This is a genomic window from Tabrizicola oligotrophica (genome assembly GCF_011008935.1).
Lineage (GTDB): Bacteria > Pseudomonadota > Alphaproteobacteria > Rhodobacterales > Rhodobacteraceae > Tabrizicola_A > Tabrizicola_A oligotrophica.
In genome coordinates, this window is the sequence record NZ_JAAIVJ010000001.1 from 55923 (window position 1) to 111339 (window position 55417).

Here is a 55417-nt window from a genome sequence, read left to right on the forward strand (position 1 = left end):
GCGCAACCGGGTCTGGGTCTTGGCCGAAGCCAGCCGGTCCTTGCGCGCAATCGCATCGCGCCCCAGCCCCGCCGAGCGCGCGATATCTTCCTGAGACGTCAGCAGGCCATCCGCCAGCTTGCGTGGCGAAAACAGGCTGCTTTCGGTGAATGCGGCGATGTTCATGGCGGACTCCACGAGGAATGACGAAAATATAGGTCAATTCCGGTGGCGCCGCAAGACTCTCGGGCCGCGATCAGATCCCGTCGCCGACGAAGGCCTTTTCCACGACGAACTGCCTGGGGTCGGAATTGGCGCCCTCGACCAGCCCGAAACCTTCGAGAATGGCCTTCACATCGACGTTGAACGCCAAGGAGCCGCAGACCATGGCGCGGTCTTCTTCCGGGTTCATCTTCGGCAGGCCGAGATCGGCAAAGACCTTGCCGCTGCTCAGGTTGTCGGTGACGCGGCCCATGTGGTGGAAGGGTTCGCGCGTGGTGGTCGGATAGTATTTCAGCTTGCCCGCCATCATCTCGCCGATCAGCGGATCGTCCTGCAGGCTTTCCACCAGTTGCCGGCCATAGTCCAGCTCCGCCACCTCGCGGCAGGTGTGCATCATGATGACTTCTTCATATTTCTCATAGGTTTCCGGCTCGCGCAGCAGGCTTGCAAAGGGGGCAAAGCCGGTGCCGGTGGACAGGAAATAGATCCGCTTACCGGGCAGCAGCGCGTCATGCACCAGCGTGCCGACGGGCTTGGGGCGCAGGATGATCTCGTCGCCGACCTGAATGTGCTGCAGCTTCGAGGTCAGCGGGCCGTCCGGCACCTTGATCGAATAGAACTCCAGCTCCTCGTCCCAGGCGGGCGAGGCGATGGAATAGGCCCGCAGCAAGGGCTTGCCGTGCTCGTTCAGAAGCCCGATCATCACGAACTCGCCCGAGCGGAAGCGCAGGGATTGCGGCCGCGTCACGCGGAAGGAAAACAGCCGGTCGGTCCAGTGCCGGACCTGCGTGACGGTCTGGGCGTCAGGCAGATGCGGCTTGGTCACGGCGGGGGCGGCGGAAGCTTCGGTCATCAAGTTCACTTCGGTCATGGGGGGCGTGCCCGGCGTCTAAACCGGTATCCTTTGATTAGCTTTGATCTGGCTCAGAGGAAAGCCGCAGGGCGGCCCTGGCGCGGATTTGTCACGCTTTCAGCCGCGACTGGTAGTCATGCGCCTTCCAGTTGGCCCGGTTCAGCCATTGTGCCTCGGGCTGGCGGGCGGCGATCTCGTCGGGGATCTCCACCGCGTCAAAGCCGACACGACGGGCCATCGGGTACTGGTCGGCAATCACCGGGCCCACGGCGCGCAACTCGCCGGTGTAGCCCAGCATCCGCAGCCGGCGGCCGATGGTAAAGCCGCGCCCGTCGCTGAAGGCGGGCACATGCACGCGGATCAGGGTCAAGCCCGCCAGATCCAGCGCCGCCGGGTCATCGGTATGCGCCAGATCGGCCACGCCGGTTGCCGGCAGCTCGGGAAGGGGCTGAAACCCCTTGTCGGTCACAAGAACGCTCATAGCGCATTGTCCTTCGTGGTTCTGACGGGCTTGCCATTGATGAAATGGATCCCGCATTCCGATTTGTCCTGACCCCGCCACCGGCCCGCGCGCGGGTCTTCGCCCGGCTTCACCGGGCTGGTGCAGGGCGCGCAGCCGATCGAGGGGTAGCCCTTGGCAACCAGAGGATGCCGGGGCAGGTTGTTGTTGACCAAATACTCCTCAAGGTCCTCGCGGCCCCAATGGGCAAGCGGGTTGACCTTGATGCGGAAATCGCCTTCGTTTTCAAAGAAGTCGATGGCGCCGCGGTCGGAGTTCTGAAAGCGCTTGCGCCCCGTGATCCAGCCGTCGAAGCCTTGCAGCGCGCGCTCCAGCGGTTCCACCTTGCGCACGTTGCAGCAGGCATCGGTCGAGAACTGGTGCAGCGTGCCGTCGGGATCTTCGAAATCGGTCCGGGTCTTGCGGGCGCGGATGGTGCGGATGTCGCAGAGGGGCAGCTTTTCGGCCAGCTCGCGCTGGTAGTCGAGCGTCTCCTGAAACAGCATCCTTGTATCGACGAAGATCACCGGGGTTTCCGGCGCGATCACCGACACAAGGTGCAAAAGCACCACCGATTCCGCCCCGAAGGACGACACCAGCGCCACCTGACCCAGGTCGGGGTCTTTCAGCGCATGTTCCAGCACAGCCGTTGCCGAATGGTGGCGATAGCGCGCATTCAGCGCCGCCACCCGCTCGGCAATCGTGCCCTGTTCCACCTTAAGCAGCATCCCGTTCGCCTGTCTCATAAAGCGCGGCCTTGAACGGGCCGATCCCGATCCGGCGATAGGCCTGAAGGAAGGTTTCCTCGGGCGCCTCGCGCAGGTCGAGATAGGCCAGAACGATCCGCTCGATCGCCGGCACAACCTGATCATAGGCAAAGCCGGGGCCGGTCTTTTCGCCGATGGTCGCATCCTCGGTGCCGTCGCCGCCAAGGGTGATCTGGTAATTCTCCACCCCGGCGCGGTCGAGACCCAGAATCCCGATATGGCCGACATGGTGATGGCCGCAGGCGTTGATGCAACCCGAGATCTTGATCTTCAAGGGGCCGACATCATGTTCCAGCTTCAACTCTTTGAAGCGCAAGGCAATCTCCTGCGCGACCGGAATCGAGCGGGCGGTGGCCAAGGCGCAGTAATCCATGCCGGGGCAGGCGATGATGTCGGAAATCAGCCCGACGTTCGCCGTGCCAAGCCCGGCCTTCACCAGCGCCGCATGGATCGTGGGCAGGTCGGATTTGTGGACATGCGGCAGGATGACGTTCTGCTCATGGGAAATGCGCAGATCGCCGTGGCCATAGGTTTCGGCCAGATCGGCCAAGAGCCGCATCTGGGCGCTCGACGCATCGCCGGGGGTCTCGCCATGGGCTTTGACCGAGACGGTGACGATGGCGTATTGCCCGTTGCGATGCGCGGCAAGGTTGGTGTCGGCCCAGGCGCGGAACGCCGGGTCGGCGGTGTAGAAGGCGTCATAGGCCGCAGTCGGCGCGTCGCGGAAGGCGGGCGCGGCAAAGGCCTCGCGGATCTCGGCCAGAAGCTTCTGGTCATTGCCGCCGAACAGCGGCTTCAGCTCGGCAAAGCGCTCCTCGACCATGCGGGTAATTTCTTCCCGGCCGGTCTCGTGCAGGGTGATCTTGATGCGCGCCTTGTACTTGTTGTCGCGCCGGCCGAGCACGTTGTAGACCGACAGCACGGCCTCGACATAGGGCAGCAGGTCTTCGACGGGCAGGAAGTCACGCACCACCATGCCGACCATGGGCGTGCGGCCAAGGCCGCCGCCGACGATCACCTCGAACCCGGTCGCGCCCGCGGCGTTCTTCACCATGCGGAGCCCGATGTCATGCGCCTTGGTCACGGCGCGGTCATTCGGCGCGCCGGTGATGGCGATCTTGAACTTGCGCGGCAGGAACTGGAATTCCGGGTGGTCGGTGGACCACTGGCGCAAAAGCTCGGCATAGGGCCGGGGGTCTTCGATCTCGTCCGCCGCTGCACCGGCGAAATGATCGGCGGTGACGTTGCGCACGCAGTTGCCCGAGGTCTGGATGGCGTGCATCTCGACATCGGCCAGCGCGCCAAGGATGGCCGGCACGTCGGGCAGCTTCGGCCAGTTGAACTGGATGTTCTGCCGGGTGGTGAAGTGGCCATAGCCCTTGTCGAAAGTGTCGGCGATATAGGCCAGTTGCCGCATCTGGCGCGGGGAAATCGTGCCATAGGGAATGGCCACGCGCAGCATGTAGGCGTGCAGTTGCAGGTAAAGCCCGTTCATCAGGCGCAGCGGCCGGAACTCGTCCTCGGTCAGCGAGCCGTCCAGCCGGCGCTCCACCTGATCGGTGAACTGCGCCACGCGGGCGCGGATGAAGGCCTCGTCAAAGTCGGAATAGGAATACATCAGGGGCCTCAGCGTGCGTGGTCGGCTTGCTTGCCGTGGGGATAGTTCGACGGACCGCGGGTGCGGAACGCCTCGCGGAAATGGGTGGGTTCGGGACCATTCGGCCCGGCCTTGGCATCGGCGAGATAGGCGCCGACGATCACCAGCTTCTGCGCGGCGGCTTCCACCAGCCGGAGCTGCGCATGGGCCTCGTCCTCCAGAAGCTCGGCCTCGTGGTGGAAGGGCGACCAGCGGTCGTCGGCGGTGAGATAGACCACATCGCCTTCGCGCAGGCGGTTGGCGGTGATGACCTTGGGGGTGAAGCGGCTCATGCGGTGGCCTCGTTCAGGAGAGAGATTGCGGGGGCGGCGGCGCGGGGTGTCAGGCCGTATAGGAGGACAGCAGGACCATCACAACAGGCCGCAGGCCCGGGCCGGGTGGGGGCAATCGGCGCCCGAACGGCCTTCGGGCGCGCAGGCCGCGCCGCACCGGAACCGGCGCCGACGATGTGACCTGGCTGGAGGGGTTGCGGGCTGGTCATAGGATCCTCTGAATTCACCTCCGAATATAGGATATTTTCCCCCTTTTGCGCCAGACACCCTTGCCAATAAGGATATTTGTTCCGATATTCCCGCCCGCCGGAACGGGGTTCCGCCAAAACGGGGTTCACGCGAATGTCTGACCGGATCGACGATCTTGACCGGAAAATCCTTGTCGAGTTGCAGGCCGATGCCAGCCAGTCGCTGGATGAAATCGCCCGCAAGGTGGGCAGTTCCAAGACCCCGGTCTGGAACCGCATCCGGCGGATGAAGGAGACCGGCGTCATCACCCGGCAGACGGCGATCCTCGATGCCGAGGCGCTGGGGCTGGAGGCCTGTTTCTTCGTGCTGATCCGCACCTCGGAGCATGAGGCCGACTGGCAGCGCCGCTTCCTCGACGTGCTGAAACGCCGCCCCGAAGTGCTGGAGGCGCATCGGCTGGCGGGCGACATCGACTATATCCTGAAGGTCCGGGTGAAGAACGCGCGGGCCTATGACACCTTCTATCAGGCGCTGATTTCCGAGGTGAAGATCCACAACGTCACCGCGCTGCTGAGCATGGAAGAAATCAAGTCGACGACGGTGCTGCCGGTCTGAGGGATACCCCCACCCCCGACCCCTCCCCACGAAGGGGGACGGGAGGTGGCCGTGCTGGTGGGCGTGGAGCGAGAGGATCGAGAAGTGGCCGGGCGGGAAGAGCCTCCCTCCCCCCTTTGTGGGGGAGGGACGGGGAGGGGGGCTTTGCCTGCTGGTGTCAGGTGATGGATACGCTCGCCGGTTTATACCCCGGCGCTGGTCATGGGCCATATTGCGCTACTCCCCCCACCCCCGGCCCCTCCCCACGGAGGGGGAGGGGAGGTGCGGGTGGCAAGGGGTGGTTCGGCTGGAAAGGTGGAGCCGCCCTCTCCGCTTCGGCGGGGGAGGGATGGGGAAGCACCGGAAGGGCATGGGGCGGGTCGAGTGGAAAGGGAGAACCTCCCTCCCCCCGCCGTGAGGGAGGGATGGGGAGGGGGGATTGCCTGGCGTTACCGCGTCACCATCAGCCGGGTCAGGCCGTGGAAGTGATAGACGTCGCCATAGACCGGCTTGCCCGCCAGCCTCAGCCCCGGCAGGCGGGAAAACAGGATCGGCAGGGCGGTGACGAGTTCCAGCCGCGCCAGAGGGGCGCCGACGCAGAAATGCAGGCCGGCGCCGAAGGTGGCGATGGGCTTCACCGGCCGGGTCGGTTTGAACTTCGCGGGCGCTTCCCATTGCCCCGGATCGCGGTTGGCGGCGGCGAGCAACAGCCCGACCTGATCGCCGCGCCGGAAGGTCTGGCCCATGACCTCGATGTCCTCATAGGCCCAGCGGGTGAACATGTGCAGCGCCGGATCGAAGCGCAGGATTTCCTCGACCGTGTCTTCCGCCGTGGCCTCGGTGATCGAATGCCCGGTCTCGAGCAGCGTCTTCACCCCGTTGCCGATGGTATGCACCGTCGCCTCATGGCCGGCGTTCAGCAGGAGGATGCAGGTGGTGATCAACTCATCCGTCGTCAGCCGCTCGCCGCCGGCCTCGGCGGCGATCAGCTCGGTGATGAGATCGTCGCGCGGGTCTTGCCGCCGGGCCTCGACGTAAGACCGCATGAAGGCGACGAAAGCCTCGGTCGCGGCCACGGCACGATCCTCGGTCTCACGGGTGCGGCCAGCCATGTACATGCCGACCATGGCGTTCGACCAGCGCAGAAGGTCGTCCGACATCTCCTCGGGCACGCCCAGAAGCCGGGCGATGATGATGACCGGCAGGCGCTGGCCGAACTGCTTCAGAAGATCGAACTCGCCGGCCGGAAAGCCGTCGATCAGCGCATGGGCGAGGGCGGCGATTTCGGGCTGCAGCGCCGCGATCCGCCGCGAGGTGAAGGCGCGCAGCACCAGGGACCGCAGGCGGGTGTGGCGCGGCGGCTCCAGCTCCAGCATGGAATGCGCCTCGACCGCGTAGAAGGGCGCGAGATGCTCGGGGATCGCCGGGGCCTTTTCGGGCGGCACCTCGCGGCCAAAGCGGCGGTCGCGGAAAATGGCGTTCACTGCCGCCGCATTGCCGGTGCAGGTCAGGTCGTATTCGGCCCAGTGAAAGAACGGGCCTTCCTTGCGGGCCTTTTCATAGAACGGATAGGGGTTCTGGACGAAGCCCGGCTCGGTCGGAGACTGGTGCAGCGTCTTCATGCACGGCGTCCGAAGGGCAGGGGCAGGATGCCTTGGGCGATCAGCACGCCAAGCCCGACAAGGGCGGCGGCCAGCGCCTGCGGCCAGTTCCACGCCGCACCAAGGGCAAAGAGGATCAGCATGACATAGAAGGGTGCTGCGTTGATGTGCAGCGCCGACAGACCGATGCCGAGCCGCTCGACCGACATGATCCACATCACCTGGCTGATCCCAAGCGCGCCGACGGAAAACAGCAGCATGGCCCCGATTTCCCGGGCGCCCCATGCGGCAAACGAGGGCATCGCGGCGCCGGTTGCCGCCTGCACGCCCGCCACGGCGAGCGCGGCCACCGCCGCGCCGAACAGCGTCACCGCCGTGCGCCCGACCGGGGTTTGGCGCGGAAAGGCCGTCACCGTCAGCCGCGAGCCAATGGCAAAGCTGACGACCGAGCCGAAGCACAAGAGCGCCCCCCAGGCCAGCGACATCTGGCCCGCCGCCCCGCCCGCGCCCAGATCCAGCGCCATCACCCCGCCGATCAGCGACAGCACAAGCCCGAGGATCAGCGCCAGCGTCACCTTGCGGCCATCCAGAATGACCTCCAGCGCAATGCCCACCACCGGCAGGGTTGACGAAATCACCGCCGCCGTCACCGCCCCGCCAAGCGCCTGACCGCGGATCAGGAACCAGGCGCCAAGCCCGATCAGGCTGCCGACGGCGATGCCCTTCAGCCAGTTCACCCGCAGGAGTGGGCCGAAGCCCTCCAGTGCAGCCCAGAGCAACACCAGAAATCCACCCGCCAGCGCCATGCGCAACGCGTTCAGCTGTTCGGGGATCAGGAGCGGAATCAGCATGTCTGCCGCGGGCAGACCGGCGGCCCAGATCAGCATGGAGGCCATGCAGATCAGGTTGGCGGTCAGGAGGCTGGACTGGTGGCTGTGCGAAACATCGGTCATGGGGCGTTTCTCGCAGGGACGCCTTGCCCCCGCGCTTCTGTTTGCGACATCGCGGGGTCAGGCGGCGGAAAGCGCCGCGACGATGGGCGCGAAGTCGGCGGCTTTCAGGCTGGCCCCGCCGACCAGCGCGCCGTCGACATCAGGCACGGCGAAAATCTCGGCGGCATTGCCGGGCTTGACCGAGCCGCCGTAAAGCAGGCGCACGCCCGCCGCCTCGGCGCCGATGCGGGCGGTGAGGCGCGCGCGCAGGAAGCCGTGAACCTCGGCAATCTGCGCGATGGTCGGGGTGCGGCCGGTGCCGATGGCCCAGACCGGCTCGTAGGCGATCACCAGATTGGCGGCCGTGGCATCCTCGGGCACCGAGCCGTCAAGCTGGGCGCCGATCACCTCAAGCGTCTGGCCCGCATCGCGCTCGGCCTCGGTCTCGCCCAGACAGACGATGGCCACCAGCCCGGTGGCGATGGCCGCCTCGGCCTTGGTTCGCACTTGGGCATCGGTTTCGCCATGGTCGGCGCGGCGTTCGGAATGGCCAAGGATCACATGGCTTGCCCCGGCATCGGCCAGCATCGCTGCCGACAGATCGCCGGTATGGGCGCCAGAGGCCCTGGCGTGGCAATCCTGCGCGCCGACCTGCAGGCGGCTGCCCTGCGTCAGGGCGGCCATGGCGGCGATCAGGGTTGCCGGCGGGCACAAGAGCATCTCGCAGGCCGGGTCCGGCTGTGCGGCGAGAAGCGCCTGAACCTCGGCCAGCCCCGCCCGGGTGCCATTCATCTTCCAGTTGCCCGCCGCCAGTTTGCGCATGTCCGTCTCCTGCCTTTGACCAAGGGTTAGCGGGTCTTGCGCGGGGACAAAAGGCCGGGGCGGGCCGCAGCCATGATTTTTCGGCAAAGACCGGCTTCAGGCGGCCGGCGCGTCCTTGAACTTGATCGATTCGCCGCAGCCGCAGGCCTCGGCCACGTTCGGATTGCGGAACTTGAAGCCGGCCTGCAGCAGGTCGACCTCATAGTCGATCTCGGTGCCGATCAGGAACATCTGCGCCATGGGCGCGATGAACACCTTCGCGCCATCCTGTTCCACCACCTCGTCCAGCGGGTTTTCGGCCGCGACATAGTCCATGGTGTATTCCATGCCGGCGCAGCCGCCCTTCTTGACGCCGATGCGCAGGCCGGCCGAGTCCTTCTGCGCCATCAGGCGGGCGATCTGCCGCGCGGCGGTCGGGGTCAGGGTGACGGCGGCTTTTCCGGGGATGCCGAACATGGGGGCCTCTTTGCTTTGGCCGGAATATAGGTTTTCGGCCGCGATTTCTCAAGACCGCCGGGGCGTCACATGAACCCGAGTTCCAGCCGCGCCTCGTCGGACATCATCTCCATGCCCCAGGGCGGGTCGAAGGTCATGCCGACCTGGGCCTGCTTGACCCCCGGAACCAGTTCCACCGCGTCCTGCACCCAGGCCGGCATCTCGCCGGCGACCGGGCAGCCCGGCGCGGTCAGGGTCATCAGGATCTCGACGTCGTTTTCTGCGGTGATTTCAATGGTATAGACTAGACCCAGATCAAAGATGTTGACCGGGATTTCCGGGTCGAACACCGTGCGGCAGGCGTCTACCACCGCCTCGTAAAGCGGGTGGTCGGTGGTCGAGGGGCGGATCAGCGGGGCGCCTTCGATGTGGTCCTGCGGGTGGTTCATTGCGGTCTCGCGGCGTTAGTTGAGCGATTATATAGGGAATTGACGCCCCAAGGTCCAGTGCCCGCAACGCAAAAGCGGGCCCGAAGGCCCGCCCGATGCCCTGCATCCCATGTCCGTTCCGGATCTGGCCGCTCCGGGCTAGCCCGTCTTAGAACGGGATTTCGTCGTCAAGGTCCGGGCGCCCGCCGCCCATGCCGCCGCCGCCTTGGCCGCCGCCACTGCGCCCGCCGCCGAAGCTGCCGCCCTGACCGCCGCCGCCCTGATAGTCGTCATAACCGCCGCCCGAGGCGCGGTCGTCATAGCCGCCCGCAGAACCGCCACCCTCGCCGCGCCCGCCAAGCAGCGTCAGCTCGCCGCGGAACTGGCGCAGCACCACCTCGGTCGAATAGCGGTCGGCGCCCGACTGGTCCTGCCATTTGCGGGTTTCCAGCTGGCCCTCGATATAGACGGTCGAGCCCTTGCGCAGATATTGCTCGGCGATCTTGGCGAGGTTTTCGTTGTAGATCGCCACGGTGTGCCATTCGGTGCGCTCTTTGCGCTCGCCCGAATTGCGGTCGCGCCAGGTTTCCGAGGTGGCAATCCGCAGGTTCACCACCTTGCCGCCATTGCCGAAGGTCCGCACCTCGGGGTCGCGCCCGAGATTGCCCACCAGAATGACCTTGTTGACCGACCCCGCCATGACTTGCTCCCTGATTCTCGTTTGCCCCGGCAGGTTGCCGCAAGCTGGTTAACAAAAGCTATAAAGCGGCCCATCCGGGGCTGCAACCAATGCCGGCGGCCGGCCTCGGGCGGTATTTCGCCGCGCAGGCCGGCTTGGCTCTGGCAATTGCGTGGCAATTTCCTATAGTGGCCGGCGTCCGACCTTATCGGGTTTCCGAATGCTGCCTTTGCGTCCGATTGTTGCCCTGTCGCTGGCGGTGTCGCTGGCCTGTTCTGGCATTGCGGCGGCCGAAGGGCTGAAGCTTTCGGGGTCGACCAAAGGCCGCAACGCGCTGTTCAAGTCGCAGACCGCGCTGCTTGATGGCAAGCTGTCCCGGCAATACGAATTTTCCGCCCGGCTGAAACCCAACGCGCCCAAGGAGACATCCGGCTCCGACAGCACGGCGCTGCCGCGCTACAAGGGCAATTACAAGGGCGCCTATCTCGAGGTCGCCAAGGCCGCCGCCCGCAAGCACGGGGTGCCGGAAGACCTGTTCCTGCGGCTGGTGCAGCAGGAATCGGGCTGGAACCCGCAGGCGGTCAGCCATGCCGGGGCGACGGGGCTGGCGCAGTTGATGCCCGGCACCGCGGCCCGGCTGGGGGTCGATCCGAACGATCCGCACCAGAACCTTGACGGCGGCGCGCGCTATCTGGCGATGATGTTTGCAAGGTTCGGCAGCTGGCGTCTGGCGCTGGCGGCCTATAACGCCGGGCCGGAAGCGGTGGAAAAGCACGGCGGCATCCCGCCCTATGCCGAGACCCGGAACTACGTCAAGGCGATCCTCGGGTAGGGGCGATCCTCGGGTAGGGCGCAGGCGGCAGGGGGAACCCGGAGCTGCGGCCTCCCGCCGGAGCGCCGGTGGCCAATGCCGGACGCTCCGCGGGGGATATTTTCACCAGTATGAAAGACCTATTCGGCGGCGATCTTGATGACCGGCTCCATCCGGGCGAGGATGTCGGCGGCGAGGTGGCATTTGATCTGGTGGCCGCCGCCCAAGTCGCGCATCGGCGGCATCTCGCGGTCGCACAAGCCCCCCGGCACCTGGGATTTCCAGCGGCAGCGGGTCTGGAACGGGCAGCCGGGCGGCGGGTTGACGGCCGAGGGGATGTCGCCTTCCAGCACGATGCGCTTGCGCTCGACATGGGTGTCGGCAATCGGCACCGCCGACAACAGCGCCTCGGTATAGGGGTGGTAGGGCGGCTGGAACACCTGGTCGGTGGTGCCCATCTCGACGACATGGCCGAGATACATCACCATCACCCGGTCCGAGAGATAGCGCACGATCGACAGGTCGTGGCTGATGAACAAGAGCGTGGTGCCGTTCTCGCGCTGGATGTCCATCAAGAGATCGGTCACGGCGGCCTGCACCGAGACGTCGAGCGCCGAGACCGGTTCATCCGCCACCACCACCTTGGCCCCGCCGGCGAAGGCGCGGGCGATGCCGACGCGCTGCTTCTGCCCGCCGGAAAGCTGGCGCGGCATGCGGTCGGCAAAGGCGCGCGGCAGCTTCACGAGGTCAAGAAGCTCCAGCATCCGGGCGTGACGCTCGGCATCGGACTTGCCCTGCTTGAAGATCTCCAGCGCCCGGATGATCTGGCGGCCGACTGTCATCGAGGGATTCAGCGTGTCGAAGGGGTTCTGGAACACCATCTGCACCGCCGACACCGTATCGACATTGCGCTTGGTGATCGGGGTCGACTGCACGTTCTCGTCAAACAGCATGATCGAGCCGGAGGTCGCGGTCTCCAGCCCCATCAGCACCTTGGCGAAGGTCGACTTGCCGCAGCCCGATTCGCCGACGATGGCCAGCGTCTCGCCTTCGCGCGCTTCGAAGCTGAGCGTCTCGTTGGCCTTGACCACCTTCTTCATGCCGCCACCGAAGGCCGAGCCGGAGACCGAGTAATACTTGCGCAGGTCTTCCATCTTCAGCACGACCTTGCCGATCCTGGCCTTTTCCTTGGCCACGCGGGCCGCGATCGGCGCGTCCCAGTCGACTTCCTGCCATTTCAGGCAGCGGGTCTGGTGGCGGTCGCCTTCGGGCACGTCCTCCATCTCGATGTCATGCGCATCGCAGCGCCCCTTTTCGAAATAGTCGCAGCGCGGGCCGAAGTTGCAGCCCGGCGGGCGTTCGTGCGGCAGGGGGAAGTTGCCGGGAATGGCCACAAGCGGCCGGGCGTTCTTGTCGGCGCCGGGCAGCGGGATCGAGCGGAACAAGGCCTGGGTATAGGGGTGGCGCATCTTGTCGAAGACCTGCACCACATTGCCGGTTTCCACCGCTTCGCCGGAATACATCACGCAGAGCCGGTCGCAGACATCCATCACAAGGCCAAGGTTGTGGGAGATGAACAGCATCGAGGTGCCGTATTTGTGACCAAGATCCTTGACCAGATCGACGATGCCGGCCTCGACCGTCACGTCGAGCGCGGTGGTGGGTTCGTCGAGGATCAGGAGCGCCGGTTTCGACATCAGCGCCATGGCGATGACGATGCGCTGCTGCTGGCCGCCCGAGAGCTGGTGCGGATAGGAATTGATGATGCGGTCGGGGTCGGGCAGGCGGACATCGGCGACGATCTGGCGGGCGAGCGCCCAGGCGTCGGCCTTGGACATGCCCTGATGGATCATCGGCACTTCGGCCAGCTGTGCCCCGACCTTCATGGCCGGGTTCAGCGAGGCCATCGGCTCCTGATAGATCATGGCGATTTCCGAGCCGCGGATGTGGCGCAGCTCTTCATCGCCCATGGTGGTCAGGTCACGGCCCTTGAAGCGGATCTTGCCGCCGACGATCCGGCCATTCTTGCCAAGGTCGCGCATGACCGCCAGCGCCACAGTCGACTTGCCGCAGCCCGACTCCCCGACCAGCCCCATCGCCTCGCCGGGCATGACGGTGCAGGAGAAATCCATCACCGCCGGAATCTCGCGCAGGCGGGTGAAGAAGCTGATCGAGAGGTTCTCGATTTCAAGAATGGGTCTGGACGGGTCCCAGGTGGTGTCGGTCATGGCGGGCCTCGCTTTGGTGGAGAGGTCGGGACCGGGGGCCAGCCCCCGGACCCCCGGGATATTTGCAAACAGATGAAGGGGATCAGTCCTTCAGGCTTTCTTCGCGCAAGCCGTCAGCCAGCAGGTTGAGGCCGAGGACGAGGCTCATCAGGGCAAGGGCCGGGGCGAGCGCGGGGTGAGGCACGATCGACAGGAGCTTGCGGCCATCGTCGATGGTCGAGCCCCAGTCCGGGCTTTCGGGCGAGACGCCGAGGCCGAAGAAGCCGAGCGTGCCGAGCAGGATGGTCGTATAGCCGATGCGCAGGCAGAAATCGACGATCAAGGGGCCGCGGGCATTGGGCAGGATTTCCCACAGCATGATGTACCAGGGGCCTTCACCCCGGGTCTGGCCGGCGGCGACATAGTCGCGGGTCTTGATGTCCATCACCATGCCGCGCACGATGCGGAAGGTTCCGGGTGCGTTCACGAAGACCACCGAGACGAAGACGTTCAGCAGGTTCGGGTCCATCGACCAGACGCCGAGCGGATCGAGGTTGAAGGCCAGCCCCGAATAGGCCCAGAGGCCAAGCACCAGCACGACGCCGACATAGAGGTTGCGCCGGGCCGGATTGGTGAAGAAGCGCGAGTTGAACAGGATCACGAAGAAGATGATCGGGAAGACGAACAGCACGGCAGCGAACCACATCGGGATGCCGGTCTGCACGATCTCGGGCGTGACGAGGAGGTAGAACAGCAAGATCACCGGGAAGGCCAGCACAAGGTTGGCAAGGAAGGAAAGCCCGGTATCGAGCTTGCCGCCGAAATAACCCGCCGGCAGGCCGAGCGTGATGCCGACCATGAAGGCGAAGACCGTGGCGGCGGGCGCGATCTGCAGCACCACGCGCGAGCCCATCACCATGCGCGAGAACACGTCGCGGGCGACGTGATCGGCGCCGAGGAGGAGGTGGGTGTAGCCGCCGTCCACCGGCGCCCTCAGCGCCGAGCCGGGCACGGCGTTCTTTGACCCCGAGAACTGCGCCAGGGGGTCCATGGTGATGATCCAGTTGGCGAAAATCGCCGTGAAGACCCAGAACATCACGATGCCGAAGCCGACCATGCCGACCGGGCTGTCAAAGAGCTTGCCGTAAAGCCCGAGCCGGCGCCGGAAGCTGATCGACAGGCCGAAGGTCACGACAAGGGCCAGCCAGACCGGCAGGAAGCGGCCGGCCATGGCGGCGATGATCTGAAACCACGAGAGCGTTTCCATGTGTGATCCCTCAGGCCAGACGAATGCGGGGGTTCAGGAAGACATAGCCGACATCGGAGATCAGCTGCGTCACGAGAACGACGAAGACGGCGACGACCGAGCAGCCCAGCAGCATCTCGATGTCGTTGTTGGTGGCGGCCTGCACCAGCGTCCAGCCGAAGCCCTTGTAGTTGAACAGGGTTTCGACAATCACCACGCCGTTCAAAAGCCAGGGAAACTGCAGCATGATGACGGTGAAGGGCGCGATCAGCGCGTTGCGCAGCGCATGTTTCAGCACCACCTGGGTAAAGCCGACGCCCTTGAGCCGCGCCGTGCGGATATATTGCGCCGTCATCACCTCGGTCATCGAGGCCCGCGTCATCCGCGCGATATAGCCGATGCCATAAAGCGCAATGGTCATGACGGGCAGGGCGAAGTTCCAGAAGGTGATGTCATCCATCGCGCTGGTGGCGGTGCCCATGAACAGTGTCTTGCCGCTGATCCAGCCCCAGTCGGCCAGAAGCGGCGAGAGGCCGGCGGTGGCAGAAGCGAAGAGCGCGATGAAAATCACCCCCGAGACATATTCCGGCGTCGCCGTAGTGACGATGGCAAAGGTCGACAGCACCCGGTCGGTGCGCGAGCCCTCGCGCATGCCCGACAGCACGCCCAGCATGAGCGCCGTCGGTACCATCACCAGCATGACCGTCAGCATCAGCCAGCCGGTCTGGCCAAGCGAGCGGCCCAGCACCTCGCTCACCGGCTTCTTGAACACGGTGGAGCTGCCCCAGTCGCCCTGCACGAGGCCGCAATAGCGCGGCGCGGCGGCCGGATCGGCGCCCTTGGCGATGCAGCGCCCGCGCACCTCGCCATCTTCCATGGTCTTGACCCAGCCTGGCAAGACCCCCAGCCATTGCGCATAGCGCGACAGCATCGGCGTGTCATAGCCGTTGTTGGCAATCCAGCTGACCACCTGGTCATCCGTCATCCGCACCGAAGCTTCGGACTTTGCCAGCTTCTCGAGGTTCGGTTGCAGGTTTGTCAGGGAAAAGACGATGAAGGTCAGCGCAAAGGCGGTCAGGAACATGACACCAAGGCGGCGAAGGATGAAAAGGAGCATGGCTGGTCCCGTCAGGGCAAACCGGGCGGGCCGCAGACGGGAGACCCGGCTGCACCGCTGGCGGTGTGGCTCAGAAGAAAGGGCGCGCGAGGGATGTCCCGCGCGCCCGATTTCAAGGTCGGATGCAGACCTCAGGCAGCGTCAACCCACCACTTGTAGTGGTGATGCTCGAAGGTGGCGTGCTTTTCGGCACCATGCACCTTCGGATCCGCATGGCGGAACAGCGAGCGCCAGTAGGGCTGCACCATCACGCCGGTGTCCTGCATGATCTTCTCGATCTTCTCCATCACCACCTTGCGCGCCGCGGCGTCGTTGATCGACAGCGCTTCGGCAAGGGCCGCGTCAAAGTCCGGGTTCGCCATGGCGGTTTCGTTCCAGGCCTCGCCCGTGCGGTAGGCCAGCGCCAGAACCTGCACGCCAAGCGGGCGCATGTTCCATTCGGTGGCCGAGAACGGGTATTTGGTCCAGTCGTTCCAGAAGGTCGAGCCCGGCAGCACCGTGCGCTTGATCTTGATGCCGGCGTCGCGGATCTGGGCGGCGACCGCGTCGCTGGTTGCAGCCTGCCAGGCGTCGTCGAGCGAGATCAGTTCGAACTCGGTGTCGATCAGGCCGGCCGCCTCGATCCCGGCCTTGGCGGCCGCCGGATCGACGACCAGCGGCGGCAGGGCGAAGTATTCCGGGTGGATCGGGCAGACGTGGTGGTTTTCCGCAACCGTGCCGAGGTTGGAATAGCCAAGCTCCAGCACCACCTTGTTGTCCACGGCCTTGATCAGCGCATTGCGGACTTCGGCCTTGGTGTAGGGCTCTTGCTGCTGGTTGAAGCGCAGGGCCAGCGTCGCCGAGGTGACGGCTTCGGACTTGGTCCAGCCCAAGGCGTCATACTGCGCGATGAAATCGCCGGTGGTCTGGTAGGTCGCGTCAATCTCGCCCGAGCCGGCGGCAGCCACCACGGCGGCGGGGTCGGTGCCGAAGTCGATGTATTCGATGCGGTCCAGATAGGGGCCGCCATAAACCGCGGTGCCCCACCACGGGTTCGGCGATTTCACCAGCACCTGCTTGACGCCCACTTCGTTCGTTTCCGGCATGTAGGGGCCGGTGCCGACCGGATTGGCCGAGGGGTCGCCGCCGTCATAGGCCGAATGCACGATCGCGGCCGGATAGTCGGCCATGCCGACGATGATGGTGATGTCGGGCGCCGGCGTGACCAGCTTGACGGTGTAGTCATCGACCAGCGTGATCGCGCCATCGCGCGCGGTCTTGGTGTCGGGGTTGACGAGGCTGGCCATGCGGCCGGCCATCGAGTTGCCCTCGACATTGCCGTCGCACCAGCGGGTGATGTTGAACACCACGTCCTTGGCGGTGAAATCGTCGCCATTCGACCACTTCACGCCCTTGCGGACGTTCAGGGTGAACTCGGTGGCGTTGTCGTTCACGGTCCACGATTCCAGCAGCATGCCGCGGATCGAGCCGTCATTGTTGTATTCGACCAGATATTCCAGCCAGCCGCGGGAGAAGTTCGCCAGTTCCGACCAGTCGAAGGTGCGCGGGTCTTTCTGCGCCTTGGTTTCCATCGCCATGCGCAGCGTGCCGCCCATCGCGGGGGCGTCCTGTGCGGCGGCCGGGGCCTCAAGGCCCAGCAGGCCGTAAGCCGCGGCGGCCGAAACGCCGAGCGCGGTCGAGCGCACGAGGAATTCGCGGCGGCTGAGCGTGCCGTCACGGACCTCGGCGGCATACATCACCGCGCCCGGATGCAGCGTTTCGGTTTCAAACGTGTCTTTCATGCTTGTCTCCCTGTCAGGCTTTGCCTTGATTATTGACGAATGGTTGGACGTCGGGGGCCAATCTCCGATTGCGGTGCGGCATCCGCCACCCCCATGCAGGCCGCCGTCTTGCGGGCGGTCTCTGCCGAAATGCGTGAGGAGTCTCTCCTTTGCTGCATCCGTGTCACCCCGGTATTCGGCACCTTTTCCGGCCATCCGTCAACGACAAGATTCGGCAATCAGTGTGCCGTATGCGACATTTTGACGGTCAAATTGTCGCTCGACACCCCTGTCGGGTTTTCCGCGGGAAATTCCGCTCCGTCGGAGGGAATTCCGTCAATGCGGAGAAACCGGGTGATTCTTTGCACCCGGTTGCGGGAAGGGCCCCGAGACTGGAAGATTCTGCGATGCAGAAAGCGCCGGTCAGAGCGAGCGGCGGAAGGCCGTCGGCGACACGCCGGTCATGTTCTGGAAAGCGCGGGTGAAATAGGCCGGCGAGTTGAAGCCGAGGCTCTCGCCGATGCGCCCCACCGGCGTATCGGTTTCCGACAACAGGCGCAGCGCCTCGAAGATGCGGCGGTCCTGCAGCAGGTCGATGGCCGAGCGGCCGCAGGTCTGGCGGCAGCAGCGCGTCAGATGGGTGGGCGTGACATCAAGCCGGGCCGCCATGTCCCCGACGCCAAGACCCTGCCGGAACTCGCGCTCCATTAGCTGGGTGAAGCGCGCCACCAGCCGCCGGGCGGCATCGGGCGGCGCGGTTTCGGCGGCGGCCTTGACCGACTGCCGCTCCAGCCAGACCCCGAGCAGGCCCAGATAATGCCGCGTCGCCCGCTCATGCGCCGGGGTGGTGCTGTCCATCTCGCGCTGGATCATGTCGAGAATGACATTGACCTCTTGCTGGGCATGTACCTCGCGGATGCGCAGGTGCTGGGGCTGGCTGGGCAGGGTGACCGTAGTGTCGCGGCCGAAAAACACAGCCGTACCAAAGACCTGCGGGCCGACTTCAAAGCCGTGCATCACGCCTGCCGGAATGTAGATCGCATTGTGCGCGGTATAGCCGCGGGTGACGCCCGCCACGGTGATGCGGCCCTGACCCTTGGTGAACCACAGGAAGCAGGGTTCGCTCAGGGTGCGCATCGCCTCCACCCGCCAGCGGCCGGCGGCGGCAAGACGGGGCAGGGCAACAAGACGCATTTGCGAGGATTCGATGGGGGCGTTCATACTGGCTCGTTTTTTTCTTTTGCGCGCAATCTGGCAGGCCTTCTCACGCAACCCAAGCAAAAAGATGGCGGCACGTGCCGAAAATCCGGTCCGGGCACGGAAAGGTTGTGGACAAATCTGTGGATTGTCTGTCCGCCCGCCTCAGCCGCAGGGGTGTTCGCGCCACCCCCCCATGCGTGAACGGAACCAGGTGCGCTGGCGCTTGGCATAGCGGCGGCTTTGCAGGATTGCTGCCTCGACCGCCTCGGAAAGCGTCGATTTTCCCTGCAGATGGCCGATCAGCTCGGGTGCGCCGATGGCTTTGGACGAGGGCAGGCGCGGGTTCCAGTCCGGCAGGGCGGCCCGCGCCTCGTCCAGCGCGCCGGCCTCCAGCATGGCATGGAAGCGGCGGGCGATTCGGGCGTCCAGCCAGCCGACGTCCGGGCGCAGCACCAGCGCCTCGGCCTGCGCCAGGGCCAGCGCCGGGGCCGGCGTCTCGTCCTGCCAGGCGGCCAGGCCCCGGCCGGTGGCGCGCAGCACCTCCCAGGCGCGCTGGATGCGCGCGCCGTTCTGCCGGTCGATCCGGGCCGCCGTCGCGGCGTCAAGCTCGGCCAGCATCCCGCCGAAACCTTCGGCGGCCGCCCGTGCATCCGCCTCGGCCCGCACCGCGGCCGGCACGGCGGGAATATCGGCCAGCCCCTCGGTCAGCGCCGTGAAATTCAGCCCCGTGCCGCCGACGATCACCACCGGCCGGTCCAGCAGCGCCATCACCTCGCGCAGCCAGCGCCCGGTGGAATAGACCTCGCCGCGCCCGACATGGCCATAAAGCGCATGGGGCAGGGCAGTCTCGTCCTCCGGCGAAGGCCGCGCCGACAGCACGCGCCAGCAGTCATAGACCTGCAGCGCATCGGCATTGACGATCACCCGCCCGTCGCGCGCGGCAATCTCCATTGCCAGCGCCGATTTGCCGCTGGCAGTCGGTCCGGCGATCAGCACCGGCGCCTCGCGCGAAATTCCGCTGATGCCTTTCATACTGGCCTAAATATCCCGGCAGATTGCGGGCTGGCCCCGATCTGCCGTTTCCGCTGTTGAACCTGCCCCCGTTTTGCGACATTTTGCGGCGCAATCCAAGACACCACCCAGATGCAGGGAACTCCCATGGCCAACACCGCCCCCACTTCCGGCGCGAAATATTCGCGCGTGATGCTGAAAATCTCGGGCGAGGCGCTGATGGGCGACCAAGGCTACGGCCTGCACCCGCCGACTGTCGCGCGCATCGCCGAAGAGGTGAAGTCGGTCCGCGACATGGGGGTCGAGGTCTGCATGGTGATCGGCGGCGGCAACATCTTCCGCGGTCTGGCCGGCTCGGCGCAGGGGATGGAGCGGACGACGGCCGACTACATGGGCATGCTCGCCACGGTGATGAACGCCCTTGCCATGCAATCGGCGCTGGAGCAGATCGGGGTCTTTACCCGGGTGATTTCCGCCATCCCGATGGATCAGGTCTGCGAGCCCTACATCCGCCGCCGCGCCGTGCGCCATCTGGAGAAGAAGCGGGTCTGCATCTTCGCCGCCGGCACTGGCAACCCCTATTTCACCACCGACACGGCCGCCACGCTGCGCGCCTCGGAAATGGCCTGTCAGGCAATCTTCAAGGGCACCAAGGTGGACGGGGTCTATGACAAGGACCCCAAGAAACACGCCGACGCGGTGCGCTATGACCATGTGACCTATGACGAGGTGCTGCAAAAACACCTTGGTGTGATGGACGCCTCGGCCATTGCGCTGGCGCGCGACAACAACCTGCCGATCATCGTGTTCTCGCTGGATGAGCCCGGCGGGTTCAAGGGCATCCTCGCCGGCATGGGCACCTATACCCGCGTGCAGGATTGAGCCCGGCACGCGCCCCTCACGGCTGCGCCCGCCGCAGGGCGCGTGAGTGCCGACCGGCAATATTCCCCGCAACGCCCCGGTTTATTTCCGCGCCCGCTTTCGCTAGAAGTGCGCAAACGGCCCGGTGCGACGCGGGCTGGACGACCTGAAGGAAGACCCCATGTCCGACGATCTCGATATCGACCTCGATGCCATCCAGCGCCGGATGGATGGCGCAATGACCGCGCTGAAACAGGAATTCGCCTCGCTGCGCACCGGCCGCGCTTCGGCGGCGCTTGTCGAGCCGATCCATGTCGACGCCTATGGCCAGATGACGCCGATCAACCAGCTTGGCACGGTGAACGTGCCCGAGCCGCGCATGGTCGTCATCAACGTCTGGGACAAGGCGATGATCGGCAAGGTGGAAAAGGCGATCCGCGAGTCGGGCATCGGCATCAATCCGGTGACCGACGGCCCGCTGATCCGCCTGCCGATCCCCGAGCTGAACGAGCAGCGCCGCAAGGAACTGACCAAGGTTGCCGCGCAATACGCCGAAAGCGCCAAGGTCGCCATCCGCAACGTGCGGCGCGATGGCATGGACCAGATCAAGAAGGCCAAGACCGCCGGCATGTCCGAGGACGACCAGAAGATGTGGTCGGACGAAGTGCAGGAAATGACCGACAAGCATGTCGCCGCCGTCGACAAGGCGCTTGAGGCCAAGCAGGCCGAGATCATGCAGATCTGACACGGTTGTCTTCGGGCGCATTGGCGCCCGCAGTATTGGGATTGAGTATTTTTTGCCCCTTCCGGGGCGCCGAGGGAAAGACCGGACGTGGCCGCAGACAGCACCAGCCCCCGCAAGGCCGAACATGTCGCCATCATCATGGACGGCAACGGCCGCTGGGCCACCCAGCGCGGCTGGCCACGCCTTGTCGGTCATCGCAAGGGCGCCGAGCGGGTCAAGGAAATCGTCAACGCTGCCCCGGATCTGGGCGTCAAATACCTGACGATCTACGCCTTCTCGACCGAAAACTGGAAGCGCACCACCGAAGAAGTGCTGGGCCTGATGGCGATCTTCTCGCGCTATATCGAGCGCGAGGCCGACCGGATGGCGGCGGAATCGGTGCGGATGCGCTTCATCGGCGACCGTTCCATGCTGAACCCGCGGCTGCAGCGGCTGCAGACCTCGATCGAGAACCGCACCGCCACCTATGACCGGCTGCACCTGACGGTGGGCATCAATTACGGCGGCCGCGACGAGATCACCCGCGCCGTGCGCGACATCGCCCGCGCCGTGGCCGCCGGGCAGGTGGCGCCCGGCCAGATCACCGACGCGCTCATCTCGCAGCACCTCGACACGGCCGATCTGCCCGACCCCGATCTGGTGATCCGCACCTCGGGCGAGACGCGGACCTCGAACTTCCTGCCCTGGCAGGCGGCCTATGCCGAGTATGAATTCACCGACACGCTCTGGCCCGATTTCACCGCCGATCATCTGGCCGAGATCGTCGGCCGTTTCGGCAGCCGCGAACGCCGCTTCGGCGGGGTCGTGCCGGCATGAGCGCCGATTGGGGCGATCTCGGGCCGCGGGTCCTGTCGGGGCTGGGGATGATCCTTGTCGGCGGGCTTGCCGTCTGGGTGGGCGGGGCGCCTTTCGCGCTGCTGGTGGTGCTGGTAACCGGCGGGATGATGTGGGAACTGGCGCGCATGACCGCCGATCCCGCGCGCGACCTGTCGCTCTGGCTGGGCGCGCTGGCGGCCGGCATGCTGGCGCTCAACCTGTGGTCGGCCTCGCCCTGGCCGCTTGCCGCGCTGGCGCTGCCGGCCGTGGCGGGGGCCTTGCTGCCGCGCCGTGACCGGGCGGTGTTCTTTGCCTATGCCCTTGTCATCATGGCCACTGGCCTGTCGCTGGTCATCCTGCGGCAGTCGCTGGGGCTGGTGCCGGTGCTGTGGGTTCTGGCGGTGGTCGTCGCCTCGGATGTCTTGGGCTATTTCGCGGGGCGCAGCCTCGGCGGGCCGAAGTTCTGGCCGCGCGTCAGCCCGAAGAAGACCTGGTCCGGCACCGCCGCCGGCTGGGTCGGCGCGGCGCTGGTCGGGCTTGGCTTCTGGGCGGCGGGCCTTGGCACCAGCCATCTCCTCTGGGCCTCGCCCCTGCTGGCCTTTGCCGGGCAGATGGGCGACATTGCCGAAAGCGCGATCAAGCGGCGTGCGGGGGTGAAGGACAGCTCGCGCCTGATCCCTGGCCATGGCGGGCTGCTGGACCGCTTCGACGGGCTGGCCTTCGCGGCGATCCTGAGCGTGCTGCTGCAGGTGGCGGTGCCGCTCTTTCCGCTGGTGAAGGGCTGATCCGATGCGCCCGACGCTCCTCGGCTGCCTTCGGCCCCTCGTCGCCGGCTCCCCGACGAGCGGCGAAGCCGACGAGGAGGTCCGCGCCGGGGTGCCCTTCGTCACCGACCTTCCCGTCCTGAAAGGCTGACCCATGCGGCGCATCTCGATCTTTGGCGCGACCGGCTCGATCGGGGAAAGCACCTATGACCTGATCTGCCGGATGGGCGGGGCCGAGGCGGTCCGCACTGTCGCGCTGACCGGCGGCAACAATGTGGCGCGGCTGGCCGAAATGGCGCGCACCCTGCGGGCCGAGGTCGCGGTGACGGCGCATGAGGCCAACCTGCCGGCGCTGCGCGCGGCGCTGGCCGGTTCGGGTGTCCACGCCGCCGCCGGCCCCCACGCCCTCATCGAGGCCGCCGACCGCGAGGCCGACTGGGTGATGTCGGCCATCGTCGGTGCTGCCGGTCTGGTGCCGGGGATGCGGGCCTTGGCGCATGGCAGCGCGCTGGCCCTGGCCAACAAGGAAAGCCTTGTGACGGCGGGCGAGCTTCTGCTGTCTACCGCCCGCGCGCATGGCGCCACCATCCTGCCGGTGGACTCCGAGCATTCCGCGATCTTTCAGGCGCTGGTGGGCGAGGATCTGACTGCCGTCGACCGGATCATCCTGACCGCCTCGGGCGGTGCCTTGCGCGACTGGCCGATGGAGCGGCTGGCCCATGCCACGCTGGCCGAGGCGCTGGCCCACCCCAACTGGTCGATGGGGCAGCGCATCACCATCGATTCCGCCTCAATGTTCAACAAGGCGCTGGAAGTCATCGAAACGCGCGAGTTCTTCGGGGTTCGCCCGGAGCAGATCGAGGTCATCATCCACCCCGAATCGATCATCCACTCCATGGTCGGCTTCAACGACGGGGCGGTGATGGCGCATCTGGGCATGCCCGACATGCGCCACCCGATCGGCTATGCGCTGAACTGGCCCGAACGCCAGCCGCTGCCAGTGGCCCGGCTGGATCTGGCCGCCCTCGGACAGCTGACCTTCCGCGCCCCCGACGAAGCGCGCTATCCTGCGCTCAGGCTCGCGCGCGAGGTGATGGAGGTGCGCGGGCTGGCCGGGGCGGCTTTCAACGCCGCCAAGGAGATCGCGCTGGATCACTTCATCGCGGGCAGGCTTGGATTTCTGCAGATGGCTGCCTTGGTTGAAGAGACATTGTCCCGGCTTTCGGCGGATTCCCGCCTTGGAATCGCCGCCGAGAGCCTTGAAGATGTGTTGGCAATGGACCATCTCGCCCGCATTCGTGCCGGTGAGGTGGCCCGGGAACTCGGGGGTGGCTAAGTGGATTTCCTGACGACGATTCTGGGCACCGGCGGCCTGATGTGGACTCTGGTGTTCTTCATTCTTGCGCTGGGCATCATCGTCTTTGTCCATGAATATGGCCATTACATCGTCGGTCGCCTGGCCGGCATCCATGCCGAGGTGTTCTCGCTGGGCCTTGGCCCGGTGCTGTTCTCGCGCTTCGATCAGCGCGGCACCCGTTGGCAGATCGCGCTCATCCCGATCGGCGGCTATGTGAAGTTCCTCGGCGATGCCGATGCGGCCTCGGGCCGGGATGCCCATCTGATTGCCAGCCTGACCGACGAAGAGCGTCGCCACACCATGCACGGCGCGCCGCTCTGGGCGCGGACGGCGACCGTTGCGGCGGGGCCGGTGTTCAACTTCCTGCTCGCCATTGCCGTCTACTGGGGCCTGATCCTGTGGAGCGGGGTCGCCACCGACCGGCCCGTGGTCGGCACGGTGGCCACCCTGCCGGGGCTGGCCGACACGCTGCGGCCCGGTGATGAGGTTCTGGCGCTGAACGGCACGCCGACGCCTGATCTGGAAAGCTATCTCACCGTGGCGCGCGACCTGCCCGCCGCCGCCTTGGTGCGTTACCTGATCCTGCGCGACGGCGCGCAGACCGAGGTTTCCGCCCCGCATCCGATGCCGCCCTTGGTGGCCTCGGTGCAGCTCAAGTCCGCCGCCCTTGCTGCGGGCCTGCAGTCGGGTGACGTGATCCTTGCTGCGGCCGGCAAGCCCGTCACCGCCTTTTCCGAACTGCCGCCGATCGTCGAGGGGCTGGCCGGGGCGCCGGTGCCGCTGACCATCTGGCGGGCCGATGGCTCGGCCGCGGGCCAGACCTTTGACCTGACCATCACCCCCAACCGGCGCGACATTCCGAAGGCCGAGGGCGGCTTTGAAACCCGCTGGCTGATCGGGCTTTCGGGCGGGCTGGTCTTTGAGCCCGAAGTGCGTCAGCCGGGGGTGTTCGAGGCGCTGAGCCTGGCGGTCCAGAACGGCTGGTTCGCGGCGACGACTTCGCTGTCGGGGCTGTGGCATGTGATCACCGGGGCGATCAGCTCGTGCAACATCTCAGGTCCGATCGGCATGGCGCAGGTGATGGGGCAGGCGGCGACGCTGGGGGCGGAATATTACATCACCATGCTGGCGGTGATGTCGCTGGGCATCGGCCTTATCAACCTGTTCCCGATTCCGGTGCTGGATGGCGGACATCTGGTATTCCACGCCTATGAGGCGGTGATGCGGCGCCCGCCGCCGGAAGGGGTACTGCGGGTTCTGATGACGATCGGGCTTTTCGTCGTGATCACCTTCATGGCCTATGCGCTGCGCAATGATGTAACCTGCGGTTGATCCGCCGTCCCTGCTTGCCCTGCCAAATTGCCGCCATAATCCGGTGGCAAGAAGGGGCATCGGAATCGCAGATCGGAGGGTAACAGGATGGACGCGGTTGTGAGTGGCTACAAAGCCGTTTCGCTGCTGGTCTGGCTGAACGCCGACCGGCTCTTCACCCTTGGGACGGTCATTCTCGGGCTTCTGGCCGGGGCGTTTCTGGGCTCGGCGATCCTGCAGCCCTGAGGCGCTGGCGCCCGACCGGCCGGAATGGCCGGAAACTGGCGAAATGCCCATGTCCCTTGCGCCATGCCCTTTTGACAAGGCTTGCGGTTCAAGCTAGTCAGGGACACAACAATTTGTGACACCCGGGGGCTGCGAATGCGTATTTCTGCAAAGGCGATTGGGGCGCGCGGGCGCGTGGGGAACCGTGTTGTGCGCCCGGCCGCCATGGCGCTTCTGCTTTGCGGAACAGTCGTTTCCACGCCGTTCTTCACACCGGCCTTTGCGCAGGACTACAGCTTTTCCAACGTCGTGATCGAGGGCAATGACCGTGTCGATGCCGCGACCATCCTGTCCTATGCGGGAATCGGCAAGGGGCAGGCGCTGACCACCGGCCAGCTGAATGACGCCTACCAGCGCATCGTGAATTCCGGCCTGTTCGAAACCGTGGAGCTGCAACCGCAGGGTGGCACGCTGAAGATCGTCGTGCAGGAAATGCCGATGCTGAACACGGTCGATCTGCAGGGCAACAAGCGGCTGAAGGATGACCGGCTTGCCGGGCTCATCAAGTCGAAATCGCGCAATGTCTTCAATCCGGCCACCGCCGAGGCTGACGCCGCGGCCATTGCCGATGCCTACCGGACCGAAGGCCGTCTGGCGGCCACGGTCACGCCGAAGCTGATCCGGCGCTCGGACAACCGGGTCGATCTGGTGTTCGAGATTGTCGAGGGCAAGGTGGTCGAGGTGGAGCGGCTGTCCTTCGTCGGCAACCGCGCCTATTCCGACCGGCGGTTGCGGCAGGTGCTGGAAACCAAACAGGCCGGGTTGCTGCGCCAGATCATCGGGCGCGACACTTTCGTCACCGACCGGCTGGAGCTGGACAAGCAGCTGCTGAAGGATTTCTACCTGTCGCGCGGCTACATCGACGTCGAGGTGCTGGACGCCACGGGCGAGATTTCGGCCGAACGCGATGCCTCCTTCGTCACCGTCACCGTGCAGGAAGGCCAGCAATACCGCATTGGCGAGGTCTCCACCGTCTCTACCGTCGACGGCCTTGACGCCAATGAATTCATCGACGTGCAGAAGCTGCGCTCGGGCACGGTCTATTCGCCGGCGCTGATCGAGAACAACATCGCCCGCATGGAGACGCTGGCCCTGAAGAAGGGCCTGAACTTCATCCGGGTCGAGCCGGTGGTGACGCGCAACGAGGCCAACCAGACGCTGGACATCGAATTTGTCCTGTCGAAGGGCGAGCGCGTCTTTGTCGAGCGCATCGACATCGAAGGCAACACCACGACGCTGGATCAGGTGATCCGCCGCCAGTTCCGCACCGCTGAAGGCGACCCCTTCAACCCGCGCGAAATCCGTCAGGCGGCCGAACGCATCCGCGCCCTTGGCTATTTCGGCAATGCCGATGTCGAGGCCGCGCCGGGCAGCGGCGGCGATCAGGTGGTGGTGAACGTCGATGTCGAGGAAAAGCCGACCGGGTCGCTGTCGGTCGGGGCGTCGTTCAGCGTGAATTCGGGGGCCGGGCTGACCTTCGGCTTCAGCGAGGACAACTTCCTTGGCCGCGGCCAGAAGGTCGGGATCGACATCACCACCGGTTCCGACACCGTGGACAGCTCGCTCACCTTTGTCGAACCGTCGCTTCTGGGCCGCGATCTCAAGCTGAAATTCGGTGCCTATTACAAGACCAGCGATTACGCCGACGCCTTCTACGACACCAAGCAGATTGCCATTTCCCCGGCGCTGGAATTCCCGGTCAGCGAATTTGGCCGTCTGGAACTGCGCTACCGCGTGTTCGACGACAAGATCACCAATGTCGATGCCGATTCCTCTGCCGTTCTGGTGGCGGAAGAAGCGATGGGGTCGCCGCTGGGCAGCTCCATCGGGTATTCCTATTCCTACGACAACAAGATCGGCGGCCTGAACCCCAACAACCGCTTCCTGCTGCGCTTCAGCCAGGATCTCGCGGGCCTTGGCGGCGATGTGAAGTACCTCAAGACCGAGGCGCTGGCGCTTGCCGAAACCAAGATCCTGAACGAGGAAGTCACCCTGCGCGCTGTCGTCGAGGGGGGTGCGATTGCCACTTCGGGCGGCTACACCAGCCGCGTGACCGACCGCTATTTCGGCAATGGCAAGATTCGCGGCTTTGAACCGAACGGCCTTGGCCCGCGTGACCTGACCGGCGTTGCGAACGAAGATGCGCTTGGCGGCAACATGTTCGCCGTCGCCCGCTTCGAGGCCGATTTCCCGCTGGGCCTGCCGGAAGAATACGGCATCAAGGGCGGGGCCTTCCTGGACGTCGGCTCGGTCTGGGGGCTGGACAACACTCTGGGCGGCACGATCGACGATTCGGCCAAGCTGCGCTCGTCCATCGGTCTGTCGGTTCTGTGGGAAACGCCGCTTGGCCCCTTGCGCTTCAACTTCTCCAAGGCCTTGAAGAAAGAGGCTTATGACAAGGAACAGCGCTTCGACCTGACGATCACGACGAAGTTCTGATGCGCTATGCCCTTGTTCTTGCCTGCGCCCTGCTTGGCCTGTCCGGCCAGCCCGGCGCGGGTCAGGATGCCCCTGCCGCTGTGGTCAAGGCACCGTCCCCGATCCTGACGCTGGATGATGAACGGCTGTTCTCAGGCTCGGCCTTCGGCAAGGCGGTGATCGCCCGGCATGATGCGGCGACGCAGGCGCTGATCGACGAGAACCGCCGCATCGAGGCCGCGCTTGAAACCGAGGAAAAAGAGCTGACCGCCCGCCGCTCGGCCATGACGCGCGAGAATTTCCTGCCGCTGTCCGAGGCGTTCAACAAGAAGGTCGAAGGCATCCGCAAGGCGCAGGACGCCAAATCGCGCGAGCTGACCCGTGCCATCGACGAGGACCGGCAAAGCTTCCTGCAGGCCGCCCGCCCCATTCTGGCCGAGGTCATGGTGGACGCCGGCGCCAGCGCCATCATCGACCGCCGTGCGGTGCTGGTCGGCTTTGAAAACATCGACGTCACCGACGAGGCGATTGCCCGGCTGGACGCGGCTTTTGCCGATGGCAGCCTGAAACCCGCGGCGCCCTGAGACGCGGGCCGCTTGCCCCGCGCCGCCTGCCTTGCTAGTCAGGATGCAAGGCCCCGGCCTGCAAGAACCCGGCGCGAAACGCCCGCGAGGAGACACCATGACCGATACCGCCGCCGCAGCCTCTGGCGCCCCGCTTTCCGCCGATCTGGCCCTGATCCAGCGCATCATCCCGCACCGCTACCCGTTCCTGCTGGTCGACAAGGTGCGCGACATCTACCTGAACAAATCCTGCATCGGCATCAAGAACGTCACTTTCAACGAACCGCAATTTCAGGGCCATTTCCCCGGCATGCCGGTGTTTCCCGGCGTGATGATCATCGAGGCCATGGCCCAGACTTCGGGCATCCTCGTCGGCCTGTCGATGGACCTTGTCGACAAGAACGCCAATGTGTTCTTCATGGGCGTCGATGCCGTGAAGTTCCGCCGCAAGGTGGTGCCGGGCGACGTGATGGAGCTGCATGTCACCGCGCTGCGCGGCGGCGGCCGGGTCTGGAAATTTGCCGGCAAAGCCATGGTTGACGGGGAGCTTGCCTGCGAGGCCGAATTCATGGCCATGTTCGACGTGCCGAAGGCCTGAGCCATGGCCATTCACGGAACCGCCGTCATCCACCCCTCGGCCTATGTCGAGGAGGGCGCGACAATCGGCCCGGATTGCTACATCGGCCCGTTCTCGATGGTCGGCCCCGAGGTCACGCTGGGCCGCGGCGTCATGCTGAAATCGCATGTCGTCGTCACGGGCTGGACCGAGATCGGCGACGAAACCGTGGTGTTTCCCTTCGCCACGGTGGGCGAGATTCCGCAGGATCTGAAGTTCAAGGGTGAACGCACCCGCCTGACCGTCGGCGCACGCTGCCGCATCCGCGAGGGCGCGACGCTGAACACCGGCACCGAGGGCGGCGGCGGGCTGACCTCGGTCGGCGACGACTGCCTTCTGATGACCGGCGCCCATATCGGCCATGACGCCCGCGTCGGCAGCCGGGTGATCCTCGCCAATCAGGTCGCCATCGCCGGCCATTGCCAAATCGGCGACGATGTCATCATCGGCGGGCTGTCGGGCATCCACCAATGGGTGCGCGTCGGCAAGGGCGCGATCATAGGCGCCGTCACCATGGTGACGAATGACGTCATTCCCTACGGCCTCGTGCAGGCGCCGCGGGGCGAGCTGGACGGGCTGAACCTTGTCGGGCTGAAGCGCCGGGGGGTGGAGCGCAGCGACATCACCGCCATGCGCGCCGCCTTCCAGATGCTGGCGCAGGGCGAGGGCTCGTTCCTTGACCGCGCCCGCAAGCTGGCCGAGGAGACCGACAGCCCCTATGTCCGCGAGATGACCGACTTCATCCTTGGCGCCTCGGACCGCAATTTCCTGACGCCGAAATGAGCCGGCCCGAGTCTGGAAAGCTGGCGCTTGTTGCCGGGGCAGGGGGGCTGCCCGCAGCACTGGTGGCCGCGCTGCCGGACCGGCCGCTGATTTGCGCGCTTGAGGGCTTTGCCCCTGCGGGCCTGATGCCGGACCAGACTTTCCGCGTCGAGCGATTGGCGCTGTTCCTGCGCTGGCTGGAGGATCAGGGCGTGACCGAGGTCTGCTTTGCCGGCAGCGTGCAGCGCCCAAGGCTTGACCCCTTGCTCTTCGACCCGGCCACCGCGACCATGGTGCCGCGGCTTCTGGCCGCGATGGGGCAGGGCGACGATGCCACGCTGCGCGAAGTGCTGGCGATCTTTGCCGAGCATGGCTTTGCGCTGAAAGGTGTCGCCGACATTGCCCCGCATCTGGTGCCGGGGCCAGGGGTCTACGCCGGAACACCGGGGCCGCAGGACGAAACCGACGCCGCCCGCGCCGAGGCCATCCTCGCCGCCCTTGGTGCCGCCGACGTGGGGCAGGGCTGTGTCGTGGCCGGGGGCCTCTGCCTTGCGGTCGAAACCCTGCCCGGCACCGATGCCATGCTGGCCTTCACCGCCCGGATTCCCGCTGCGCTGCGCCCGGTGAAGGGCCTTTTCTACAAGGCCCCGAAACCGGCGCAGGACCGTCGCATCGACCTGCCGGCCCTGGGTGTGCAGACTGTCCGCAATGCCGCCGCCGCCGGGCTGGGCGGCGTTGTCTGGCAGGCGGGCGGGGTGATCTGTCTCGATCTGCCGGCCATGCAGGCCGAGGCGGCCGCGCGGGGCCTGTTCCTGTGGGCGCGCTGAGGCTTTACCTCATCGCCGGAGAGCCTTCGGGCGACCGCCTTGGTGCGGCGCTGATGGCGGGGCTGAAAACCCTGTCACCCGGAGTGGAGTTCCACGGCATCGGCGGCCCCTTGATGCAGGCCGAGGGGCTGGTCAGCCTGTTCCCGATGGAAGAGCTGTCCATCATGGGTCTCATCGAGGTGCTGCCGAAGTACCGCCACCTCAAGCGCCGCATCGCGGAGGCGGCGAGCGCCGCGCTGGCGGCACAACCCGCCGCGCTCATCACCATCGACAGCCCGGACTTCTGCCTGCGGGTGGCGGCGCGGGTGAAATCCGCCCGCCCCGACCTGCGCACCATCCATTATGTCGCGCCCTCGGTCTGGGCCTGGCGCCCCGGCCGCGCGGCAAAGATGGCCCGCCACATCGACCATGTGCTGGCGCTTCTGCCGTTCGAACCGCCCCATATGCAGGCCGCCGGCATGAGCTGCGATTTCGTCGGTCATCCGGTCGTCGCCGAACCGCTGGCCAGCCCCGAGGAGCGCGCCCTGCTGGCGGGGGATGGCCCGCTTCTCCTCGCGTTGCCCGGCAGTCGAAAGGGCGAAGTCAGCCGGCTTTGTCCGGTCTTCGGGCAGACCGTTGCCCGGCTGAAGGCCCGCCACCCGGCCTTGCGCGTGGCGCTTCCCACGGTGCGGGGCGTGGAGGCGCTGGTCCGCGAGCGGACCCGCGACTGGGCAGTGGCGCCGCAGATCATCACCGATCCAGCCCTGAAACGCGCCGCCTTTGCCATGGCTGACGTGGCGCTTGCCGCGTCGGGAACCGTGTCGCTGGAACTGGCGGCCAATGCCTGCCCGATGGTCATCGCCTATGACATGAACCGCCTGACGCTGTGGCTGATGCGCCGCGCCGCGATGGTGGACACGGTGACGCTGGTCAATCTGGTGTCGGAAACCCGCGTCGTGCCGGAATTCATTGGCGAAGCCTGCCGCCCTGACCTGATCGCCCCGGCGCTCGAGGCCCTGCTGGCCGACCCCTCCGGCCAGAACCGCGCCATGGCGCTGACGATGGAGCGTCTGGGCAAGGGCGGCGAGGCTCCGGGCCTGCGGGCGGCAAGATCGGTGCTTTCGGTGCTATAGGCCCCGATTCCTTGCAAGAAATCGGTCCGGAATTTTGCAGAATTCCGGCCCCGTCACCGCCCGCGCCAGATCCAGCCGCCGCCGTAGACCCGGCTGCCTTCGGGGGCATAGAACACGCAGGCCTGCCCCGCGCTGACCCCGTCCTCGGCGTCGAACAGCTCCACTTCCGCTTCGGTGGCCGACAAGGGCCGGATCAGCGCCGGGCGCGGCGGCCGGGTGGAGCGGACCTTGACGTTCAGCTGCCACTCGGCGCGGCTGTCAAAGGGCTCGTCCCCCAGCCAGTTGATCTCGCGGATCGGGATCACCCGCGTCGACAGCGCCGCCTTCGGCCCGACGATCACCCGGCGGGTTTCAGGTTCAAGCCGGACGACATACAGGGGCTCGCCAAGGCCGCCGATGCCCAGCCCCTTGCGTTGCCCGATGGTGTAATGGATCACGCCCTGATGCTGGCCGACCACAGTCCCGGCCATGTCGACGATCTCGCCCGGATCCGCCGCGCCGGGGCGCAGCTTTTCGATGACGGCGGCATAATTGCCGTTCGGCACAAAGCAGATGTCCTGACTGTCCGGCTTGTCGGCCACGGAAAGCCCGTATTTCGCCGCCAGCGCCCGGGTTTCCGCCTTTGACGCCAGATGGCCCAGCGGAAAGCGCAAGTAATCCAGCTGCTCGGGCGTGGTCGAGAACAGGAAATAGCTCTGGTCGCGGTTCGGGTCGGTGGCCATGTGCAGCTCCGGCCCCGCGCCCATCTTGCGCTGGATGTAATGCCCGGTCGCCATGCAATCGGCGTTCAGGTCCTTCGCCGTGGCCAGCAGGTCCTTGAACTTCACCCGCTCGTTGCAGCGGATGCAGGGCACCGGAGTTGCCCCCGCCAGATAGGCATCGGCAAACTCCTCGATCACCGCCTCGCGGAAGGTGTTCTCGTAATCCAGAACATAATGCGGAAAGCCCATGGTCTCGGCGACGCGGGCCGCATCGTGAATGTCGCGCCCGGCGCAGCAGGCCCCCTTTTTCGCCAGCGCCGCGCCGTGGTCATAAAGCTGCAGGGTGACGCCGACCACGTCATAGCCCTCGTCCTTCAGCATTGCCGCCACCACCGACGAATCCACCCCGCCCGACATGGCGACGACCACGCGGGTTTCGGATGGCGGTTTCGGCAGGCCAAGCGAATTCAGCCTTTGGTCAAGCATGGGGCAGCCTTTCGGGGTTTCGTGGGCAATATAGGAAAATGCCACGCAGTCTCAACCCCCCGGCTTCACCCATCCTTAAGGACGCTGCGCCATGCTTGCGGCCATGACGAAGGGAGTGCCCATGTTTCTCAAGCGTGTTGATGGTCCGCGACAGGTGACCTTGCCCGATGGCAGCATCCTGACGCGCGCCGACCTGCCCCCGGCCGATACCCGGCGCTGGGTTGCCAGCCGCAAGGCGATTGTGGTCAAGGCCGTGGTTTACGGGCTGATCGCCCAGCCCGAAGCGCTGGAGCGTTACCGGCTGTCGGAGGAGGAATTCACCCTCTGGCGCGAGGCCGTCGAAAAGCATGGCGACAAGGCCTTGCGGGTGACCACGCTGCAGAAATATAGACAACTTTAGATTGTTTTCTACTTTCGTTCTGGCAGAGTAACCGGGTGTTAACCATTGACCGCCAAAGTCGTTAACGATGATGCCTGAACACCGGAGTTTTGAACGATGCGCATCCTGTTGGTTGAAGACGATCCCACCACCTCCCGCAGTATCGAGTTGATGTTGACCCATGCAAACCTGAACGTCTTTTGCACCGATCTGGGCGAAGACGGGATCGATCTGGCCAAGCTTTACGATTACGACCTGATCCTGCTGGATCTCAGCCTGCCCGACATGTCCGGCCATGAGGTGCTGCGCCAGCTGCGCCTCGCGCGCGTCGAAACCCCGATCCTGATCCTGACCGGGTCCGATGATACCGAAAACAAGATCAAGAGCTTTGGTTTCGGCGCCGATGACTACCTGACCAAACCCTTTCACCGCGAAGAGCTGGTCGCGCGCATCCATGCCATCATCCGCCGCTCCAAGGGCCACAGCCAGTCGGTGATCCGCACCGGCGCAGTCAATGTCAACCTGGACGCGAAGACCGTGGATGTCGGCGGCAAGACCGTGCATCTGACCGGCAAGGAATACCAGATGCTGGAGCTGCTCAGCCTGCGCAAGGGCACGACGCTGACCAAGGAGATGTTCCTGAACCATCTCTACGGCGGCATGGACGAGCCGGAGCTGAAAATCATCGACGTCTTCATCTGCAAGCTGCGCAAGAAACTGGCCGAGGCGACGGGCGGGCAGAACTACATCGAAACCGTCTGGGGCCGCGGCTATGTGCTGCGCGATCCGGGGCCGGGGATGGCGCTGCCGAACCTCGCGGCAAGCGCCTGAGCCTGCTAGACCTTTCCCGCGCCGCCGCCTAACCTTGGGCGGCGAACCGGGGAGAGGGCGATGGCCGCACAGAAGGCTGCTGAAAAGGACGTGGAGCTGCTGACCGAGACGGAGGCCGGGGAGGAACTTGCGCGGCTGGCCAGAGCGCTGGCCGAGGCCAACCGCGCCTATCACACGCTGGACACGCCCGAGATTTCGGACGCCGACTATGACGCGCTGAAGCGCCGCAATGCCGCGATCGAAGCCCGGTTTGCCGGGCTGAAACGCGCCGACAGCCCCTCGGATCTGGTGGGTGCCACTGTGGCCGAAGGCTTTGGCAAAGTGGCCCATGCCGTGCCGATGCTGTCTTTGGAAAACGCCTTCGACGACGCCGACGTGACCGATTTCGAAGAGCGGGTCCGCAGTTTTCTTGGCCATGCCGGCCCGCTGTCGTTCACCGCCGAACCGAAGATCGACGGGCTGTCGCTGTCGCTGCGCTACGAGCGGGGCGTTCTGGTGCAGGCCGCCACGCGCGGCGACGGCGCGGTGGGCGAGAATGTCACCGACAACGCCCGCACCATCGGCGATATTCCCCAATTCGTCGCCGGCGCGCCCGAGGTGATGGAGGTGCGCGGCGAGGTCTACATGTCGCACGCCGATTTCGCCGCGTTGAACGCCCGGCAGGCGGAAAAAGGCGACAAGCCCTTTGCCAATCCGCGCAACGCCGCCGCCGGCAGCCTGCGCCAGCTGGATGCCGCCGTCACCGCCGCCCGGCCGCTGCGCTTTTTCGCCTATGCCTGGGGCGCGCTGTCCGAGCCGCTGTCGGACAGCCAGATCGGCGCCATTGCGCGGCTCAACGCCATGGAATTCAAGACAAATCCTCTGACCGTTCTGTGCGACAGCCCCGAGGCGCTGCTGGCGCAGTACCGCAGCATCGAGGAGCGCCGCGCCACGCTCGGCTATGACATCGACGGCGTGGTCTACAAGGTCAATGACCTTGCCCTGCAAGCCCGGCTCGGCTTCCGTTCCTCCACCCCCCGCTGGGCGATTGCCCATAAATTCCCCGCCGAACTGGCCTGGACCCGGCTGGAAGGCATCGACATCCAGGTCGGCCGCACCGGGGCGTTGTCGCCGGTGGCCCGACTGGCGCCCGTCACGGTCGGCGGCGTCGTGGTGTCGAACGCCACCCTGCACAACGAAGACTACATTGCCGGCCGCGACGCCAAGGGCAACCTGATCCGCGCGGGCAAGGATATCCGCGTCGGCGACTGGGTGCAGGTCTACCGCGCCGGCGACGTCATTCCGAAGATCAACGATGTCGACCTTGAAAAGCGCCCCGACACTGCCATTCCCTTCGCCTTTCCAACCACTTGCCCCGAATGCGGCTCCGAGGCGCACCGGGCCGAGGGCGATGCGGTGCGGCGCTGCACCGGCGGGCTGATCTGCCCGGCGCAGGCGGTGGAGCGGCTGAAGCATTTCGTCGCGCGCGCCGCCTTCGACATCGAAGGGCTGGGCGCGCGGCAGATCGAGATGTTCTTCAAGGACGATCTCTTGCCGATCCACGCCCCGGCCGACATCTTCACGCTGGCCGCCCGCGACCGCGGCAATCTGGCGAAACTTGAAAACCGCGACGGCTATGGCAAGACCTCGGCCACCAAACTTTTCGCCGCCATCGAGGCCAAACGCGCCATTCCGCTCGACCGGCTGATTTTCGCGCTTGGCATCCGCCATGTCGGCGAGGCGGCGGCGGGGCTGCTGGCCCGCCATTACGGCGACTGGCCGCAATTCGAAGCCAGCATCTCCGCAGCGGTTCCCGGCAGCGCCGAATGGGCCGAGCTGACCGCCATCGACGGGGTGGGCGCGGTCTTGGCCACCAGCCTGACCGAGGCATTCCAGAACCCCGCCGAACGCGCCGCGATGGATGCGCTGGTGGCGCAGCTTTCGCCGCAACCCGTTGAAAAGCCAAAGACCGACAGTCCGGTCGCCGGCAAGACCGTGGTGTTCACCGGCACGCTGGAACGCATGACCCGGGCCGAGGCCAAGGCCCGGGCCGAGGCGCTGGGTGCCAAGGTGGCCGGCTCGGTCAGCGCCAAGACCGATTACGTTGTGGCCGGTCCGGGGGCAGGGTCCAAGGCCAAGGACGCCGAACGGCTGGGTGTGCCGATGCTGACCGAGGATGAATGGCTGGCCATGCTGGAGATGCCATGAGCCGCCCCGAGGCGCTGTTCCCGCTTTACGCCGATCTCGAAACGCTGGAAGGCGTCGGCCCGAAAACTGCGCAGGCCTTTGCCGCGCTTGGGGTCGAACGGCCAAAGGACTTGCTCTACCTGCTGCCGCATTCCATCGTGGACCGCAGCCGCAAGGCCAGCATCCGCGAAGTGGTGCCCCCCGCCACCGTAACGGTCGAGGTCGAGGTCGGCGGCCACTTTCCCCCCCGGCAGAAGGGCCGGCCCTACCGGGTCATGGTGCGCGATGCGCTGACCGAATTCCAGCTGGTCTTCTTCCATGCCCGCGGCGACTATTTGCAGAAACTCCTGCCCACGGGCCAACGCCGGCTTGTCTCGGGTCGGGTGGAACTCTTTGACAACATTGCACAAATGGTTCATCCCGATCACGTTCTGCGCCCTGACGAGGCCAGCGACCTGCCGCAATGGGAACCCGTCTATCCGCTGACCGCCGGCATCACCCAACGGGTGATCGCCAGGGCCGCCGCGGGCGCTCTCGCCCGTGCGCCGCTGCTGCCGGAGTGGATCGACGGCCCGCTGCTGACCCGCGAAGGCTGGCCGGATTGGCAATCTGCGCTGCGTCAGGCCCATGCGCCCGAGGGGGGGGCCGAGCTTGCCTTCACCGCGCCGGCCCGGCAACGGCTGGCCTATGACGAGCTTTTCGCCCATCAACTGACGCTGGCGCTGGCACGCAGCCAGCTGCGCCGCGCCAAGGGGCAGGTGACGCGCGGCACCGGCGCCTTGCAGGCCAGGGTGCTGCAAAGCCTGCCCTATGCGCCGACCGCGGCCCAGACCCGTGCGGTGGCCGAGATCGCGCTCGACATGGAAAACCCGCTGAAGATGAACCGTCTGCTGCAAGGCGATGTCGGCGCCGGCAAGACGCTGGTGGCCTTCCTCGCGCTCCTGATCGCGGTCGAGGCGGGCGGGCAGGGGGTGATGATGGCCCCGACCGAAATCCTTGCCCGCCAGCATCTGGAAGGGCTGCAGCCGCTCGCCGCCGCCGCCGGAGTGCGCCTGGAGCTGCTCACCGGGCGCGACAAGGGGGCTGAACGGGCGGCCAAGCTTGCCGCGCTGGCCGGGGGCGAGATCGGCATTCTGGTCGGCACGCATGCGGTGTTCCAGAAGGATGTGCAGTTCGGCGACCTGCGGCTGGCGATCGTCGACGAACAGCACCGCTTTGGCGTGGCGCAGCGCATGGAACTCGGGGCCAAGGGCGCGATGGCCGATGTGCTGGTGATGACGGCCACGCCGATTCCGCGCAGCCTTGCCTTGGCGAGCTATGGCGACATGGATGTCTCGGTGCTGGATGAAAAGCCGGCGGGGCGGCAGCCGATCCGGACGGTTCTGGTCTCCTCGACCCGGATCGACGAGGTGGTGGGCCACCTCGCGCGGGCCGTGGCCGAAGGCCGGCAGGCCTATTGGGTCTGCCCGCTGGTAGAGGATTCCGAAGTCGTCGATTACGCCAGCGCCGAGGCGCGTTTTGCCAGCCTGCGCGCAGCTCTGGGCGACGGGGTCGGCCTCGTGCATGGCCAGATGCCGCCCGCCGAGAAAGACGCCGCCATGGCGCGCTTTGTGGCGGGGGAAACCAAGGTTCTGGTGGCGACCACGGTGATCGAAGTTGGCGTCAACGTGCCAAATGCCTCGATCATGGTGATCGAGCGGGCCGAGATCTTCGGCCTGGCCCAGTTGCACCAGCTGCGCGGCCGGGTCGGGCGCGGCACGGCGGCCTCGACCTGCCTGCTGATGTATCAGGCGCCGCTGTCGGAAAGCGGCGAGCGGCGTCTGACGGTGATCCGCGACACCGAGGACGGCTTTCGCATTTCCGAGGAAGACCTGGCGATGCGCGGCGCCGGCGATCTCATTGGCACGGCGCAATCCGGCCTGCCGCGGTTTCGCGTCGCGGATATGGAGCGGCAGGCCGGGCTGATGGCCATCGCCCAATCCGACGCCCGCCGGCTTCTGGCCGATGATCCGGGCCTTGCCAGCCCGCGCGGCCGTGCGGTGCGCAACCTCCTCTGGCTGCTCGATCAGGACCGGGCGATCCGGCTCTTGTCCGTCGGCTGACCCCTTCATCTGTTCGCAAATATCCCACGGGGGAAGCCGGATTGGCACAATCCGGCTTGGGGGTGTGAAACCCCCATACCTCACTTTGTTCACAAATGTTCTCATAAAGTTCTTGACGCATCGTTAAGGCCATGAGAACAATTCAGCAACAAAGCACAGGAGACAGCCATGCTGACCGAGATTGCCGAGATTGTGAACCGTTCGCGCGCCACGCTGGTCGAGGATGCCGTCGGCGTGCTGTCGCTCTTCGTGATGCTTTATGCCGGGCTGGCGATTTCCGGCGCTTTCTGACCGTTTCTGCCTGCGATCTTTGCCCATCGGCCCCAGTCCCTCTGGTCCGGCCCATCCGTCCCCAAGGGATGTGCCACCCGGGCTTGCCCAGCCCGCCGCCGATGAAAGATACGCCACTTGCCGCCGTTCCCTTCCGGGGACGGCGGCTTTTTCATGCGGCTTCGGCTGCCGCCATGGCCTCGCAGACCGCTTCCAGCGCCAGCAGGATCGAGGCATGGCGGTTCTTGTACTCGCGCGCCGGAACCAGCACCTCATAGCCATCGAACGGTGCGGCGGGGACCGGGCCGCCGTCCTTCAGCATGGCGCGCAGCGCCTCGCGCGCCGCCTCCAGCTCTGCCCGGCTGCGGCCCAGCACTACCCGGCCCAGGATCGAGGCCGAGGCCTGCCCCAGCGCGCAGGCCTTCACATCCTGCGCGAACTCCGCCACCCGCCCGTCCTGCACCACCACATCCGTCGTGATGGTCGACCCGCATAGCGGCGAGCGCTTCTTCGCCGTGCCCATCGGTGCGGCCAGCCGGCCCTGATGCGGGATCGAGGCCGCCAGCTCCAGGATCCGGCCCGAATAAAGCTTGATGAGGTCGTTCTCGGCCATGGCCTTCCCCTTTGTGCCCCCTTGAGATAAGCCGCAATTCACCCGCCGCCAAGGAGGAACCCGATGAGCTTTGATCCGACCAGCCTAAAGTATGATGCCGGCGGCCTGATCCCCTGCATTGCGCAGGACCATGCGACGGGCGAAGTCCTGATGATGGCCTGGATGAACGCCGCGAGCCTTGCCCGCACGCTGGAGACCGGCAATGTCACCTATTGGAGCCGCTCGCGGCAGGCCCTCTGGGCCAAGGGCGAAACCTCGGGCCATGTGCAGCGGCTGGTGGAGTTGCGCATCGACTGCGACCGCGATTGCCTGCTGGCGCTGGTGACGCAAGAGGGCCCGGCCTGTCACACCAACCGGCGGTCCTGTTTCTACACCAGCTTGCGCGATGGTGCGGAGGTGGAGATCCTCACGCCGATGGCGTGAGCCGGGATCTTTCGAAAGGATCTACTTCCGTCCCGCCTTGCGGGTAGACAGCAGCAGGTTGGTCTCGCTGGTCACGACCCCTTCGATCGAGCGGATGCGGTAGATCACCTCGTCCAGCTCCAGCAGCGTCTGCGTCGCCAGTTCCGCGATCAGGTCCCATTTGCCATTGGTCGAATGCACCGCCAGCACCGCCGGAATCCCGGCCAGCCGCGCCATCACCTTCTCGCCGCCCTTGCCCTCGATCCCGATCATGATGAGGCCGCGCACCGGGGCGGCGGTGACGTCGCTGCGGGTCAGCACGGTGAAGCCGGCAATCTCGCCCTTCGCCTGCAAGCGCTCCATCCGCGCCCGCACCGTGGCGCGGCTCAGGTCCAGCCGTTCGGCCAGTTCCGACAGCGAGGCCCGGCCATCGCGCCGCAACTCCGCGATCAATCGCTGGTCGGTTTCGTCCATTTGGGCAATCCTTCTGACGCTTCGCGCAATCCCTTTAGCAAAACGCGCGAAATGCCGCTAGGATTCGTCACCGCTTCCCCCGAGAAATGATCAAAACCCCGGAGTGACCCATGCCCAACTGCATCCTGATCGGAGCCCCCATCGACGAAGGCCAGCGCCGCCCCGGTTGCGTCATGGGGCCCGCGGCCTATCGGGTGGCCGGCATCGCGCAGGCGATCCGCGATCTGGGCCACGGGGTCGAGGATTGGGGCGATCTGTCGCTGCCCGAGCTGCGGACCGTGGCCTGCCCGAACCCCGCCGTTCACGATCTGGCCCGGGTCATCGGCTGGACCGAGGTGCTGTGTGACAAGGTGGACGATGCGCTGAGCGCGGGCGCCCTGCCGATCATCCTTGGCGGCGATCATTCGCTGGCGCTCGGCTCGGTCGCCGGGGCCGCCGCCTTTGCCGCGCGTCAGGACCGGCCGCTGTTCCTGCTGTGGCTGGACGCGCATTCCGATTTTCACACCCCCCTGACCAGCGAAAGCGGCAACCTGCACGGCACGCCGGTGGCCTATATCACCGGGCGCGAGGGGTTTGACGCCTTCCCGGCCTTCCCCGCGGTGATCCCGCCGGAACGGGTCTGCCTGTTCGGCATCCGCTCGGTCGATCCGGCGGAACATGCCGCGCTTCTGCGCCATGACCTTGCGATCAACGACATGCGGGTGCTGGACGAGCGCGGCATCGTCGCGCCGCTGCGCGAGTTTCTGGAAAAGGTCCGCGCGGCGGGCGGCATGCTGCATGTGTCGCTGGATGTCGATTTCCTCGATCCCTCCATTGCGCCCGCCGTCGGCACCACGGTTCCCGGCGGCACCACCTTCCGCGAGGCGCATCTGGTGATGGAGCTCTTGCATGAAAGCGGGCTTGTCACCTCGCTCGACCTTGTGGAGCTGAACCCCTTTCTTGATGAGCGCGGTCGCACCGCCAAGCTGATGGTCGAACTTGTCGGCTCGATGATGGGCCGCAAGGTGTTCGACCGCCCGACCCGGAGTTTCTGATGATGATCGCCCCTTCCAAACAGGCCTTCGTGCCCTTCGTTTCCGTCGCCAACATGATGCGTCTGGTGCATGCCATCGGCGTCGAGCAGGTGATGGTGGACCTTGCCGCCGAGATCGAGGCCGATTTCCGCCGCTGGCCCCTGTTCGACAAGACCCCCCGCGTCGCCAGCCATTCCGAGATCGGGGTGATCGAGCTGATGCCGACTTCGGACGGCGAGACCTATGGCTTCAAATATGTGAACGGCCATCCCTCGAACATGAAGCGGGGGTTGCAGACGGTCACCGCCTTTGGCCTTCTGGCCGATGTGTCAACAGGTTATCCGCTGCTTTTGTCGGAGATGACCATCCTCACCGCGCTGCGGACGGCGGCCACCTCGGCCATGGCCGCGAAATGGCTGGCGCCGAAGGGGGCGACCACCATGGCGCTCATAGGCAACGGGGCGCAGGCTGAATTTCAGGCGCTGGCCTTCAAGGCGGTCTGCGGCATTTCCGAAGTGCGGCTTTACGACATCGACGCCAAGGCCACCCGCAAATGCGCGGCCAATCTGGCGGGTCGCGGGCTGACGGTGGTGGCCTGCGCCACGCCGGAAGAGGCGATCCTTGGGGCGCAGATCATCACCACGGTGACGGCGGACAAGCAGAACGCCACGATCCTGACCGACAACATGGTCGGCGCGGGGGTACATATCAACGCGGTGGGTGGCGATTGCCCCGGCAAGACGGAACTGCACAAGGATATCCTCTCGCGGGCCGGGGTGTTTGTCGAATACCCGCCGCAAACCCGCGTCGAGGGCGAGATTCAGCAGATGCCGGAAGATTTCCCGGTGACGGAGCTGTGGCAGGTCATCAACGGACAGGCGCCGGGCCGCACCGATGCCCGCGCCATCACGCTGTTTGATTCCGTGGGCTTTGCCATCGAGGATTTCAGCGCCCTGCGCTATGTCCATGGCAAGCTGAAGTCGCTGGGCCTGTGTGACCAGCTCGACATGATCGCCGACCCCGACGATCCGCGCGACCTGTTTGGCATGCTGATGCGGGCGGCCTGACCTCCTCGGGCGACTTCGTCTTCTCGTCGGGGTCTGGCGAGGAGCGACGAAGTCGACGACGAGCCCCGCGTCAGGGATCGTGATAGATATGCAGCCCGCCCTTCGGGTCGCGCACCTGCCAGCCTTCGGCGGTCTTTTCCAGATACTCCGGGCCAAGCGGCACCTTGCCGTGACCGCCCGGGATATCCAGCACATAGGTCGGCAGGGCGGTGCCGGGCAGCCGGCCGCGCAAGGACGCCATCAGCGCCTGGCCCTCGGCAATCGTGGTGCGGAAATGCTCGGCGCCGCGCGCCAGATCGCAATGATGCAGGTAGTAGGGCTTGACCTTCAGCCGCAGCAGGTGGCGCAACAGCGCCTCCAGCACCTCGGCGCGGTCATTCACCCCGCGCAGCAGCACCGATTGCGACAGGATCGGCACCCCGGCGCGGGTCAGCCGGGCCAGCGCCGCCTCGGCCTCGAGGGTGATTTCATCAGCATGGTTGACATGCAGCACGAACCACAGGGGCTTGCCCTGCCCAAGCCGTGCCGCAAGGCTTTCGCTGATCCGCCCCGGCGCGACGACCGGAATCCGGGAATGGATCCGCAGCGTGTCGAGATGGGGAATGGCGTTCAGCCGGTCGATCACCTCGGCAAGCCGGCGTTCCGACAGCGACAGGGGGTCGCCGCCGGTCAGGATCACCTCGCGGATCGCCGGGCGGGCGGCGACATAGGCCAGCGCGGCGGCCAGATCGGGTTCGGGCAAGGGGCCGGCATCGCCCACCACCTCGCGGCGAAAGCAGAACCGGCAATGCACAAGGCAGGACAGTGTCACCCGCAGGATCACCCTGTCGGGGTAGCGATGCGTCAGGCCGGGGGTCGGCGAATGCACCGCATCGCCGATCGGGTCGGCAAGGCCGGCGACCGAGCCCAGCTCGCGCAGGTCGGGCAGGAATTGTGCCGCCACGCCGGGACGATCGGCCAAGGCCCGCATTTCGGGCGTCAGCCGTGTCGGAAAGCCGGTTTGGTCCCCCAGATCCTGCATCTTGCCCCCTTTTGAAGCGCGTGCTTTTCCCAGATGCCGGCCCAAAGGGCAAGCCCCGGCATTGCCCCCATGGGCGGTATGCTGTAAGGTCCAGCCAACCAAATCTAGACCCCCTCGACGGGGGCGCGAGGACACATGACCGACAGCCCGGAAACCCCTGAAGCGACTGGTGAAAAGCCCGAGCGCGCGCCCTATCACGGCCCGCAGGTCGATGTCGTCGACGAGATGAAGACGGCCTATCTCGATTACGCGATGAGCGTGATCGTTTCCCGCGCCATTCCCGACCTGCGCGACGGGCTGAAGCCGGTGCATCGCCGCATCCTGTTTGCGATGCAGGAATCGGGCAACACCCACGACAAGCCCTATCGCAAGTCGGCGCGTCCGGTGGGCGACACCATGGGGAAATACCACCCGCACGGCGATTCTGCGATCTATGACGCGCTGGTGCGCATGGCGCAGCCGTTTTCGATGAGTCTGAAGCTCTTGGACGGTCAGGGCAACTTCGGCTCGATGGACGGCGATACCGCGGCGGCGATGCGCTATACCGAGGTGCGGATGGACAAGCCCGCCGCCTTCCTTCTGGCCGATATCGACAAGGAAACCGTCGAGTTTCAGGACAACTATGACGGCAAGGACCGCGAGCCCACGGTTCTGCCGGCGCGCTTTCCGAACATGCTGGTCAACGGCGCCGAGGGCATTGCGGTGGGCATGGCCACCCGCATTCCGCCGCACAATCTGGGCGAGGTGATCGACGGCACGCTCGCCATGATCGAAAATCCCGACATCAGCATGGAAGCGCTGATGGACATCATCCCCGCCCCCGATTTCCCGACCGGGGCGACGATCTTGGGCCGCTCCGGCGCGCGCAAGGCCTATCTTGAGGGCCGCGGCTCGGTCATCATCCGGGCGAAAACCCATGTCGAGGAGATCCGCAAGGACCGCTTTGCCATCATCGTCGACGAGGTGCCCTATCAGGTCAACAAGGCCCGCATGATCGAGATCATCGCGGAAATGGTGCGCGACAAGAAGATCGAAGGCATCGCCAATGTCGCCGACGAATCCGACCGCATCGGCGTGCGGGTGGTGATCGAACTCAAGCGCGACGCAACGCCCGATGTGGTGCTGAACCAGCTTTACCGCTTCTCGCCGATGCAGACCTCGTTCGGCTGCAACATGCTCGCCTTGAACGGCGGCCGGCCGGAGCAACTGCTGCTGCGCGATTTCCTCAGCCATTTCATTACCTTCCGCGAGGAAGTGGTGGCGCGCCGCACCGCCTTTGAACTGCGCAAGGCGCGCGAGCGCAGCCATGTGCTCTGCGGTCTCGCTGTGGCGGTGTCCAACGTCGACGAGGTGGTGAAAACCATCCGCGCCTCTGCCGATGCCGCCGAGGCGCGCGAGAAACTGATGACCCGGCGCTGGCCCGCGCATGAAATCGCGCCCTTCATCCGGCTGATCGACGACCCCAGCCACACGATCAACGAGGACGGCACCTATAACCTGTCGGAAATTCAGGCCCGCGCCATTCTGGACCTGCGCCTGCAACGCCTGACCCAGCTTGGCGTCAAGGAAGTGACGGACGAGCTGGAAGAACTGGCCGCCAAGATCAAGGATTACCTTGAAATCCTGGGCTCGCGCGACCGGATCATGGCGATCATCTCGGACGAGCTGCGCGAAGTAAAAGCCATGTTCGCCGTGCCGCGCCGGACCGAGATCGTCGACTGGTCGGGCGACATGGAGGACGAAGACCTGATCGAGCGCGAGGATATGGTCGTGACCATCACCTCGGGCGGCTATATCAAGCGCACCCCCTTGGCCGAATTCCGCGCCCAGAATCGCGGCGGCAAGGGTCTGGCCTCGATGCAGACCAAGGAAGACGATGTGGTGACGACGCTCTTTGTCGCCAATACCCACACGCCTTTGCTGTTCTTCACCACCGATGGCATGGTCTACAAGATGAAAACCTGGCGCCTGCCGCTGGCGGGGCGCACCGCCAAGGGCAAGGCGATGGTGAACATCCTGCCGATCCAGCAGGGGGTCTCCATCGCTGCGCTGATGCCGGTGGACGTGCCGGAAGCCGAATGGGAAAGCCTGCAGATCGTCTTTGCCACTTCGGACGGCGACGTGCGGCAGAACGATCTGAGCGACTTCACCAATGTCATGCGCAACGGCAAGATTGCGATGAAGCTGCCCGAGGGCGTGACGCTGGTGAACGCGGCGATTGCCGACGAAAATGACGATGTGATGCTGGTCACCGAAGGCGGCCGCGCCATCCGCTTCTCGACGCAGGAAATCCGCGTCTTCAAGTCGCGCGGTTCGACCGGCGTGCGCGGCATCCGGCTGGCCGAGAACGACCATGTGGTGTCGATGGCGATCATCCGCCATTTCGAGGCGAACCCGGAAGAACGCGAGGCCTATCTCAAGCAGCGTCGCCTGATGGCGGGCGTGACCGAGGACGAGGCGGATGACGAGGAAGAAACCGTCGCCGCCGGGCAGTTGTCGCCCGAACGCTATGCCGAGATGTCGGCGGCCGAAGACCTGATCCTGACCATCACCAAGGGCGGCTCGGGCAAACTGTCGTCCAGCCACGACTACCCGGTGCGCGGGCGCGGCGGCATGGGGGTGAAGGCGATCTCGCCCGGCCCGCGCGGCGGACGCATCATCGCCTCCTTCCCGGTGGAGCTGTCGGACCAGATCATGCTGGCAACTTCCACCGGCCAGTCGATCCGGGTGCCGGTGGATCAGGTGTCGTTCCGCTCGCGCAGCGCCGGCGGGGTGCGGGTGTTCAACGTCGGCGCGGACGAGGAAGTCGTCTCCGTCGCCCGCGTCGCCGAACAGGGCGAGGATGAGTGATCTCGAATCCCGGCTTGCCGATCTGGCGGGCCGGGGCGCGACAATTACCTACGGGGCCTTGGCGCGTGATCTGGGCTGGCGGATGGGCGCGCTTACCGAAGCCCTTGAAATCCTGATAGAAAATGACGCCCGCGCCGGTCTTCCGCTGCGGGCGGCGCTGTGCGAGGGGCGGCTTGCGGGCGGCTTGCCGGCGCAGGGGTTCTTCCTGAAGGCGGCGGCGCTTGGCTTTGACGTCACCGACCCGGCAGGCTTTGCCGCGAGCCAGCGCGCCATGCTGTTTCGGGTCGGCAAACCCTAAACCTGTGCAATTTTGCATAGTCTGCTTGCGCCCACTGAGGTTTATGCACAACCCATTCCGTGATTTCTTGTGTCCACGCTTCCGACAGAGGGGCGCATGGGAAAGGAAATGTGCAATGCAACAACTTCAGAACTTCGCGCCCCTGATTGCGCGTCTCTTCATCGGCGGCTTCTTCCTCCTGTCCGGTCTGGGCAAACTTGGGGACGTGGCGGGCTTCACCGGTTATCTGGTCTCGGGCGGGCTTCCGGCCTTTCTTGCCTGGCCGGCGATCCTGTTTGAAATCGCCGTCGGCCTTGCGATGATCGCGGGCTTTCGGGCCAATCTCGTGGCCCTGGCGGGCGCGGCCTTCAGCGTCGTCGCGGCGCTGCTTTACCACAACAACCTTGCCGATCAGATGCAGATGATCATGTTCTTCAAGAACTTTGCCATTGCCGGCGGTTTCCTGATGATCTTCGCCCATGGTGCGGGCGCCTACGCGGTCGACAAGTAATCCGGCGGGGCGGGGATTTCCCCGCCCTTTCCTTTTACCGCGGATGGCCTTAGATCAGGCGACATGCGCGACACCCTTCACATCATCGGCGGCGGCATGGCCGGATCGGAAGCCGCCTGGCAGGCCGCCCGGATGGGCGTTCCCGTAGTGCTGCACGAAATGCGGCCCGCCGTCGGCACCTTCGCCCACCGGACCGGGCTTTTTGCCGAAATGGTCTGCTCGAATTCCTTCCGCTCGGATGATGACGAGCGCAATGCCGTCGGTCTTCTGCATTGGGAAATGCGGGCGGCGGACGGGCTGGTGATGGAAATGGCCACCCGCCACCGCCTGCCGGCCGGCGGCGCGCTGGCGGTGGACCGCGATCCCTTTGCCGAGGCCGTCACCGAACGCCTGCGGGCGCATCCGCTGATTGCGGTGGAAGGTGGCGAGATCACCGACCTGCCGCGCGACGGCCACTGGATCATCGCCACCGGCCCGCTGACCTCTGGCGCGCTGGCGCAAAGCATCCGCGCCGAGACCGGGGCCGAAAGCCTTGCCTTCTTCGACGCTATCGCCCCCATCGTCTATGCCGAAAGCATCGACATGGGCACCGCCTGGCTGCAATCGCGCTATGACAAGGGCGAGACCGAGGAAGAACAGAAGGCCTATATCAACTGCCCGATGGACAAGGCCCAGTATGAGGCCTTCATCGACGCCTTGCTGGCCGCTGACAAGACCGAGTTTCACGACGGCGAAACCGCCGGCTATTTCGACGGCTGCCTGCCGATCGAGGTGATGGCCGAGCGCGGGCGCGAGACGCTGCGCTTTGGCCCGATGAAGCCGGTGGGGCTGACCAACCCGCATAACCCAGTAAAACCCTATGCCGTGGTACAGTTGCGCCGCGACAACAAGCTGGGCACGCTCTACAACATCGTCGGCTTCCAGACCAAGATGAAGTATGGCGCGCAAACCGCTGTTTTCAAGATGATTCCAGGACTTGAGAACGCAAGTTTTGCAAGGCTTGGCGGCATTCACCGCAACACTTTCCTGAACTCTCCGACGCTGCTGGATGACCAGATGCGGCTGCGTTCGCGGCCCAATATCCGCTTTGCCGGGCAGGTCACTGGCGTTGAGGGTTATGTGGAAAGTGCCGCCATGGGGCTGCTTGCGGGCCGGATGGCGGCGGCGGAAATCCTTGGGAGAACCCTGCCGCCCCCGCCGCCCGAAACCGCGATGGGGGCGCTTGTCACCCACATCACCGGCGGGGCCGAGGCCAGGACCTTCCAGCCGATGAACGTCAACTTCGGCCTCTTCCCGCCGATTGACGCCAAGGGGGGGCGGCGCGGCCGCAAGGACCGCTACAAGGCCTATACCGACCGCGCCAAAGACGCCTTCACCGCATGGCTGAGCGCGTAACCCGCTTTGCGCCCTCGCCCACCGGGCCGCTGCACCTTGGCCATGCCTACGCCGCCCTTGTCGCCGCGGGGCGCAGCGACCGCTTTCTCTTGCGCATCGAGGACATCGACCGGGCGCGCTGCAAGCCGGAATTCGAGGCCGCGATTCTGGACGACCTGCGCTGGCTGGGCCTGAGCTGGGAGATCCCGGTGATGCGGCAATCGGACCGGCTGCCGGCCTATGATGCCGCGCTTGCACGCCTGTACGAGACGGGTTTGACCTATCATTGCACCTGCACGCGCGGCGACATCAAGGCCGCGCTTTCGGCACCGCAGGAAGGCGCCGCCATGATCGGGCCGGACGGGCCGGTCTACCCCGGCACCTGCCGGGGCAAGGGGCATCGGGCGGGCGCGCTGCGGCTGGACATGGCCGCGGCCATGGCACGGCTGGGCGAGATCGGCTTTCACGAGACCGGAGTGCGGGCGGGGGAGCACATCTATTCCGTCGCGCAAATGATTGAAAAAGTTGGTGATATCGCTCTCGCGCGCCGTGATATCGGCACCTCTTATCATATCGCCGTAGTGGTCGACGACGCCGCGCAAGCCATCACCGAGGTGACGCGGGGCGAGGATCTGTTCGAGGCGACGGCGATCCATGTCGTGCTGCAACGCCTCTTGGGCCTGCCGACGCCCGCCTATCACCACCACCGCCTGATCCGCGACGATCAAGGCAAGCGGCTGGCCAAGCGCGACGATGCGCGGGCCTTGGCGAAGTATCGGGCGGAAGGGGCGACGCCCGAGGATGTTCGCCGGATGGTCGGGCTGCCGCCGATTTCTTCGCAGAAATCGGGCAAAATTCTGTGACAGAATATTCGCCCGCGTCAGCGGCCGGCGAATTTGGCGGGCCGCTTTTCCAGAAACGCCGCCACGCCTTCGCGGAAATCCTGGGTCTGGCCGCAGCCGCCCTGCAACCGCGCCTCGAGCGCCAGTTGCGCGTCAAGATCGTTGCCAAAGCTGGCGCGCAGCATCGTCTTCACGCCCCGGTAGGCCACCCCCGGCCCGGCGGCGAGTTGCGCGGCGCGGGCGCGGACCTGGGCGGCGAACTCCGCATCCGGCACGCATTCATAGATCATGCCCCAGTCGGCGGCCTGGCCTGCGCTGATCCTGTCGCCCAGCAGCATCGCGCCCATCGAGCGGGCAAGACCGATCTGCCGGGGCAGCCAATAGGAGCCGCCGGCATCGGGCACCAGACCGATGCGGGTGAAGGCCTGAATGAACGAGGCACTTTCGGCCGCGATCACGATATCGGCCGCCAGCGCCAGATTGGCCCCGGCCCCCGCCGCCGCGCCGTTCACCGCTGAAATTGTCGGGATCGGGCTGTCGGTGATTGCCTTGATCATCGGGACGTATTCTTCGTTCAGGATGCGCTCCAGATCGAAAGCGCCGACTTGCCCGGCATCCTGCAGATCCTGCCCCGAGCAGAAGGCCCGGCCGCTGCCAGTCAGGACCAGGACCCGCGCTTCGTGATGGGACCGCAACAGCGCATCCAGCAACTCCCGACGCAGGCCGGTGGTGAGGGCGTTCATCACCTCTGGCCGGTTCAGCGTGATGGTGGCGATGCCGTCCGTCAGGTCATAGGTGATCGCGGTGTAATCCATGGCCGTCTCCCTTTCGGCCAGCATAGCCGGCGGGGCAGGGGGCGAAAGCCGAACCTCGCGTCACTCCTTCATCAGCTCGGCCAGACGCGCCTTTTCCGCCTCGGTCAGCTCGGCCTCGGGCCTTGCCCGCCGCCGGGTCATGGCATAGGCCAGCCCGCCGCCGATCAGCAGCATGGCCGGCCCGGCCAGCCACAGGATCAGGCCGGTGCCACTGGCGCGCGGCTTGAACAGCACAAATTCTCCGTAGCGGGCGACGATATAGTCGACGACCTCGGCATCGCTGTCGCCCGCCACCAGCCGTTCCCGCACCAGAAGCCGCAGGTCGCGGCTGATCGGCGCGTTCGAATCGTCGATCGCCTCACCCTGACAGACCGGGCAGCGCAGATCGCGGCTGATGTCGCGGGCGCGGGCCTCCAGCACGGGGTCGGAGAGCATCTCGTCCGGCTGCACCGCAAGGGCGGGGGAGGCGAAGAGCATCAGGCACAGGACAAGCGCGCGCATCGGTCTACTCCGCCGGTTGCGCGGCGGGCGCGCGGCGGGCGCCGGCAGCAAGGCGATAGCGGCGGTCGGTCAGGCTCAGCATCCCGCCAAAGGCCATCATGAGCGCGCCCCCCCAAAGCCAGTTGGCAAAGGGTTTGACATAGGCGCGCACGGCATAGCCGCCGCTGTCCTGCGCATCGCCGATCACCAGATAGAGGTCGCGGGCAAAGCCATAGTCGATGGCGGCCTCGGTCGTCGGCATCGCCTGCACCGGGTAGACGCGCTTTTCGGGGAACAGCGTCACCACTTCGGCCCCGGCGCGGCTGACCACCATCTCGGCCATGGTCGAGGTGTAGTTCGGCCCCTGCACCTCGGTCGCGTCTTTCAGCAGCACCTCATAGCGGCCGACGGCGAAGGTCTCGCCCACATTGACCACGCGGATGTCCTCGATGGCCCAGGCATGCATGGCGGCGACGGCAAAGATCGTGACGCCAAGGCCGGAATGCGCCGTGGCCTTGCCCCAGTCGGCCCGGCCCAGACGGCCAAGGCGGGCGAATTTATCCGCCAGACCGCCCCGGCCGGCCCGGTTCCACAGGTCGATGAGTGCCCCCAGAACCACCCAGGCCCCCAGTGCCAGCCCGACCGGGCCAAGCGCCGACCTGCCGGTTTGTAGCGCAAAAGCCAAAAGCCCCAGCGCCAGCGCCAGCGCCAGCGCTCCGCGCAGCGGGCGCATGGCCTTGCCGATCTCGGCCCGCTTCCAGGGCATCAGGGCGCCGACGGGCAGGATCAGCGCCAGCAGCACCATGAAGGGCGTGAAGGCGGCGTTGAAGAACGGCTCGCCCACCGACAGCTTCTGCGCCCAGAGCATTTCGGCCACCAGCGGCCAGATCGTGCCGATGAACACCACGAAAGAGGCCACCGCCAGCAGCACGTTATTGGCCAGAAGCGCGCTTTCGCGGCTGATGGTGGAAAACATCCCCTTCGCCTCCAAGGCCCCGGCGCGGAAGGCAAACAGCGTCAGCGCCCCGCCCATGAAGACTGCAAGGATCATTAGGATGAACACCCCGCGCTCGGGATCATTGGCAAAGGAATGCACCGAGGTGATGACGCCCGAGCGCACGATGAAGGTGCCGGTCAGCGAGAAGCCGAAGGCGATGATGGCCAGGAGAATGGTCCAGGCCTTCAGGCTCTCGCGCTTTTCCACCACGATGGCGGAATGCAACAGCGCCGCCGCAATCAGCCAGGGCATGAACGAAGCGTTTTCCACCGGATCCCAGAACCAGAACCCGCCCCAGCCGAGTTCATAATAGGCCCACCATGAGCCAAGCGCGATGCCGATGGTCAGGAAGATCCAGGCCGCCAGCGTCCAGGGCCTGACCCAGCGCGCCCAGGCCGCGTCGATCCGGCCCTCGATCAGGGCGGCGACGGCGAAGGAAAAGCTCATCGAAAGCCCGACATAGCCGAGATAGAGGAAGGGCGGGTGGAAGGCGAGGCCGGGGTCCTGCAGCAAGGGGTTCAGGTCGTCGCCGTTCATCGGCGGGTTGGCCAGCCGCAGGAACGGGTTCGAGGTGAAGAGCAGGAAGGCCAGAAAGGCCGCGCCGATCAGGCCCTGCACCGCCAGCACCCGCGCCTTCAGCGTCGCCGGCAGATTGCCGCCGAACCAGACCGCACAGGCCCCGAACAGCGCAAGTGACAGGACCCAGAGCAAGAGGCTGCCCTCATGGTTGCCCCAGACCCCCGCCACCTTGTAGAGCATCGGCTTGTCGGTATGCGAATTCAGCGTGACCAGCCGCAGCGAAAAGTCCGACACCACAAAGGCATAGGTCAAGGCCCCGAAGGCCGCCGCAATCAGGATGAGCTGCACCAGCGCCGCCGGCTCGGCCAGCGCCATCAGCCGGGCATCGCGCTGTGCCGCGCCGTAAAGCGGCAGGGTTGCCTGCACCAGCGCCACGGCAAAGGCCAGGATCAGGGCAAAATGGCCAAGTTCGACGATCATCGGCGGTCTCCAGTTTCGCGCGCCATCCTAAAGCGAAAGGGGCGCGGCGGGAATGCCCCGTCGCGCCCCTTGGCCGATATGTCACAGCCTTGTCAGCCGGGCTCAGACCCCGCGCGACAGCGCCGCCACCCCGGTCCGCGCCAGTTCGCGCAGGCCCAGGGGGCGCATCAGCTCGGCAAAGCTGTCGATCTTTTCCGGCGTGCCGGTCATCTCGAAGACAAAGCTTTCCAGCGTGCTGTCGACCACATGCGCCCGGAAGATCTCGGCCAGCCGCAAGGCCTCGATGCGGTGTTCGCCCTTGCCGGCGACCTTGAACAGCGCCAGTTCGCGCTGCACGCAGGGCCCCTCGGCGGTCAGGTCATGCACGTCATAGACCGAGACCATGCGGCCAAGCTGCGCCTCGACCTGGTCGATCACCGCCGGCGTGCCGCTCGTCACAATGGTGATGCGCGAGCGGTGCCCGGTATGGTCCACCTCGGCCACGGTCAGGCTGTCGATGTTGTAGCCGCGGGCCGAAAACAGCCCGATCACGCGGGCCAGCACGCCCGGCTCGTTCTCGACGATCACCGCCAGCGTATGGCTTTCCACCGCCTCGGAATGCGGATCGCGCAGGTCATAGGCGGAATGGCTGGTCGCGCCCTTCTTGATGTTCAGTGCGGACATCTTTGGTCCTCTTTCATCTGTTCATAAATATCCCGGGGGCGCGGGGGCTGGCCCCCGCTCCGCCTGATTACACCAGCACCGCGCCTGCGGCCTTGATGACGCCTTGCGTCTCGGCATTGCCCAGAAGCATCTCGTTATGCGGCTTGCCCGACGGGATCATCGGGAAGCAGTTCTCGTGCTTCTCGACAAGGCAGTCGAAGATCACCGGGCCGTCATAGCGCAGCATCTCCAGAATGGCGTCGTCGAGATCCTTGGGGTCGGCGCATTTGATGCCCTTGCAGCCGAAGGCCTCGGCCAGTTTCACGAAATCGGGCAGGCTTTCGGACCAGGACGAGGAATAGCGCTCGCCATGCAGCAGTTCCTGCCACTGCCGCACCATGCCAAGCCGTTCGTTGTTCAGGATGAACTGCTTGACCGGTGCGCGGAACTGCATCGCGGTGCCCATTTCCTGCATGTTCATCAGCCACGACGCCTCGCCGGCGACGTTGATGACCAGTGCGTCCGGATGGGCGATCTGCACCCCGATCGAGGCCGGCAGGCCATAGCCCATGGTGCCAAGCCCGCCCGAGGTCATCCAGCGGTTCGGCGCGTCAAAGCCGAGGAACTGCGCCGCCCACATCTGGTGCTGGCCAACCTCGGTGGTGATGTAGCGGTCCATGCCCTTGGTCAGCGCCTCAAGCCGCTCCAGCGCGTATTGCGGCTTGATGGTCTTGTCCGAGGGCTTGTAGGACAGGCATTTCACCGCCCGCCATTCGTTGATCTGCTTCCACCACTTCGCCAGACCGTCCTTGTTCACCTTGCGGCCGCGCGCCTTCCAGATCCGCAGCGCGTCTTCCAGCACATGGCCGACATCGCCGACGATGCCCAGATCGACGCGGATCACCTTGTTGATCGAGGAGGGGTCGATGTCGACATGCACCTTCTTCGAGCGCGGGCTGAAATCGGCGATGCGCCCGGTGATGCGGTCGTCAAAGCGCGCGCCGATGTTCAGCATCAGGTCGCAGTCGTGCATGGCAAGGTTGGCCTCGTAAAGCCCGTGCATCCCCAGCATGCCGATCCATTTGTCGCCGCTCGCCGGATAGGCGCCAAGGCCCATCAGCGTCGAGGTGATCGGAAAGCCCGTGGCCTCGACGAATTCGCGCAGGAGCTGGCTGGCCGCCACGCCCGAATTGATGACGCCGCCGCCGGTGTAGAACAGCGGCCGCTCGGCGGTTTCCAGCATCTCGACCATGCGGGTGATGGCCTCGATGTCGCCCTTCACCCGCGGCTGGTAATGGTCCACGCGGGCCTTCGGCGCCGGGGTATACTCCGCGGTGGCGAACTGCACATCCTTCGGAATGTCGACCAGCACCGGGCCGGGGCGGCCCGACTTGGCGACGTGGAAGGCCTGATGAATCACTTCCGACAGCCGGGCGGTGTCCTTCACCAGCCAGTTGTGCTTGGTGCAGGGCCGGGTGATGCCCACCGTGTCGGCCTCCTGAAAGCCATCGGTGCCGATCATGAAGGTCGGAACCTGACCCGACAGCACGACGATCGGAATGGAATCCAGCAGCGCATCGGTCAGCCCGGTGACGGCATTGGTCGCGCCGGGGCCAGAGGTCACCAGCGCCACGCCGACCTTGCCGGTCGAGCGGGCATAGCCCTCGGCCATGTGGATGGCGCCCTGTTCGTGGCGCACCAGAACGTGCCGGATGTCGTTTTGCTGGAAGATCTCGTCATAGATCGGCAGCACCGCGCCGCCCGGATAGCCGAAGACGACATCCACGCCCTGATCCTTCAGGGCCTGAACCACCATCCTCGCGCCGGTCATCGCCTTGGTCATCGGTCTTTCCTCATCTTGCGCCCTCGCTTCTATCATCGGGCGCCGTTCTCAACAAAAAGCCCCCGGGGGGTGATCCGGGGGCGCATGGGAGCCGTTATGGACTGTCGTTACCGACCCATGCGCCATGTCTCCAGAATTACGACTAGTGCGCGCATTGCCGCCCCCTTTGCCTTCGGGCCGGACCTTATGGTGCGGGGCAGGAGGCGTCAACCGCAAATCGACGCTGAAAATGTCGCTGGATGTGGGAAAATTGAAGTTTTCTTGCGGGTGGCGCTGGCCTTTGCGCAACTTTCGCAAATTCCGCGCCACCGCGGCGGGCTCATGCCGTCCTGAGTCGGCTTTGGCCCGGACCAGAACACCGCCGGGCCACGCAGGCGGTCCGCGGGACGGTGTGCGTCGGCGGGGCAGGGGCCGGGCCTTGCCCTGCGCTGGCACCCGCGCAGCAGCGGCGCTGCCGGGTCGTGGCCAGAGTGACGCAACGTCACCTTGGCCCGTCCTGCCGGTTTTTCGGGCAGCCGCGGCGCGAGGTCACTTCTGGTAAGGA

General features: G+C 65.9%; 56 protein-coding genes (1 of these 56 running past the window's edge). 29 read left to right on the forward strand and 27 right to left on the reverse strand.

The window, feature by feature from the left end; translation table 11 throughout:
* The 6 genes from G4Z14_RS00270 to G4Z14_RS00295 form a co-directional block, all read right to left on the reverse strand.
* A protein-coding gene (locus tag G4Z14_RS00270) for an antitoxin Xre/MbcA/ParS toxin-binding domain-containing protein (RefSeq protein WP_164622740.1) crosses the window boundary here: on the reverse strand, positions 1–165 show its beginning. The gene continues 186 nt to the left of window position 1, outside the view; the window shows 165 of its 351 coding nt (coding positions 1–165); its start codon is at positions 163–165; its stop codon lies off the left edge, out of view.
* Positions 166–235: 70 nt separating this feature from the next.
* Entirely contained in the window at positions 236–1072 is an 837-nt protein-coding gene (locus tag G4Z14_RS00275) for a ferredoxin--NADP reductase (RefSeq protein ID WP_164622741.1), read from the reverse strand.
* A 91-nt stretch (positions 1073–1163) separates the two neighbouring features.
* Positions 1164–1535: a DUF934 domain-containing protein gene (locus G4Z14_RS00280; RefSeq protein WP_164622742.1), complete on the reverse strand. Its 372-nt coding sequence runs from the start codon at positions 1533–1535 to the stop codon at positions 1164–1166.
* Positions 1532–2281 (reverse strand): phosphoadenylyl-sulfate reductase, encoded by a 750-nt coding sequence (locus G4Z14_RS00285; protein ID WP_164622743.1) that lies wholly within the window; start codon positions 2279–2281, stop codon positions 1532–1534. The genes G4Z14_RS00280 and G4Z14_RS00285 overlap by 4 nt, the downstream gene beginning before the upstream one ends.
* Positions 2271–3938, reverse strand: a complete 1668-nt coding sequence (locus tag G4Z14_RS00290; RefSeq protein ID WP_164622744.1) for a nitrite/sulfite reductase — start codon at positions 3936–3938, stop codon at positions 2271–2273. The genes G4Z14_RS00285 and G4Z14_RS00290 overlap by 11 nt, the downstream gene beginning before the upstream one ends.
* 8 nt (positions 3939–3946) lie before the next feature.
* On the reverse strand, positions 3947–4249 hold the full coding sequence (locus G4Z14_RS00295) for a DUF2849 domain-containing protein (protein WP_164622745.1): 303 nt from the start codon (positions 4247–4249) through the stop codon (positions 3947–3949).
* Between the two features lie 342 nt (positions 4250–4591).
* Between G4Z14_RS00295 and G4Z14_RS00300 the strand changes: the two genes are divergently transcribed.
* On the forward strand, positions 4592–5053 hold the full coding sequence (locus G4Z14_RS00300; RefSeq protein WP_164622746.1) for an Lrp/AsnC family transcriptional regulator: 462 nt from the start codon (positions 4592–4594) through the stop codon (positions 5051–5053).
* A 428-nt stretch (positions 5054–5481) separates the two neighbouring features.
* Here the strand turns inward: G4Z14_RS00300 and G4Z14_RS00305 are convergent, their stop codons facing one another.
* The 6 genes from G4Z14_RS00305 to ssb all read right to left on the reverse strand — a co-directional run bounded on the left by G4Z14_RS00305 (position 5482) and on the right by ssb (position 9950).
* Positions 5482–6654 (reverse strand): cytochrome P450, encoded by a 1173-nt coding sequence (locus G4Z14_RS00305; RefSeq protein WP_164622747.1) that lies wholly within the window; start codon positions 6652–6654, stop codon positions 5482–5484.
* A complete protein-coding gene (locus G4Z14_RS00310; RefSeq protein ID WP_164622748.1) occupies positions 6651–7586 on the reverse strand; it encodes a DMT family transporter in 936 nt (311 codons plus the stop codon). The genes G4Z14_RS00305 and G4Z14_RS00310 overlap by 4 nt, the downstream gene beginning before the upstream one ends.
* 57 nt (positions 7587–7643) lie before the next feature.
* Positions 7644–8387: a triose-phosphate isomerase gene (gene tpiA, locus G4Z14_RS00315; protein ID WP_164622749.1), complete on the reverse strand. Its 744-nt coding sequence runs from the start codon at positions 8385–8387 to the stop codon at positions 7644–7646.
* Positions 8388–8483: 96 nt separating this feature from the next.
* On the reverse strand, positions 8484–8843 hold the full coding sequence (locus G4Z14_RS00320) for a HesB/IscA family protein (protein WP_164622750.1): 360 nt from the start codon (positions 8841–8843) through the stop codon (positions 8484–8486).
* A 65-nt stretch (positions 8844–8908) separates the two neighbouring features.
* A complete protein-coding gene (locus G4Z14_RS00325) occupies positions 8909–9271 on the reverse strand; it encodes an SUF system Fe-S cluster assembly protein (RefSeq protein ID WP_164622751.1) in 363 nt (120 codons plus the stop codon).
* Between the two features lie 148 nt (positions 9272–9419).
* Positions 9420–9950 carry a single-stranded DNA-binding protein gene (gene ssb, locus G4Z14_RS00330; protein ID WP_164622752.1) on the reverse strand — a complete coding sequence of 177 codons (531 nt, stop codon included), beginning with the start codon at positions 9948–9950 and terminating at the stop codon, positions 9420–9422.
* 199 nt (positions 9951–10149) lie between these two features.
* Between ssb and G4Z14_RS00335 the strand changes: the two genes are divergently transcribed.
* Positions 10150–10761, forward strand: a complete 612-nt coding sequence (locus G4Z14_RS00335; RefSeq protein WP_164622753.1) for a lytic transglycosylase domain-containing protein — start codon at positions 10150–10152, stop codon at positions 10759–10761.
* 119 nt (positions 10762–10880) lie between these two features.
* Here G4Z14_RS00335 and G4Z14_RS00340 read toward each other — a convergent pair whose 3' ends face one another.
* The 6 genes from G4Z14_RS00340 to miaA form a co-directional block, all read right to left on the reverse strand.
* Positions 10881–12968, reverse strand: a complete 2088-nt coding sequence (locus tag G4Z14_RS00340) for a dipeptide ABC transporter ATP-binding protein (RefSeq protein ID WP_164622754.1) — start codon at positions 12966–12968, stop codon at positions 10881–10883.
* Between the two features lie 82 nt (positions 12969–13050).
* Positions 13051–14214 (reverse strand): ABC transporter permease, encoded by a 1164-nt coding sequence (locus G4Z14_RS00345; RefSeq protein ID WP_164622755.1) that lies wholly within the window; start codon positions 14212–14214, stop codon positions 13051–13053.
* Between the two features lie 10 nt (positions 14215–14224).
* Positions 14225–15310, reverse strand: coding sequence for an ABC transporter permease (locus G4Z14_RS00350; RefSeq protein ID WP_164622756.1), 1086 nt, complete (start codon positions 15308–15310; stop codon positions 14225–14227).
* Between the two features lie 131 nt (positions 15311–15441).
* The gene (locus tag G4Z14_RS00355; RefSeq protein ID WP_227751448.1) at positions 15442–17091 is read right to left on the reverse strand and encodes an ABC transporter substrate-binding protein; all 1650 of its coding nucleotides are present in this window, start codon (positions 17089–17091) and stop codon (positions 15442–15444) included.
* A gap of 402 nt (positions 17092–17493) precedes the next feature.
* Positions 17494–18291, reverse strand: a complete 798-nt coding sequence (locus G4Z14_RS00360; RefSeq protein ID WP_164622757.1) for an AraC family transcriptional regulator — start codon at positions 18289–18291, stop codon at positions 17494–17496.
* Positions 18292–18432: 141 nt separating this feature from the next.
* Complete coding sequence (miaA, locus tag G4Z14_RS00365) at positions 18433–19302, reverse strand: tRNA (adenosine(37)-N6)-dimethylallyltransferase MiaA (RefSeq protein WP_164622758.1); 870 nt, start codon at positions 19300–19302, stop codon at positions 18433–18435.
* Between the two features lie 126 nt (positions 19303–19428).
* On the opposite strand from miaA, the gene pyrH reads away from it, so the two are divergent.
* The 14 genes from pyrH to lpxB all read left to right on the forward strand — a co-directional run bounded on the left by pyrH (position 19429) and on the right by lpxB (position 31718).
* Complete coding sequence (gene pyrH, locus G4Z14_RS00370) at positions 19429–20163, forward strand: UMP kinase (RefSeq protein WP_164622759.1); 735 nt, start codon at positions 19429–19431, stop codon at positions 20161–20163.
* Between the two features lie 160 nt (positions 20164–20323).
* Complete coding sequence (gene frr, locus G4Z14_RS00375) at positions 20324–20887, forward strand: ribosome recycling factor (protein ID WP_164622760.1); 564 nt, start codon at positions 20324–20326, stop codon at positions 20885–20887.
* Between the two features lie 138 nt (positions 20888–21025).
* A complete protein-coding gene (uppS, locus tag G4Z14_RS00380; RefSeq protein ID WP_164623472.1) occupies positions 21026–21703 on the forward strand; it encodes a polyprenyl diphosphate synthase in 678 nt (225 codons plus the stop codon).
* A complete protein-coding gene (locus G4Z14_RS00385) occupies positions 21700–22488 on the forward strand; it encodes a phosphatidate cytidylyltransferase (RefSeq protein ID WP_164622761.1) in 789 nt (262 codons plus the stop codon). The genes uppS and G4Z14_RS00385 overlap by 4 nt, the downstream gene beginning before the upstream one ends.
* Positions 22489–22492: 4 nt before the next feature.
* Positions 22493–22618, forward strand: coding sequence for a hypothetical protein (locus G4Z14_RS19045; protein WP_265331840.1), 126 nt, complete (start codon positions 22493–22495; stop codon positions 22616–22618).
* Between the two features lie 3 nt (positions 22619–22621).
* Positions 22622–23803 (forward strand): 1-deoxy-D-xylulose-5-phosphate reductoisomerase, encoded by a 1182-nt coding sequence (dxr, locus tag G4Z14_RS00390; protein WP_164622762.1) that lies wholly within the window; start codon positions 22622–22624, stop codon positions 23801–23803.
* Positions 23804–25156: an RIP metalloprotease RseP gene (gene rseP, locus G4Z14_RS00395; protein ID WP_164622763.1), complete on the forward strand. Its 1353-nt coding sequence runs from the start codon at positions 23804–23806 to the stop codon at positions 25154–25156.
* 87 nt (positions 25157–25243) lie between these two features.
* On the forward strand, positions 25244–25381 hold the full coding sequence (locus tag G4Z14_RS00400; protein ID WP_164622764.1) for a hypothetical protein: 138 nt from the start codon (positions 25244–25246) through the stop codon (positions 25379–25381).
* A gap of 135 nt (positions 25382–25516) precedes the next feature.
* Complete coding sequence (bamA, locus tag G4Z14_RS00405; protein WP_164622765.1) at positions 25517–27859, forward strand: outer membrane protein assembly factor BamA; 2343 nt, start codon at positions 25517–25519, stop codon at positions 27857–27859.
* A complete protein-coding gene (locus G4Z14_RS00410; protein WP_164622766.1) occupies positions 27859–28422 on the forward strand; it encodes an OmpH family outer membrane protein in 564 nt (187 codons plus the stop codon). The genes bamA and G4Z14_RS00410 overlap by 1 nt, the downstream gene beginning before the upstream one ends.
* A 97-nt stretch (positions 28423–28519) precedes the next feature.
* Positions 28520–28999, forward strand: coding sequence for a 3-hydroxyacyl-ACP dehydratase FabZ (gene fabZ / locus G4Z14_RS00415; RefSeq protein ID WP_164622767.1), 480 nt, complete (start codon positions 28520–28522; stop codon positions 28997–28999).
* Positions 29000–29002: 3 nt separating this feature from the next.
* Positions 29003–29800: an acyl-ACP--UDP-N-acetylglucosamine O-acyltransferase gene (gene lpxA, locus G4Z14_RS00420; RefSeq protein ID WP_164622768.1), complete on the forward strand. Its 798-nt coding sequence runs from the start codon at positions 29003–29005 to the stop codon at positions 29798–29800.
* Complete coding sequence (locus tag G4Z14_RS00425; RefSeq protein ID WP_164622769.1) at positions 29797–30606, forward strand: LpxI family protein; 810 nt, start codon at positions 29797–29799, stop codon at positions 30604–30606. Before lpxA ends, G4Z14_RS00425 begins: the two co-directional genes overlap by 4 nt.
* Positions 30603–31718, forward strand: coding sequence for a lipid-A-disaccharide synthase (gene lpxB / locus G4Z14_RS00430; protein WP_164623473.1), 1116 nt, complete (start codon positions 30603–30605; stop codon positions 31716–31718). Before G4Z14_RS00425 ends, lpxB begins: the two co-directional genes overlap by 4 nt.
* A 53-nt stretch (positions 31719–31771) precedes the next feature.
* Here lpxB and mnmA read toward each other — a convergent pair whose 3' ends face one another.
* Positions 31772–32905, reverse strand: coding sequence for a tRNA 2-thiouridine(34) synthase MnmA (gene mnmA, locus G4Z14_RS00435; protein ID WP_164622770.1), 1134 nt, complete (start codon positions 32903–32905; stop codon positions 31772–31774).
* 121 nt (positions 32906–33026) lie between these two features.
* Here mnmA and sciP point away from each other — a divergent pair, with 121 nt between their 5' ends.
* From sciP to G4Z14_RS19050, 5 genes are all read left to right on the forward strand, one after another.
* Positions 33027–33305: a CtrA inhibitor SciP gene (sciP, locus tag G4Z14_RS00440; RefSeq protein ID WP_164622771.1), complete on the forward strand. Its 279-nt coding sequence runs from the start codon at positions 33027–33029 to the stop codon at positions 33303–33305.
* Between the two features lie 96 nt (positions 33306–33401).
* Positions 33402–34115, forward strand: coding sequence for a response regulator transcription factor CtrA (gene ctrA / locus G4Z14_RS00445; RefSeq protein ID WP_164622772.1), 714 nt, complete (start codon positions 33402–33404; stop codon positions 34113–34115).
* A 60-nt stretch (positions 34116–34175) separates the two neighbouring features.
* On the forward strand, positions 34176–36302 hold the full coding sequence (ligA, locus tag G4Z14_RS00450) for an NAD-dependent DNA ligase LigA (protein WP_164622773.1): 2127 nt from the start codon (positions 34176–34178) through the stop codon (positions 36300–36302).
* On the forward strand, positions 36299–38383 hold the full coding sequence (gene recG / locus G4Z14_RS00455) for an ATP-dependent DNA helicase RecG (RefSeq protein WP_164622774.1): 2085 nt from the start codon (positions 36299–36301) through the stop codon (positions 38381–38383). Before ligA ends, recG begins: the two co-directional genes overlap by 4 nt.
* A 168-nt stretch (positions 38384–38551) precedes the next feature.
* Positions 38552–38674 (forward strand): hypothetical protein, encoded by a 123-nt coding sequence (locus G4Z14_RS19050; RefSeq protein WP_265331841.1) that lies wholly within the window; start codon positions 38552–38554, stop codon positions 38672–38674.
* A gap of 151 nt (positions 38675–38825) precedes the next feature.
* Here G4Z14_RS19050 and G4Z14_RS00460 read toward each other — a convergent pair whose 3' ends face one another.
* Positions 38826–39266 (reverse strand): iron-sulfur cluster assembly scaffold protein, encoded by a 441-nt coding sequence (locus G4Z14_RS00460; protein ID WP_164622775.1) that lies wholly within the window; start codon positions 39264–39266, stop codon positions 38826–38828.
* Between the two features lie 63 nt (positions 39267–39329).
* Here G4Z14_RS00460 and hisI point away from each other — a divergent pair, with 63 nt between their 5' ends.
* Positions 39330–39689, forward strand: coding sequence for a phosphoribosyl-AMP cyclohydrolase (gene hisI / locus G4Z14_RS00465; protein ID WP_164622776.1), 360 nt, complete (start codon positions 39330–39332; stop codon positions 39687–39689).
* A 21-nt stretch (positions 39690–39710) separates the two neighbouring features.
* Here the strand turns inward: hisI and G4Z14_RS00470 are convergent, their stop codons facing one another.
* Complete coding sequence (locus tag G4Z14_RS00470) at positions 39711–40142, reverse strand: Lrp/AsnC family transcriptional regulator (RefSeq protein WP_164622777.1); 432 nt, start codon at positions 40140–40142, stop codon at positions 39711–39713.
* Between the two features lie 110 nt (positions 40143–40252).
* Between G4Z14_RS00470 and rocF the strand changes: the two genes are divergently transcribed.
* Both rocF and G4Z14_RS00480 read left to right on the forward strand, forming a co-directional pair.
* Positions 40253–41176, forward strand: a complete 924-nt coding sequence (gene rocF / locus G4Z14_RS00475; protein ID WP_164622778.1) for an arginase — start codon at positions 40253–40255, stop codon at positions 41174–41176.
* Positions 41177–41178: 2 nt separating this feature from the next.
* Positions 41179–42222, forward strand: coding sequence for an ornithine cyclodeaminase (locus G4Z14_RS00480; protein WP_164623474.1), 1044 nt, complete (start codon positions 41179–41181; stop codon positions 42220–42222).
* Between the two features lie 70 nt (positions 42223–42292).
* Here the strand turns inward: G4Z14_RS00480 and G4Z14_RS00485 are convergent, their stop codons facing one another.
* Entirely contained in the window at positions 42293–43243 is a 951-nt protein-coding gene (locus tag G4Z14_RS00485) for a KamA family radical SAM protein (RefSeq protein ID WP_164622779.1), read from the reverse strand.
* A gap of 135 nt (positions 43244–43378) precedes the next feature.
* Between G4Z14_RS00485 and gyrA the strand changes: the two genes are divergently transcribed.
* From gyrA to gluQRS, 5 genes are all read left to right on the forward strand, one after another.
* Positions 43379–46093, forward strand: a complete 2715-nt coding sequence (gene gyrA / locus G4Z14_RS00490) for a DNA gyrase subunit A (RefSeq protein WP_164622780.1) — start codon at positions 43379–43381, stop codon at positions 46091–46093.
* Entirely contained in the window at positions 46086–46391 is a 306-nt protein-coding gene (locus G4Z14_RS00495; protein ID WP_164622781.1) for a hypothetical protein, read from the forward strand. Before gyrA ends, G4Z14_RS00495 begins: the two co-directional genes overlap by 8 nt.
* 115 nt (positions 46392–46506) lie before the next feature.
* Entirely contained in the window at positions 46507–46881 is a 375-nt protein-coding gene (locus tag G4Z14_RS00500) for a DoxX family protein (RefSeq protein WP_164622782.1), read from the forward strand.
* Between the two features lie 63 nt (positions 46882–46944).
* Complete coding sequence (trmFO, locus tag G4Z14_RS00505) at positions 46945–48276, forward strand: methylenetetrahydrofolate--tRNA-(uracil(54)-C(5))-methyltransferase (FADH(2)-oxidizing) TrmFO (RefSeq protein WP_164622783.1); 1332 nt, start codon at positions 46945–46947, stop codon at positions 48274–48276.
* Positions 48261–49118 carry a tRNA glutamyl-Q(34) synthetase GluQRS gene (gluQRS, locus tag G4Z14_RS00510; RefSeq protein WP_164622784.1) on the forward strand — a complete coding sequence of 286 codons (858 nt, stop codon included), beginning with the start codon at positions 48261–48263 and terminating at the stop codon, positions 49116–49118. The genes trmFO and gluQRS overlap by 16 nt, the downstream gene beginning before the upstream one ends.
* Before the next feature lie 17 nt (positions 49119–49135).
* Here gluQRS and G4Z14_RS00515 read toward each other — a convergent pair whose 3' ends face one another.
* The 5 genes from G4Z14_RS00515 to G4Z14_RS00535 all read right to left on the reverse strand — a co-directional run bounded on the left by G4Z14_RS00515 (position 49136) and on the right by G4Z14_RS00535 (position 54873).
* Positions 49136–49912 (reverse strand): enoyl-CoA hydratase-related protein, encoded by a 777-nt coding sequence (locus tag G4Z14_RS00515; protein WP_164622785.1) that lies wholly within the window; start codon positions 49910–49912, stop codon positions 49136–49138.
* 60 nt (positions 49913–49972) lie between these two features.
* Positions 49973–50413 carry a cytochrome c-type biogenesis protein gene (locus G4Z14_RS00520; RefSeq protein WP_164622786.1) on the reverse strand — a complete coding sequence of 147 codons (441 nt, stop codon included), beginning with the start codon at positions 50411–50413 and terminating at the stop codon, positions 49973–49975.
* Between the two features lie 4 nt (positions 50414–50417).
* A complete protein-coding gene (locus G4Z14_RS00525; protein WP_164622787.1) occupies positions 50418–52388 on the reverse strand; it encodes a heme lyase CcmF/NrfE family subunit in 1971 nt (656 codons plus the stop codon).
* A gap of 102 nt (positions 52389–52490) precedes the next feature.
* A complete protein-coding gene (ilvN, locus tag G4Z14_RS00530; RefSeq protein ID WP_164622788.1) occupies positions 52491–53051 on the reverse strand; it encodes an acetolactate synthase small subunit in 561 nt (186 codons plus the stop codon).
* Between the two features lie 67 nt (positions 53052–53118).
* On the reverse strand, positions 53119–54873 hold the full coding sequence (locus G4Z14_RS00535; RefSeq protein ID WP_164622789.1) for an acetolactate synthase 3 large subunit: 1755 nt from the start codon (positions 54871–54873) through the stop codon (positions 53119–53121).
* Positions 54874–55417: the final 544 nt, after the last annotated feature.

Excerpts from the sequence above, each read along its gene's own strand:
- G4Z14_RS00275 (WP_164622741.1), bottom strand. The coding sequence starts at position 1,072 with ATGACCGAAGTGAACTTGATGACCGAAGCTTCCGCCGCCCCCGCCGTG.
- G4Z14_RS00280 (WP_164622742.1), bottom strand. The coding sequence starts at position 1,535 with ATGAGCGTTCTTGTGACCGACAAGGGGTTTCAGCCCCTTCCCGAGCTG.
- G4Z14_RS00285 (WP_164622743.1), bottom strand. The coding sequence starts at position 2,281 with ATGCTGCTTAAGGTGGAACAGGGCACGATTGCCGAGCGGGTGGCGGCG.
- G4Z14_RS00290 (WP_164622744.1), bottom strand. The coding sequence starts at position 3,938 with ATGTATTCCTATTCCGACTTTGACGAGGCCTTCATCCGCGCCCGCGTG.
- G4Z14_RS00295 (WP_164622745.1), bottom strand. The coding sequence starts at position 4,249 with ATGAGCCGCTTCACCCCCAAGGTCATCACCGCCAACCGCCTGCGCGAA.
- G4Z14_RS00300 (WP_164622746.1), top strand. The coding sequence starts at position 4,592 with ATGTCTGACCGGATCGACGATCTTGACCGGAAAATCCTTGTCGAGTTG.
- G4Z14_RS00305 (WP_164622747.1), bottom strand. The coding sequence starts at position 6,654 with ATGAAGACGCTGCACCAGTCTCCGACCGAGCCGGGCTTCGTCCAGAAC.
- G4Z14_RS00310 (WP_164622748.1), bottom strand. The coding sequence starts at position 7,586 with ATGACCGATGTTTCGCACAGCCACCAGTCCAGCCTCCTGACCGCCAAC.
- tpiA (WP_164622749.1), bottom strand. The coding sequence starts at position 8,387 with ATGCGCAAACTGGCGGCGGGCAACTGGAAGATGAATGGCACCCGGGCG.
- G4Z14_RS00320 (WP_164622750.1), bottom strand. The coding sequence starts at position 8,843 with ATGTTCGGCATCCCCGGAAAAGCCGCCGTCACCCTGACCCCGACCGCC.
- G4Z14_RS00325 (WP_164622751.1), bottom strand. The coding sequence starts at position 9,271 with ATGAACCACCCGCAGGACCACATCGAAGGCGCCCCGCTGATCCGCCCC.
- ssb (WP_164622752.1), bottom strand. The coding sequence starts at position 9,950 with ATGGCGGGGTCGGTCAACAAGGTCATTCTGGTGGGCAATCTCGGGCGC.
- G4Z14_RS00335 (WP_164622753.1), top strand. The coding sequence starts at position 10,150 with ATGCTGCCTTTGCGTCCGATTGTTGCCCTGTCGCTGGCGGTGTCGCTG.
- G4Z14_RS00340 (WP_164622754.1), bottom strand. The coding sequence starts at position 12,968 with ATGACCGACACCACCTGGGACCCGTCCAGACCCATTCTTGAAATCGAG.
- G4Z14_RS00345 (WP_164622755.1), bottom strand. The coding sequence starts at position 14,214 with ATGGAAACGCTCTCGTGGTTTCAGATCATCGCCGCCATGGCCGGCCGC.
- G4Z14_RS00350 (WP_164622756.1), bottom strand. The coding sequence starts at position 15,310 with ATGCTCCTTTTCATCCTTCGCCGCCTTGGTGTCATGTTCCTGACCGCC.
- G4Z14_RS00355 (WP_227751448.1), bottom strand. The coding sequence starts at position 17,091 with ATGAAAGACACGTTTGAAACCGAAACGCTGCATCCGGGCGCGGTGATG.
- G4Z14_RS00360 (WP_164622757.1), bottom strand. The coding sequence starts at position 18,291 with ATGAACGCCCCCATCGAATCCTCGCAAATGCGTCTTGTTGCCCTGCCC.
- miaA (WP_164622758.1), bottom strand. The coding sequence starts at position 19,302 with ATGAAAGGCATCAGCGGAATTTCGCGCGAGGCGCCGGTGCTGATCGCC.
- pyrH (WP_164622759.1), top strand. The coding sequence starts at position 19,429 with ATGGCCAACACCGCCCCCACTTCCGGCGCGAAATATTCGCGCGTGATG.
- frr (WP_164622760.1), top strand. The coding sequence starts at position 20,324 with ATGTCCGACGATCTCGATATCGACCTCGATGCCATCCAGCGCCGGATG.
- uppS (WP_164623472.1), top strand. The coding sequence starts at position 21,026 with ATGGACGGCAACGGCCGCTGGGCCACCCAGCGCGGCTGGCCACGCCTT.
- G4Z14_RS00385 (WP_164622761.1), top strand. The coding sequence starts at position 21,700 with ATGAGCGCCGATTGGGGCGATCTCGGGCCGCGGGTCCTGTCGGGGCTG.
- G4Z14_RS19045 (WP_265331840.1), top strand. The coding sequence starts at position 22,493 with ATGCGCCCGACGCTCCTCGGCTGCCTTCGGCCCCTCGTCGCCGGCTCC.
- dxr (WP_164622762.1), top strand. The coding sequence starts at position 22,622 with ATGCGGCGCATCTCGATCTTTGGCGCGACCGGCTCGATCGGGGAAAGC.
- G4Z14_RS00400 (WP_164622764.1), top strand. The coding sequence starts at position 25,244 with ATGGACGCGGTTGTGAGTGGCTACAAAGCCGTTTCGCTGCTGGTCTGG.
- bamA (WP_164622765.1), top strand. The coding sequence starts at position 25,517 with ATGCGTATTTCTGCAAAGGCGATTGGGGCGCGCGGGCGCGTGGGGAAC.
- G4Z14_RS00410 (WP_164622766.1), top strand. The coding sequence starts at position 27,859 with ATGCGCTATGCCCTTGTTCTTGCCTGCGCCCTGCTTGGCCTGTCCGGC.
- fabZ (WP_164622767.1), top strand. The coding sequence starts at position 28,520 with ATGACCGATACCGCCGCCGCAGCCTCTGGCGCCCCGCTTTCCGCCGAT.
- lpxA (WP_164622768.1), top strand. The coding sequence starts at position 29,003 with ATGGCCATTCACGGAACCGCCGTCATCCACCCCTCGGCCTATGTCGAG.
- G4Z14_RS00425 (WP_164622769.1), top strand. The coding sequence starts at position 29,797 with ATGAGCCGGCCCGAGTCTGGAAAGCTGGCGCTTGTTGCCGGGGCAGGG.
- mnmA (WP_164622770.1), bottom strand. The coding sequence starts at position 32,905 with ATGCTTGACCAAAGGCTGAATTCGCTTGGCCTGCCGAAACCGCCATCC.
- sciP (WP_164622771.1), top strand. The coding sequence starts at position 33,027 with ATGTTTCTCAAGCGTGTTGATGGTCCGCGACAGGTGACCTTGCCCGAT.
- ctrA (WP_164622772.1), top strand. The coding sequence starts at position 33,402 with ATGCGCATCCTGTTGGTTGAAGACGATCCCACCACCTCCCGCAGTATC.
- ligA (WP_164622773.1), top strand. The coding sequence starts at position 34,176 with ATGGCCGCACAGAAGGCTGCTGAAAAGGACGTGGAGCTGCTGACCGAG.
- recG (WP_164622774.1), top strand. The coding sequence starts at position 36,299 with ATGAGCCGCCCCGAGGCGCTGTTCCCGCTTTACGCCGATCTCGAAACG.
- G4Z14_RS19050 (WP_265331841.1), top strand. The coding sequence starts at position 38,552 with ATGCTGACCGAGATTGCCGAGATTGTGAACCGTTCGCGCGCCACGCTG.
- G4Z14_RS00460 (WP_164622775.1), bottom strand. The coding sequence starts at position 39,266 with ATGGCCGAGAACGACCTCATCAAGCTTTATTCGGGCCGGATCCTGGAG.
- hisI (WP_164622776.1), top strand. The coding sequence starts at position 39,330 with ATGAGCTTTGATCCGACCAGCCTAAAGTATGATGCCGGCGGCCTGATC.
- G4Z14_RS00470 (WP_164622777.1), bottom strand. The coding sequence starts at position 40,142 with ATGGACGAAACCGACCAGCGATTGATCGCGGAGTTGCGGCGCGATGGC.
- rocF (WP_164622778.1), top strand. The coding sequence starts at position 40,253 with ATGCCCAACTGCATCCTGATCGGAGCCCCCATCGACGAAGGCCAGCGC.
- G4Z14_RS00480 (WP_164623474.1), top strand. The coding sequence starts at position 41,179 with ATGATCGCCCCTTCCAAACAGGCCTTCGTGCCCTTCGTTTCCGTCGCC.
- G4Z14_RS00485 (WP_164622779.1), bottom strand. The coding sequence starts at position 43,243 with ATGCAGGATCTGGGGGACCAAACCGGCTTTCCGACACGGCTGACGCCC.
- gyrA (WP_164622780.1), top strand. The coding sequence starts at position 43,379 with ATGACCGACAGCCCGGAAACCCCTGAAGCGACTGGTGAAAAGCCCGAG.
- G4Z14_RS00495 (WP_164622781.1), top strand. The coding sequence starts at position 46,086 with ATGAGTGATCTCGAATCCCGGCTTGCCGATCTGGCGGGCCGGGGCGCG.
- G4Z14_RS00500 (WP_164622782.1), top strand. The coding sequence starts at position 46,507 with ATGCAACAACTTCAGAACTTCGCGCCCCTGATTGCGCGTCTCTTCATC.
- trmFO (WP_164622783.1), top strand. The coding sequence starts at position 46,945 with ATGCGCGACACCCTTCACATCATCGGCGGCGGCATGGCCGGATCGGAA.
- gluQRS (WP_164622784.1), top strand. The coding sequence starts at position 48,261 with ATGGCTGAGCGCGTAACCCGCTTTGCGCCCTCGCCCACCGGGCCGCTG.
- G4Z14_RS00515 (WP_164622785.1), bottom strand. The coding sequence starts at position 49,912 with ATGGATTACACCGCGATCACCTATGACCTGACGGACGGCATCGCCACC.
- G4Z14_RS00520 (WP_164622786.1), bottom strand. The coding sequence starts at position 50,413 with ATGCGCGCGCTTGTCCTGTGCCTGATGCTCTTCGCCTCCCCCGCCCTT.
- G4Z14_RS00525 (WP_164622787.1), bottom strand. The coding sequence starts at position 52,388 with ATGATCGTCGAACTTGGCCATTTTGCCCTGATCCTGGCCTTTGCCGTG.
- ilvN (WP_164622788.1), bottom strand. The coding sequence starts at position 53,051 with ATGTCCGCACTGAACATCAAGAAGGGCGCGACCAGCCATTCCGCCTAT.
- G4Z14_RS00535 (WP_164622789.1), bottom strand. The coding sequence starts at position 54,873 with ATGACCAAGGCGATGACCGGCGCGAGGATGGTGGTTCAGGCCCTGAAG.